This is a genomic window from Deinococcus sp. QL22 (assembly GCF_023370075.1).
Lineage (GTDB): Bacteria > Deinococcota > Deinococci > Deinococcales > Deinococcaceae > Deinococcus.
The window spans coordinates 173,015-230,685 of record NZ_CP097154.1 but is presented as its reverse complement, the minus strand read 5'-3'; the positions used below and the strand labels follow the sequence as shown (position 1 = coordinate 230,685).

Annotated in this window: 49 protein-coding genes and 2 pseudogenes (2 of these 51 running past the window's edge); 27 read left to right on the top strand and 24 right to left on the bottom strand. The window is 62.2% G+C overall.

Annotated features, from left to right (window positions below; genetic code table 11):
- The 8 genes from M1R55_RS27545 to M1R55_RS27510 all read left to right on the top strand — a co-directional run.
- On the top strand, positions 1-796 hold the 3' portion of the coding sequence (locus M1R55_RS27545) for an ABC transporter substrate-binding protein (protein WP_249396202.1). The gene continues 356 nt to the left of window position 1, outside the view; only the last 796 of its 1,152 coding nucleotides appear in the window; the start codon falls outside the window, past its left edge; it ends in the stop codon at positions 794-796.
- Between the two features lie 104 nt (positions 797-900).
- A complete protein-coding gene (locus M1R55_RS27540) occupies positions 901-1,950 on the top strand; it encodes a branched-chain amino acid ABC transporter permease (RefSeq protein WP_249396201.1) in 1,050 nt (349 codons plus the stop codon).
- 76 nt (positions 1,951-2,026) lie between these two features.
- A complete protein-coding gene (locus M1R55_RS27535) occupies positions 2,027-3,802 on the top strand; it encodes an ATP-binding cassette domain-containing protein (protein ID WP_249396200.1) in 1,776 nt (591 codons plus the stop codon).
- Positions 3,799-4,542, top strand: a complete 744-nt coding sequence (locus M1R55_RS27530) for an ABC transporter ATP-binding protein (protein WP_249396199.1) — start codon at positions 3,799-3,801, stop codon at positions 4,540-4,542. The genes M1R55_RS27535 and M1R55_RS27530 overlap by 4 nt, the downstream gene beginning before the upstream one ends.
- On the top strand, positions 4,539-5,921 hold the full coding sequence (locus tag M1R55_RS27525; RefSeq protein WP_249396198.1) for an FAD-binding oxidoreductase: 1,383 nt from the start codon (positions 4,539-4,541) through the stop codon (positions 5,919-5,921). Before M1R55_RS27530 ends, M1R55_RS27525 begins: the two co-directional genes overlap by 4 nt.
- Positions 5,922-5,967: 46 nt before the next feature.
- On the top strand, positions 5,968-7,248 hold the full coding sequence (locus M1R55_RS27520; RefSeq protein WP_249396197.1) for an AMP-binding protein: 1,281 nt from the start codon (positions 5,968-5,970) through the stop codon (positions 7,246-7,248).
- Positions 7,249-7,344: 96 nt separating this feature from the next.
- Positions 7,345-8,235 (top strand): TetR/AcrR family transcriptional regulator, encoded by an 891-nt coding sequence (locus tag M1R55_RS27515; protein WP_249396196.1) that lies wholly within the window; start codon positions 7,345-7,347, stop codon positions 8,233-8,235.
- The gene (locus M1R55_RS27510) at positions 8,187-9,077 is read left to right on the top strand and encodes a cytochrome P450 (protein WP_249396195.1); all 891 of its coding nucleotides are present in this window, start codon (positions 8,187-8,189) and stop codon (positions 9,075-9,077) included. The genes M1R55_RS27515 and M1R55_RS27510 overlap by 49 nt, the downstream gene beginning before the upstream one ends.
- 107 nt (positions 9,078-9,184) lie before the next feature.
- Here M1R55_RS27510 and M1R55_RS27505 read toward each other — a convergent pair whose 3' ends face one another.
- On the bottom strand, positions 9,185-9,808 hold the full coding sequence (locus M1R55_RS27505) for a hypothetical protein (RefSeq protein WP_249396194.1): 624 nt from the start codon (positions 9,806-9,808) through the stop codon (positions 9,185-9,187).
- 105 nt (positions 9,809-9,913) lie between these two features.
- A complete protein-coding gene (locus M1R55_RS27500) occupies positions 9,914-12,067 on the bottom strand; it encodes an APC family permease (protein ID WP_249396363.1) in 2,154 nt (717 codons plus the stop codon).
- Between the two features lie 408 nt (positions 12,068-12,475).
- Between M1R55_RS27500 and M1R55_RS27495 the strand changes: the two genes are divergently transcribed.
- Positions 12,476-12,871, top strand: a complete 396-nt coding sequence (locus M1R55_RS27495; protein ID WP_019008439.1) for an HU family DNA-binding protein — start codon at positions 12,476-12,478, stop codon at positions 12,869-12,871.
- Between the two features lie 310 nt (positions 12,872-13,181).
- Here the strand turns inward: M1R55_RS27495 and M1R55_RS27490 are convergent, their stop codons facing one another.
- The 3 genes from M1R55_RS27490 to M1R55_RS27480 are packed head-to-tail and all read right to left on the bottom strand — an operon-like array spanning position 13,182 to position 16,039.
- Positions 13,182-14,195 (bottom strand): serine hydrolase, encoded by a 1,014-nt coding sequence (locus tag M1R55_RS27490; RefSeq protein ID WP_249396193.1) that lies wholly within the window; start codon positions 14,193-14,195, stop codon positions 13,182-13,184.
- Positions 14,192-15,142 (bottom strand): N-acetylmuramic acid 6-phosphate etherase, encoded by a 951-nt coding sequence (gene murQ, locus M1R55_RS27485; protein WP_249396362.1) that lies wholly within the window; start codon positions 15,140-15,142, stop codon positions 14,192-14,194. The genes M1R55_RS27490 and murQ overlap by 4 nt, the downstream gene beginning before the upstream one ends.
- Positions 15,143-15,169: 27 nt before the next feature.
- Positions 15,170-16,039, bottom strand: a complete 870-nt coding sequence (locus M1R55_RS27480; protein ID WP_249396192.1) for a GntR family transcriptional regulator — start codon at positions 16,037-16,039, stop codon at positions 15,170-15,172.
- 153 nt (positions 16,040-16,192) lie between these two features.
- Here M1R55_RS27480 and M1R55_RS27475 point away from each other — a divergent pair, with 153 nt between their 5' ends.
- From M1R55_RS27475 to M1R55_RS27460, 4 genes are all read left to right on the top strand, one after another.
- Entirely contained in the window at positions 16,193-17,935 is a 1,743-nt protein-coding gene (locus M1R55_RS27475; protein ID WP_249396191.1) for an ABC transporter substrate-binding protein, read from the top strand.
- A gap of 150 nt (positions 17,936-18,085) precedes the next feature.
- Complete coding sequence (locus M1R55_RS27470; RefSeq protein WP_249396190.1) at positions 18,086-19,057, top strand: ABC transporter permease; 972 nt, start codon at positions 18,086-18,088, stop codon at positions 19,055-19,057.
- Between the two features lie 7 nt (positions 19,058-19,064).
- Complete coding sequence (locus tag M1R55_RS27465) at positions 19,065-20,201, top strand: ABC transporter permease (RefSeq protein WP_371827325.1); 1,137 nt, start codon at positions 19,065-19,067, stop codon at positions 20,199-20,201.
- A gap of 118 nt (positions 20,202-20,319) precedes the next feature.
- Positions 20,320-21,207, top strand: a complete 888-nt coding sequence (locus tag M1R55_RS27460) for an N-acetylglucosamine kinase (protein ID WP_249396188.1) — start codon at positions 20,320-20,322, stop codon at positions 21,205-21,207.
- An 80-nt stretch (positions 21,208-21,287) separates the two neighbouring features.
- Here M1R55_RS27460 and M1R55_RS27455 read toward each other — a convergent pair whose 3' ends face one another.
- The 4 genes from M1R55_RS27455 to M1R55_RS27440 all read right to left on the bottom strand — a co-directional run bounded on the left by M1R55_RS27455 (position 21,288) and on the right by M1R55_RS27440 (position 24,448).
- Positions 21,288-22,151 carry a metal ABC transporter permease gene (locus M1R55_RS27455; protein WP_249396187.1) on the bottom strand — a complete coding sequence of 288 codons (864 nt, stop codon included), beginning with the start codon at positions 22,149-22,151 and terminating at the stop codon, positions 21,288-21,290.
- Entirely contained in the window at positions 22,151-23,023 is an 873-nt protein-coding gene (locus M1R55_RS27450) for a metal ABC transporter ATP-binding protein (RefSeq protein WP_249396186.1), read from the bottom strand. Before M1R55_RS27450 ends, M1R55_RS27455 begins: the two co-directional genes overlap by 1 nt.
- Positions 23,020-23,802 carry a metal ABC transporter substrate-binding protein gene (locus M1R55_RS27445; protein ID WP_371827324.1) on the bottom strand — a complete coding sequence of 261 codons (783 nt, stop codon included), beginning with the start codon at positions 23,800-23,802 and terminating at the stop codon, positions 23,020-23,022. Before M1R55_RS27445 ends, M1R55_RS27450 begins: the two co-directional genes overlap by 4 nt.
- A 331-nt stretch (positions 23,803-24,133) precedes the next feature.
- The gene (locus tag M1R55_RS27440) at positions 24,134-24,448 is read right to left on the bottom strand and encodes a hypothetical protein (RefSeq protein ID WP_249396184.1); all 315 of its coding nucleotides are present in this window, start codon (positions 24,446-24,448) and stop codon (positions 24,134-24,136) included.
- Between the two features lie 164 nt (positions 24,449-24,612).
- On the opposite strand from M1R55_RS27440, the gene M1R55_RS27435 reads away from it, so the two are divergent.
- Positions 24,613-24,960 (top strand): helix-turn-helix transcriptional regulator, encoded by a 348-nt coding sequence (locus tag M1R55_RS27435; protein ID WP_249396183.1) that lies wholly within the window; start codon positions 24,613-24,615, stop codon positions 24,958-24,960.
- Positions 24,957-25,472, top strand: a pseudogene (locus M1R55_RS27430) (SRPBCC domain-containing protein). Before M1R55_RS27435 ends, M1R55_RS27430 begins: the two are co-directional and overlap by 4 nt.
- Before the next feature lie 113 nt (positions 25,473-25,585).
- Here M1R55_RS27430 and paaZ read toward each other — a convergent pair.
- From paaZ to paaA, 5 genes are all read right to left on the bottom strand, one after another.
- Complete coding sequence (gene paaZ / locus M1R55_RS27425; RefSeq protein ID WP_249396182.1) at positions 25,586-27,643, bottom strand: phenylacetic acid degradation bifunctional protein PaaZ; 2,058 nt, start codon at positions 27,641-27,643, stop codon at positions 25,586-25,588.
- An 83-nt stretch (positions 27,644-27,726) separates the two neighbouring features.
- Complete coding sequence (paaD, locus tag M1R55_RS27420) at positions 27,727-28,218, bottom strand: 1,2-phenylacetyl-CoA epoxidase subunit PaaD (RefSeq protein WP_249396181.1); 492 nt, start codon at positions 28,216-28,218, stop codon at positions 27,727-27,729.
- Entirely contained in the window at positions 28,218-29,009 is a 792-nt protein-coding gene (gene paaC / locus M1R55_RS27415) for a 1,2-phenylacetyl-CoA epoxidase subunit PaaC (protein WP_249396180.1), read from the bottom strand. Before paaC ends, paaD begins: the two co-directional genes overlap by 1 nt.
- On the bottom strand, positions 29,002-29,544 hold the full coding sequence (locus tag M1R55_RS27410; RefSeq protein ID WP_249396179.1) for a phenylacetic acid degradation protein: 543 nt from the start codon (positions 29,542-29,544) through the stop codon (positions 29,002-29,004). Before M1R55_RS27410 ends, paaC begins: the two co-directional genes overlap by 8 nt.
- Positions 29,541-30,530 carry a 1,2-phenylacetyl-CoA epoxidase subunit PaaA gene (gene paaA, locus M1R55_RS27405; protein ID WP_249396178.1) on the bottom strand — a complete coding sequence of 330 codons (990 nt, stop codon included), beginning with the start codon at positions 30,528-30,530 and terminating at the stop codon, positions 29,541-29,543. The genes M1R55_RS27410 and paaA overlap by 4 nt, the downstream gene beginning before the upstream one ends.
- 197 nt (positions 30,531-30,727) lie before the next feature.
- On the opposite strand from paaA, the gene M1R55_RS27400 reads away from it, so the two are divergent.
- On the top strand, positions 30,728-32,119 hold the full coding sequence (locus M1R55_RS27400; RefSeq protein WP_249396177.1) for an MATE family efflux transporter: 1,392 nt from the start codon (positions 30,728-30,730) through the stop codon (positions 32,117-32,119).
- Here M1R55_RS27400 and M1R55_RS27395 read toward each other — a convergent pair.
- Positions 32,116-32,742 carry a hypothetical protein gene (locus M1R55_RS27395; protein ID WP_249396176.1) on the bottom strand — a complete coding sequence of 209 codons (627 nt, stop codon included), beginning with the start codon at positions 32,740-32,742 and terminating at the stop codon, positions 32,116-32,118. The genes M1R55_RS27400 and M1R55_RS27395 overlap by 4 nt on opposite strands.
- Positions 32,743-33,076: 334 nt before the next feature.
- On the opposite strand from M1R55_RS27395, the gene M1R55_RS27390 reads away from it, so the two are divergent.
- From M1R55_RS27390 to M1R55_RS27350, 9 genes are all read left to right on the top strand, one after another.
- Positions 33,077-33,832: a DeoR/GlpR family DNA-binding transcription regulator gene (locus M1R55_RS27390; RefSeq protein ID WP_249396361.1), complete on the top strand. Its 756-nt coding sequence runs from the start codon at positions 33,077-33,079 to the stop codon at positions 33,830-33,832.
- A 154-nt stretch (positions 33,833-33,986) separates the two neighbouring features.
- Positions 33,987-35,312 (top strand): ABC transporter substrate-binding protein, encoded by a 1,326-nt coding sequence (locus tag M1R55_RS27385; protein ID WP_249396175.1) that lies wholly within the window; start codon positions 33,987-33,989, stop codon positions 35,310-35,312.
- 221 nt (positions 35,313-35,533) lie between these two features.
- Positions 35,534-36,409, top strand: coding sequence for a carbohydrate ABC transporter permease (locus M1R55_RS27380; protein ID WP_249396174.1), 876 nt, complete (start codon positions 35,534-35,536; stop codon positions 36,407-36,409).
- Positions 36,409-37,260, top strand: a complete 852-nt coding sequence (locus M1R55_RS27375; RefSeq protein WP_249396173.1) for a carbohydrate ABC transporter permease — start codon at positions 36,409-36,411, stop codon at positions 37,258-37,260. The genes M1R55_RS27380 and M1R55_RS27375 overlap by 1 nt, the downstream gene beginning before the upstream one ends.
- Positions 37,261-37,390: 130 nt before the next feature.
- Complete coding sequence (locus M1R55_RS27370; protein ID WP_249396172.1) at positions 37,391-39,505, top strand: beta-galactosidase; 2,115 nt, start codon at positions 37,391-37,393, stop codon at positions 39,503-39,505.
- On the top strand, positions 39,505-41,019 hold the full coding sequence (locus tag M1R55_RS27365; protein ID WP_249396171.1) for a glycoside hydrolase family 36 protein: 1,515 nt from the start codon (positions 39,505-39,507) through the stop codon (positions 41,017-41,019). The genes M1R55_RS27370 and M1R55_RS27365 overlap by 1 nt, the downstream gene beginning before the upstream one ends.
- Positions 41,016-42,128 (top strand): galactose-1-phosphate uridylyltransferase, encoded by a 1,113-nt coding sequence (gene galT, locus M1R55_RS27360; protein ID WP_249396170.1) that lies wholly within the window; start codon positions 41,016-41,018, stop codon positions 42,126-42,128. Before M1R55_RS27365 ends, galT begins: the two co-directional genes overlap by 4 nt.
- Positions 42,125-43,174, top strand: coding sequence for a galactokinase (galK, locus tag M1R55_RS27355; protein ID WP_249396169.1), 1,050 nt, complete (start codon positions 42,125-42,127; stop codon positions 43,172-43,174). The genes galT and galK overlap by 4 nt, the downstream gene beginning before the upstream one ends.
- 86 nt (positions 43,175-43,260) lie before the next feature.
- Complete coding sequence (locus tag M1R55_RS27350; protein ID WP_249396168.1) at positions 43,261-44,100, top strand: VOC family protein; 840 nt, start codon at positions 43,261-43,263, stop codon at positions 44,098-44,100.
- Positions 44,101-44,182: 82 nt separating this feature from the next.
- On the opposite strand, the gene M1R55_RS27345 is transcribed toward M1R55_RS27350, so the two are convergent.
- From M1R55_RS27345 to M1R55_RS27330, 4 genes are all read right to left on the bottom strand, one after another.
- A complete protein-coding gene (locus tag M1R55_RS27345; protein WP_249396167.1) occupies positions 44,183-45,379 on the bottom strand; it encodes a zinc-dependent alcohol dehydrogenase in 1,197 nt (398 codons plus the stop codon).
- Positions 45,376-46,221: an SRPBCC family protein gene (locus M1R55_RS27340; protein WP_249396166.1), complete on the bottom strand. Its 846-nt coding sequence runs from the start codon at positions 46,219-46,221 to the stop codon at positions 45,376-45,378. Before M1R55_RS27340 ends, M1R55_RS27345 begins: the two co-directional genes overlap by 4 nt.
- A 279-nt stretch (positions 46,222-46,500) precedes the next feature.
- A complete protein-coding gene (locus tag M1R55_RS27335) occupies positions 46,501-47,019 on the bottom strand; it encodes a hypothetical protein (protein WP_249396165.1) in 519 nt (172 codons plus the stop codon).
- 79 nt (positions 47,020-47,098) lie between these two features.
- Positions 47,099-50,326, bottom strand: a complete 3,228-nt coding sequence (locus tag M1R55_RS27330) for an EAL domain-containing protein (RefSeq protein ID WP_249396164.1) — start codon at positions 50,324-50,326, stop codon at positions 47,099-47,101.
- A gap of 421 nt (positions 50,327-50,747) precedes the next feature.
- On the opposite strand from M1R55_RS27330, the pseudogene M1R55_RS27325 reads away from it, so the two are divergent.
- Both M1R55_RS27325 and M1R55_RS27320 read left to right on the top strand, forming a co-directional pair.
- Positions 50,748-51,982, top strand: a pseudogene (locus tag M1R55_RS27325) (IS701 family transposase); the annotation flags it as partial.
- Positions 51,983-51,995: 13 nt separating this feature from the next.
- Positions 51,996-52,400 (top strand): DUF3969 family protein, encoded by a 405-nt coding sequence (locus M1R55_RS27320; RefSeq protein WP_249396163.1) that lies wholly within the window; start codon positions 51,996-51,998, stop codon positions 52,398-52,400.
- 176 nt (positions 52,401-52,576) lie between these two features.
- Here the strand turns inward: M1R55_RS27320 and M1R55_RS27315 are convergent, their stop codons facing one another.
- The 5 genes from M1R55_RS27315 to M1R55_RS27295 all read right to left on the bottom strand — a co-directional run.
- The gene (locus tag M1R55_RS27315) at positions 52,577-53,806 is read right to left on the bottom strand and encodes a branched-chain amino acid ABC transporter substrate-binding protein (protein WP_249396162.1); all 1,230 of its coding nucleotides are present in this window, start codon (positions 53,804-53,806) and stop codon (positions 52,577-52,579) included.
- A gap of 295 nt (positions 53,807-54,101) precedes the next feature.
- Positions 54,102-55,070, bottom strand: a complete 969-nt coding sequence (locus tag M1R55_RS27310; protein WP_249396161.1) for an HpcH/HpaI aldolase/citrate lyase family protein — start codon at positions 55,068-55,070, stop codon at positions 54,102-54,104.
- Complete coding sequence (locus tag M1R55_RS27305) at positions 55,070-56,143, bottom strand: cysteine protease StiP domain-containing protein (RefSeq protein ID WP_249396160.1); 1,074 nt, start codon at positions 56,141-56,143, stop codon at positions 55,070-55,072. Before M1R55_RS27305 ends, M1R55_RS27310 begins: the two co-directional genes overlap by 1 nt.
- 169 nt (positions 56,144-56,312) lie before the next feature.
- Positions 56,313-57,092, bottom strand: coding sequence for an HAD-IIB family hydrolase (locus M1R55_RS27300; RefSeq protein ID WP_249396159.1), 780 nt, complete (start codon positions 57,090-57,092; stop codon positions 56,313-56,315).
- Positions 57,089-57,671: the 3' portion of a phosphoribosyltransferase domain-containing protein gene (locus M1R55_RS27295; RefSeq protein WP_249396158.1), read on the bottom strand. Its footprint extends 536 nt past the window's final position; only the last 583 of its 1,119 coding nucleotides appear in the window; its start codon lies off the right edge, out of view; it ends in the stop codon at positions 57,089-57,091. Before M1R55_RS27295 ends, M1R55_RS27300 begins: the two co-directional genes overlap by 4 nt.

The window sequence follows — 57,671 nt, the reverse complement described above, 5'->3', positions numbered from 1 at the left end:
CGAAAGCATCATCAAGCCCGTAGACGCCCGCCGCTCGTGGGTCTTCAAGACGCCGCAAACCGACGCGCTGATGGCAGCGGCAATCGTGGCGCATATGCAGCAAAACAAGGTCAAAACCGTGGGCTACATCGGCTTCAACGATGCCTACGGTGAAGGTTGGCTGGCCGAACTCCAGAAGAACGCTGCTGCAAAAGGCATCCGGGTGGTCGCTACCGAACGCTACGCCCGCACCGATACCAGCGTGACCGGACAAGTGCTGAAGGTCTTGGCCGCCCGCCCCGACGCCGTGCTGATCGGCGCGTCGGGTGTGCCTGCCGTGCTGCCCCAAAAAACCCTGAAAGACCGTGGGTTTTCGGGCAAAATCTACCAGACGCACGGCGTCGCCAATGCCGACTTTTTGCGTGTGGGCGGCAAAGACGTGGAAGGTGCAATCCTCCCCGCTGGCCCCGTGCTGGTCGCCGACCAATTGCCCGATTCCAACCCTATGAAAAAGGTCGGACTGGCCTACGTGAACCTGTACGAAGCCAAATACGGCCAAAATTCGGTCAGTACCTTCGGGGCGCACATGTGGGACGCGGGCCTGCTGATGCAAAAAGCCATTCCAGCTGCCCTGAAAAAAGCCAAACCCGGCACCGCCGAATTCCGTGAAGCCCTGCGCGACGCCATCCGGGGCACGCGCAACATCATCGGCGCACACGGCATTTTTAACCTCAGCGCCACTGATCACCTTGGCCTGGACGCCCGCAGCCGGGTCATGGTGCAGGTCGTCAACAACACCTGGAAGCTCATTAAATAAGGCGTTGAGTCGTAGACCCTGAGCTATGGGCTATGGGCCGTGAGCACGCACGCTCTGGCCCGTAGCTTTTTCCTTACCTTCCCCAGCATCAAAAGGCCACGCTCTTGAATATCTTCGACCCTGCCATTTTTCCTATCCTGACTGCCGATGGCCTGACCAACGGCGCGGTGTACGCGCTCCTTTCGCTGGCGCTGGTGCTGGTGTTTGCCGTGACCCGCGTCATTTTTGTGCCGCAGGGCGAATTCGTGATGTTCGGCACGCTGACGCTGGCGAGCCTGCAACTGGGCCGCGTTCCCGGCACGCTGACGCTGCTGCTGGTGTTACTGGCGGTGTCTACCGTGCTGAACATCGTGGAAGCCCTGCGGCGCGGCGATGGACGGGCGGCGGGCATTGCTGCTGCGTCGGGCGTAGCTTTGGGCGCGGGCGTGTGGGCACTGACCACTGCGCTGGCCGCCGCCAAAGCGCCGCTGTTGGTGCAAGTCCTGCTGACCTTGCTGCTGGTGGTTCCGCTGGGGCCGCTGCTGTACCGGGTGGTGTTTCAGCCGCTCCGCAACGCGTCGGTGCTGGTGCTGCTGATCGCGTCGGTGGCGCTGCATCTGGTTTTGATGGGCATCGGGCTGATCTTTTTTGGGCCGGAAGGCAGCCGCACCCCCGCCTTTGCCGAAGGAAATACCGCGCTGGGCGGCGTGACTCTCAGCAACCAGAGCCTGCTGGTGATTCTAGTGTCGGCGGTGCTGATGCTGGCGCTGTACTACTTTTTTGACCGAACGCTGACCGGCAAGGCGCTGCGGGCCACCGCCGTAAACCGTATGGGCGCACGGCTGGTGGGCATCCGGCCTACTGCGGCGGGTTCACTGGCCTTCACGGTGGCCGCCCTGATCGGCGCACTCAGCGGCCTGCTCATCGGCCCCAGCATCGCCGTCAGCTACGACACGGGCTTCCTCATCGGCCTCAAGGGCTTTGTGGGCGCAATCATCGGCGGCCTCGTGTCCTATCCGGTAGCGGCCCTCGGCGCGCTGCTGGTCGGCCTGATCGAGAGTTACGCCAGTTTTAGCCTGAGCCAGTGGAAGGAAGTGATCGTGTTTACCCTGATCTTGCCTGTGCTGTTGTGGCGTAGCCTGAGCAGTAAGCACCATGACGAGGAAGACGAATGATCTGGTTTATTCCATTCAAGGCGCAGCCGCAAACCGCGTTGAGAGCGTGGGCAGCATTCGACGCGGGAGCCTTCCAATGACCCCCCGCCTCATCCTCACCCTCGTCGCCGCCGTCATCGCTCTCGCCCTGCCCGCCGTGCTGCCCGTGTTTCAGGTCACGCTGCTGACCAACGTGGCTATAGCGGCACTGACGGTGGTGGGCCTTGTCCTCCTGACGGGCGTGGCGGGCCTGACCAGCTTTGGCCAAGCGGCGTTTATGGGCGTGGGCGCGTACACTACCGCTCTGCTGACCACCGCCTACGGCTGGAACCCGTGGCTGACGCTGCCCGCCGGAATGCTGGTCACAGCAGGCGTGGCGGCGTTGCTGGGGCTGGCGACCCTAAGGATGCAGGGGCACTATCTGCCGCTGGCCACCATCGCCTGGGGCATCAGCCTGTACTACGTGTTCGGCAATTCGCCCGCTCTGGGCGGCTTTACTGGGCTGCGCGGCATTCCGCCCGTCAATGTGTTCGGCCTTGACCTGACCGACCCCCGCCGCTTTGCTTACCTTGCGCTCGTGTTTCTGGCACTGGGTATCCTGGCCGCGCAGTTTTTACTGTCCAGCCGTGTTGGGCGGGCTATGCGGGCGCTGCGTTCGGGCACGGTGGTCGCCGAGGCGTTTGGGGCCAATACCTTTTCGCTGCGGGTGCAGGTCTTTGTGCTCAGTTCGGTCTTTGCTTCTGCGGCGGGCTGGCTGTACGCGCATCAACAACGCTTCGTCAATCCCACACCCTTTGGCCTGAACGTGGGCATCGAATATCTGTTTATGGCCGTGCTGGGCGGCGCGGGCTACGTGTGGGGCGGCGTGGCAGGCGTGATCCTGATTACGGCGCTGCGCGAACTACTGCAAAACGTGCTGCCCTCACTTCTGGGCACGGGCGGCAATTATGAGGTGATCGTGCTGGGCATCATCATCATTCTGGTGTTGCAGTTTGCTCGGCGGGGTCTGTGGCCGCTGGTCGAGGGCCTCGTGCCCGCCGGAACGCCCCGCCTGCTGGCCCGCGCCCTGACCTTCCCGCACCGCCCTGACCCGCAACCGGGCAGCGTCATTCTGAACGTGCAGGACGCCGTGAAACAGTTTGGCGGCCTGAAAGCCGTGTCGGACGTGAGTTTCGACGTGAAGGTGGGAGAAATCGTGGGCCTGATCGGCCCAAACGGAGCAGGCAAAAGCACGATGTTCAACCTGATCACGGGTGTAAATCCGGCCACTCGCGGCAGCGTGAAACTGCTGGGCCGCGACGCCACTCGCCTGCCCGCCCGCACCATTCACCGCCTCGGCGTGGCGCGTACCTTTCAGCATGTGCGCCTGTTCCCCGAACTGAGCCTGCTGGAAAACGCCATGATGGGCGGCTACGCACGCGGCAAAGCGGGAATGATGGCCAGTCTGCTCCACCTGGAGCGGCGCGAGGAAGCGGCCCTGCAAGGCGCGGCGTTGGCCCAACTGGAGCGCGTGGGTCTGCGTGACCGGGCCTTTGATCAGGCCGGAAATCTGGCGCTGGGTCAGCAACGCCTGCTCGAAATTGCCCGTGCCCTCACCGCCGATCCTGCCTTCCTGCTGCTGGATGAACCCGCTGCGGGCCTGCGCTACGGCGAAAAGGCGGAACTATCGGCCCTGCTGAAGCGGCTCAGGGATGAGGGCGTGACTATTCTGATAGTGGAGCATGACATGGATCTGGTGATGAATCTGGTAGACCGTCTGGTGGTCATGAACGGTGGGCAGGAACTGGCGCAGGGCAACCCGCAGCAGGTGCGAGACAATCCCGCCGTGCGCGAGGCTTATCTGGGTGCGGATGTAGAGGAGGGAGCGGCATGACGTTGACCCAAACCACCGCCCCACTCCTGACAGTTCCTTTGCTGAAGGTGGACGATCTGCACGTCAGTTACGGGCGTGTGGAAGCCGTGCAGGGCGTGAGCCTCAGCGTGGGCGCGGGCCAGATCGTCAGCGTCATCGGGGCCAACGGCGCGGGCAAAAGCACCCTGCTGGGTGCGATTATGGGCGCACTCCCCTCGCGGGGGCAGGTGGAGTATGCGGGCCGCACCCTGGCCCACACGCCGCTGGAATCGCGGGTGGCAGCGGGCATGACGCTGGTGCCCGAACGCCGCGAACTGTTTTCTTCCATGACTGTGGAGGACAATTTGCGGCTGGGTGCATACACCCGCAGGCGCGAGGGCGCGGGCGACCTGGGCGGCGTCTTCACCCGCTTTCCACGCCTGGAGGAACGCCGCAAGCAATTGGCCGGAACCCTGTCGGGCGGCGAACAGCAGATGCTCGCCATTGGCCGCGCCCTGATGGCCCGCCCCAAACTACTGCTGCTCGACGAACCCAGCCTTGGCCTCGCCCCCCTGATCGTGCGCGAAATCTTGCGGATCGTGGCCGAACTGCGCGATGCGGGCGTAACCGTGCTGCTGGTGGAACAGAATGCCCGCGCTGCGCTTGCCATCAGTGATTTCGGCTACGTGCTGGAAGGCGGGCAGGTGCGCCTGAGTGGACCTGCCGCCGACCTCGCCCACGATCCGGCGGTGGTCGCGAGCTACCTGGGGGCCGGGAAGTGACCGAGGCAACGAACTGGCAGGCAGCACTGCAATCCGTCCTGACAGAGCGTATCAGCCTCGCTCCCGGCGACCTGGCGGGCCATGCCCATGATGAAGGCGTACCGTTTACCTCAATCCCCGGCGCGGTGGTGTTCGCCCACACCGAGGCCGATGTTCTGGCAACTTTGGCGGTGGCCCGTGACTTCGGCATTCCGGTCACAGCGTGGGGAGCGGGCACCAGCTTGGAAGGCGCGGCCTTGCCCGCATCCGGTGGGATCAGCCTCGATCTGGGCGCACTGGACAGCATTGCTGACATAGACCCGGTGGGCTTTACGGTGCGCGTGGGGCCGGGCGTGCGGCGGGTGGCGCTGAACCGCCGTCTGCGTCCACATGGCCTGTTTTTCCCCGTTGACCCCGGTGCAGACGCGACTCTGGGCGGCATGGCAGCCACCAACGCCAGCGGCACGACCACCGTGCGCTACGGCGGCATGCGCGAAAACGTGATGGCGGTGCGTGTGGCCCTGATGGATGGCCGCGTGCTGAATCTGGGCAGTCTGGCCCGCAAAAGCAGCAGCGGCTATGCACTCAAACAGCTTCTGATCGGCTCTGAGGGTACTTTGGGCGTTATTACGTCGCTCACGCTGCGCCTGCATCCGCTCCCGCCCGCCACCGTCAGCGCCCAACTTGCCTTCCCGGATGTGGCCGCTGCGGTGTCGGCCAGTGTCGCCCTGCGCGGTCTGGGCCTGACCCCCGAACGGTTGGAATTTGTAGATGCCGACACGGTGGCCGCCGTGAACCGCCACCGCGCCCGCTGTGACCCGGAGTTGCCGACGCTGTGGGTGGAACTGGCAGGCCGCAACACTGCCGACGCCGAAGCTGGCCTGACCCTGCTGCGCGAAGTGGCCGCCGATACGGGCGGGCAGGTAGTAGGCGAGGCCCGCACGCCCGAAGCCCAGAGCGACCTGTGGGCGGCAAGGCACGGTGTCTACGACGCTCTCCGCGCTGCATGGCCCGGTCATTCCACGCGCATCGGCGACATCTGCGTTCCGCTGTCGGCCCTCGCAGATACGGTGGAATTCATGGCTCTAACTTTGGGTCAGTCTGATCTCACTGCCCCATTGGTAGGACATATCGGAGACGGCAACCTGCATCTGCTGATGCACGCGCCACCCGACGATTCAGGGGCTTGGGCACGCATAGACCATGCGTTGCACGACATTGCCCTGTATGCACTCTCGGTAGGCGGCACCTGCACGGGAGAACACGGCGTGGGCCTACGTAAGCGCGTCTATATGCGTGAAGAACATGGCGAGGCGTTGGACGTGATGCGGGATGTGAAGGCGCTGTTCGACCCCCAGAATCTGCTGAATCCGGGGAAGGTGGTCGGAAAGCTAGATTGAACTGGCCGCCCATCCCCGTTTCGCCTGTTGACCCGCCGAGGTTCCCATGTTCCAACCGCACCTAGAAGCCCTGCCCCTCCCCGAACTCCGCGCCCTGCAACTGTCACGCCTACAAAGTATGGTGGCGCGACAGTGGGAACATGTGCCCCCCTACCGCGCCAAATTCGAGGCGGCGGGCCTCATCCCAGACGACCTGAAGACGCTGGACGATCTGGCCCGCTTCCCCTTCACTTACAAGTCCGATCTACGCGACAGTTATCCGCTGGGCCTGACCGCCGTGCCCCGCGCCGACCTGCGCCGAATTCACGCCAGCAGCGGCACGACTGGCCGGGCGACCATCGTGGCCTACGACGACAACGACCTGAGCGTGTTTGCCGAAGTGGTGGCCCGCAGCCTGTACGCAGGTGGCGCACGCCCCGGCATGACCTTTCACAATGCCTACGGTTACGGTCTGTTTACGGGCGGTCTGGGCACGCACGCCGGGGCCGAGCGGTTGGGGCTGTGTACCGTGCCCGTGTCGGGCGGCGGCACCGAGCGGCAGGTGCAACTGATTCTCGATCTTCAGCCAGAAGTGATCGCCTGCACCCCCAGTTACGCCCTCGTGCTGGCCGACGAATTTGCTCGCCGCGGCTTAAGGCCAGCCGATATTTCCCTGCACTACGCCGTGTTGGGCGCAGAACCCTGGGCCGAAAAAACGCGGGCCGAAGTGCAGACCCGGCTGGGCGTGCGGGCCACCAACATCTACGGTCTGTCGGAAATCATCGGCCCTGGCGTCAGCAACGAGGACGCCGCCGAGCAGAGCGGAAGTTACCTCTGGGAAGATCATTTCTATCCCGAAATCGTGAATCCCGACACGGGCGAGGTGCTCCCAGACGGAGAATACGGCGTGCTGGTGCTGAGCAGTATTTCGCGCACCGCCCTGCCGATTCTGCGCTACTGGACGGGCGACATTACACGCCTGTTGCCCGCTGCCAACACTACAGGCCGCACGATGCGCCGCATGGATCTGATCCGGGGCCGCAGCGACGACCTGATCATCCTGCGCGGCGTGAACGTGTACCCCACGCAACTGGAAGCCGTTCTGCTGGGCATGGGACAGGTCAGCCCGCATTACCACATCACTCTTACGCGCACCGGAACCCGCGACGACCTGCGCCTGCAACTGGAAACCAGCGATCAGGGCGCGGCGTTGCGAGACGAGGTGGCCCGCCTGATCAAGGCCCAGGTAGGCGTGACGGTGGAGTGCGTGTTGTGCCCGCTCGGAACGTTGCCCCGCAGCGAAGGCGGCAAGCTGAAACGGGTAACGGATTTGCGGGGGGAGCGGTAGGGAATCTAATTTGGGGTCATGGGGAAGGGCGTCTAAGGGTCTAGGGTCGAAGGGAAGGGCAAGCGCATAGGTTTTAGTTGCTTGCAAAGTACTGCTGTGCAGAAAGGGCCGGCCGCCGCGAGGCGCACGCAGATTCTGGAGGCGGCGGCCACCGTATTTGCCGAGAAGGGGTTTCATCCGGCCACTATTCGGGATGTGGCTTGGGCGGCGGGGGTGGCGGACGGCACCATCTACAACTGTTTTGAAAACAAGCCTGCGCTGCTGCTGGGTCGGTTTGAATTCATAAGTACGCGGGCGCAGAAAAACATCGACCCAGCCAGCTTTGCGGGCCTGAGCCAATGCGACTTTATCGCTGCTTACCTTGCCCACTCGCTGCGGGCGCTGGAGGCCGACAACTTCGAATGGTTCCGGGTGATCGTGTCCGAAATGATGGTCAACTTGGAGTTGCGCGGGCGGTTTTCGGCGCAGGTGCTAGAGCCGATGCTGGCGGGCGGCGAGGCGGCATTCGGGCGTTGGGCCGCCCAGAACGGGGATTCTGGGCCTGCTGCAACGGGTCTTGGGCGACGAAGTATTGGAAGAAAACTGGGCCGACTTGCCAGTAATGCTAGCCGATCTTCTAATAGAAGGCTTTATGCAGGATCAGGCATGAATCCCGCCGATCTGCTGACCGTGCCGCTGAGTTCCCTGACTCAACCCAACATGACCGACCCGGCGTTCAAGGCCGACCCATTCCCCTTTTACGCCCGCCTGCGCGAAGAAGCGCCCGTGTTTCCGATCACGCTGAAGCTGCGCGGCCAGCAACGGGCCTGGTTGGTCACACGCTACGAAGACGTGCTGGCCGTGCTGAAGGACGATAGGCGCTTTGTGAAAGACAAACACAACGCAATGTCGCCCGAACAACTCAGGCGTGCGCCGAAGCTGCGCCGGGGTTCGGGGCGTTGCAGCGCAACCTGCTCAGTCTCGACGGGGCCGACCATGACCGCCTGAAAGTGCTGGTACATGAGGCGTTTACGCCGTGCCGGGTGGAAGGCATGCGCGACATCACCCAGAGTGTGACCGACGCTGCGCTAGACCGGGCGCAGCGCCTCGGCCTCTTGGACTTGGTGGCCGATTTTGCCCGGCCCGTGCCCCTGACCATCATTGGCCGCATCTTGGGCGTGCCCGAGCAGGACGACGCCACATTCAACCTGGGTATGAAGGCATTTGTCGCCATGGGTGGCAGCCCCAATCCGCCGCTGCTGGCCTTTGTGGGCTACCTCCGCAAGTTGATCAAAACGCGGCGGGCGCGGTCTGGTGACGACCTGATTTCGGCTCTAATGCAGGCCCAAGACAGCCCCGATCACCTGACCGACGATGAGATTCCGGCGATGGTGTTTTTGCTGCTCAGCGCTGGACACAAAACCACCGTGAACCTGATCGGGAGTGGCGTACTGGCGTTGCTGCAACACCCTGAGCAACTGGCCCGCCTGCGAGCCGATTCCAGTCTGCTCAAATCTGGGATAGAAGAACTGGTGCGCTTCGTCGTGCCCGCCGAAACGGCCACCGAACGCCACGCCGCAGAGGACGTGACCATTGCAGGGACGCGCATTCCGAAGGGCGAATTGGTGCTGGCGGTCATCGTGTCCGCCAACCGTGACCCCACCGTATTCCAAGACCCGGATAGCTTGGATGTAGGTCGCCAGAACAACAAACACCTGTCGTTCGGTCAAGGCCTGCACTACTGCCTGGGTGCGCCCCTGTCGCGGCTAGAGGCCCAGATTGCCATCGGCACGTTGCTGAGGCGAGCGCCGAATCTGCGCTTGGCCGCCCCACCGAGTGGATTGCAGTAGCGCAAAAGTATCATCGTGCGGGGGCTGGAAAGCTTGCCAGTGACGCTGTGATGGGCCGGACGGCTGGGCATCACTTGCCCCTTAGAGTTCCCCTAACCCCCAGCCTCCTACTCTGCCGCTTGCGCTCCCGCTTTCACCAGTTGCTGCCCCGTTTCCGGCAAAGTGGCGGTCACTTCCCCATGCGGCGAGACGGCCAGCACGCGGCGTTCGGCCAAAGTCCACAGCGCCCGGTGAACGGGCATTTCGGCCTCGGCCTTGCCAGTGGGGGCCAAACGGTCGAGGAGTTGCGTATAGCGCAGAGGTTCCGGCGTTTTGCCGCCTGCCCACGCTGTCGTCTGGGCCACCAGGGTCAAGATTTGGCGCTGCACTGGGTTTTCTGCCGTGTCCAGCAACACTTGGCGGGCGAGCAGGCGGGCGGCTTCGGCTTCGCGTTCTTGCCTGCGGCGGGCCAGCAGGTCGGCCACCTCGTCGGGTACCACGTTGCCCCGGCGCTCAAAAATCAGTTGTTCCAGACGCGCGTCGGCCCGCTCCTTCACCGAGGCTCTGGCTTCCCGCACGCGGCCCCGCACACCTTCTGCTGCGCCCTGTACCCGGCCATCTTGGCGTACCACATCGGCCACCCGCCGCGCCGCGCCACGCACGCCACCTGTGGCAGTGGCCGGGGCATCTTCGGGCGTGCGGGTGGCCGATTCCACCAGTCCGGTCAGACGAATCAGGGTTCGCAGCTTCATGGCGGTAGTTTGCCCTATCGGACGGCGTGTCAAGGTGAGGCGAGGGGGAAACCCATCTTGCGGTTTCCCCCTCGCCCTGCTGCCCAGCCCCCTTGGTTGAGGTGCCTATCCCCCCGCGTGCACCACCGGACGCCGCTTGCGTTCGGGTTCGGCCTGCCGCAAAATCTCGTGCGTCAGGGGCGGAATGTCGCCTTCTCCAGCAATCAGGAAGCGCAGGGCGTTGCGTACCGGGCTTTCTTCATCCCATTCGAAGTACACGTGGGGCGGTACACCCGTCTCGTCGCGCACATACAGGAGGAAGGCGGCAATGGCGTTGGGCACGCTGCTGGCTCCCTTCAGGCGCAGGATTTGATACGGCCCGACATGGTGCCCGGTCACTTGCAGATCGTCGCTGAAGCTGCTGGCATCCCGGATCTGCACTTCTAAAAAGGTGGCGGTATCTCGGCCCGGCAGGTGGGTATCGGCCCGCACTTCCAGTTCCTTCTCGCGGTATTCGTCGGCATCTCCGGCGTCCAGCGCGTTGGCGATCAGGCGCAGCGGGCGACCCTTGGTGCTGCCCATGATCAGGCGGGCGGTGTCGTCTACGGTAATGGAATTGGCCCGGAGTTCGGTGCTGCGGCTGACCCGGCTGGCAATACTGAGGGCCAAAATAGCTCCGATAAACATCAGCGCGATATACAGACCTTCCGGGCGGCTGATGACCGTGACGGCGCTGGTATAGAGGAACAGGATGCTGACGAGAGCAAACGCGAAGGCGGGCCAGCGGTGTTTGCGTCGCAGTTCGGTCAGGAACACGGCAATGGCCGCCGAGGTCATCAGCGCCAGCACGCCGGTGGCATAAGCGCCCGCCTGCGCGTCTACGTTGGCCCTGAACAGAATAGTGACGAGGGCGCTGATGAGCGTGAACACAACGGCCAGCGGACGGGTGGCGCGTGCCCAATCGGGAGCCATGCCGTAGCGGGGCAAGTAGCGCGGCACGATGTTCAGCAGGCCCGCCATCGCGCTCGCCCCGGCAAACCACAGGATCAGGATAGTGGCAATATCGTAGACCGTGCCGAAGCCTTCGCCCAGTTTTTCGTGCGCGAGGTACGCCAACGCCCGTCCGTTGGCTTCTCCGGCAGGCTTGAAGACCCGCACCTGATCGCTGCCTGTTGCGGGCGTGGGCGTTACGGTTATGGTCAGGGGAACCACTCCAACCGATGTCTGGGCCTGCACTGTGTACGTGCCCGTCTTGCCTGCCGTCAGGGGCACGGTATAGACCTCGCTCGGGCGGGCCGGGTCGTCCAACGGCATATTAAACACCGCGCGGCCAGCGTTCAGATCGGCAGCATTCACATTGCGCGTGAGGGTAATCGCAGGCCAAAACTGGGCACGCGGAATGAGGAATGTGGTCACCAATGCCGATCCCATCAGCAGCACACTCATGATCAGAGCAGCGGTGGTCAGCAGTTTTTTGGTGTTCCGAATGCGCCCGGTGGGTTTGGCCTCGGTGTCGCCTGCATTGCCGCGCACCAGTGGCATCACCACTACGCCCGTTTCAAATCCGCTGAGGCCCAGCGCGAGGCGTGGAAACACCAACAGGGCCGCGCCGATTAGGGCCAGCGGCGACAGGTAGGTGGTCGTGAGCGCCTGCCACCAATCCCCGATGACCTGCGGCGCGCCCACCACGTCCAGCACGCCGCGCCCAATGACGACAGCACTCAGCGCGATATACAAAATGACGATGCCCACCGCAATCCCGATGGCTTCTTTGAACCCCTTTAGGAAGACCGCGCCCAGCAAGGCAATCAGCGTGAGGGTCACTGGAACCTGCGTGCCTTCCAGCGCCTCTTTCAGAAACGGGTTTTCGATCAGGTGGGCCGCGCCGTCTGCCGCCGACAGCGTGATCGTAATAACGAATCCGGTGGCGACAAAGCCGATCAGGGCCAGCACCAGCAGTTTGCTGGGCCAGTACGCCAGCAGCCGTTCCAGCATAGAAATACTGCCGTCGCCGTGCGGACTTTCCTCGGCTACGCGGCGGTACATGGGCAGCGCCCCAAACAGTGTAACCAGCACCAATACCAGCGTTGCGACCGGACTCAGTGCCCCCGCTGCCAGCGCTGCGATGCCCGGTTGGTACCCCAGCGTGGAAAAGTAATCCACACCCGTCAGGCACATCACTTTCCACCAGGGCTGAGTATGGTGCTGGGTCTTTACCTCACGTTCTTCTTCGTAAAATCCTTCTTTTTCGGGCTGTCCGGTGTCCAGAAACCAGCGCATGAAGGGACTGGCAGGCGGGCGAGGATTATGGGGCGACGATTGGGGAGATGGGGCAGGATCCGGCACGCCCATCAGCTTAGGGGCCAATTGGCCAGGTTGCATTGGCCAACTGGCCAGACAGCTTCAGTCTATTTCCCTTTCGTATAGGCGTGCGGAAGGCATTTTCAGTCCGTTTTCAACCCTTTTGACTCGGCTGCAGTTCACTCGCGCCGCCTTCCGGCCTTCATTCTTGCCACATAAATAGGGCGAGGCCCACCACAACGGTATTCTTCGCCTTAATCTACGCAAGATGGGCTGAGACGAAATTATGCGTGTGGCACGCAGTTTCTATTTTCTGCATTTTCATAAGGGCGTGTCAGTGGGCTTTGCGGGGACTCCCCCCCCTTCACAGCGCACAATTCATATGTCATGCTGCTCACCATGACGAAAAAGTCGACGAAGGCCCCCGCCAAGAAACCCGCTGCCGCCGCCCCCAAAGCTGCGAAGGCCCCCGCCAAGGCTGCTGCCGTAGCCGCCCCCGCTGAAAGCAACAAGGTCGCCAAGACCCAACTCGTCGAGCAGATCGCCGACAAGACCGGCCTGACCAAGAAGCAGAGCGAAGAAGCCGTCAGCGCCATGCTCGACGTCATCGTGACCGCCGTCAAGAGCGGCAAGAGCGTGGGCCTGCCCGGCCTCGGCACCCTGAGCGTGAAGGCCACCGCCGCCCGTACCGGCGTGCGCCCCGGCACCAGCGAGAAAATCCAGATTCCCGCAGGCAAGAAAGTGGCCTTCAAGGTCGCCAGCACCCTGAAGGGCAACCTCTAAGACTTTTAGAGGCTAGACCGGGCTGCTCCCAAGTGGGGTGGCCCGGTTTTTTTGGTGCGAGGTGGTGACAGAAGGGCAATCGCTACGCTCATTCCCCCTCACCCCGCTCCTTTACAGCGCCCCTTTCTTCGAGCTGTTCCAGTCGCACAAGGGACGAGGGTAAAACCCGAACACCAAATCTCAATCTAAGTCCCTCGCCGTAACGTTTTAGCTTTACTGAGCGAAGCGAGTATCGAAGATGGGAGGGCGCACTGGGAATGGAGAGGTTCCGATGCTCTTCCGGAAACTCGCAATGTTACGTGCGCCCTCCCTAACTCCCCGCCAGTAACGTGTTCCCCACCGCCCGTCGTAAGCCCTGAATATCAACTGCAGAATGCCGGGTTGGGTGAACGCGGTTGGTCAGCAGCACCCATGCCACGCCGCGCACCGGGTCAATCCACAGTCCAGTGCCTGTGAATCCGGTGTGACCAAAGGCTTGTGGGCTGCACAGGCTGCCGCCGCTCCAGCCGGGTTGGGCCTGCACAAAGGCGAGAGTGCGGCCTTCTGCGTGAGGTTGGACTGCCAAAGCTTGTGCGGCAGGGGAGAGCCAGCCACCCCGTAACAAAGCTCCGGCCTGCGCCAGTACACCCGCCAGTGTGCCGAACAATCCTGCGTGACCCGACACTCCGCCCAATGCGGCGGCGTTCTCGTCGTGTGTTTCGCCGCGCAGCATTCGCTCTCTCCACAGGCAATGTTCGGTAGCTACGCTTCGGGCCAGGTCGGGGGCAAAGGTCAGGCCGTCGTCCAGCGCAAAGTCGCGCAGGGTTTGCCCATACACCCGCTCCAGCACGCGCCCCAGCAGCATGTAGCCCAAATCTGAGTAGACGACTTGCCCTGCTTCGGCCACTTGCCAAGGCTCCTGCAACAAGCGGGCGCGGATGGTGCCGGCGTCGCCCCACGTGTACAGCGGCGACCACGCGGGCAAGCCTGCCGTGTGGGTCAGCAGTTGCCTCAGCGTGCGCTCCTTCAACGGCGTGATCTGCATCCACGCGAGGTCGGGCAAGTGGGCCGACAAGGAGTCGTCCAGATCGAGGCGGCCCGCTTCTACTGCTCGCAAGACTGCCCTCGCCGTAAACAGCGGTTTGGTCAGGCTCGCCAAATCCCACCAGAAATCCGGTTGTAGTGGCACGGCGTCCGGCACAAGTTGCGCGTGCCCCAGCGTCAGTGTGTCTGATGTTGGGGTGTCACGCCTGCCGTCCATCCAGACGACACCCAGCGCGGCTCCGGGGAGACCGCCCCCATTCACTGCTTGCTGCAATAAGGCGCGGGTGGCGTCGGGAATCACGACTCCACCCCACCTGTTTCGCCCAATGCAGTCCGGGCATGGCCGCCCGACGCTGCCAAGCGCGCTTCGGCATCTGCCGCCGTCACGTTCAGCCGCAGCATCACCAACGCTGTTTTAACACTGCCGCCCGTGCTGTCCAGCACAGCTTTCGCGGTGGCTTCGTCTGCGCCTGTGGCGTGGCACACCAGTCTCATGGCTCGGTCTTCCAACTTGGCGTTGGTGGACTTCACGTCGACCATCAGGTTGCCGTATACCTTGCCCAGCCGCACCATCAGGGCGCTCGACAGCGTATTCAGCGCGATTTTCTGGGCGGTTCCGGCTTTCAGGCGGGTGCTGCCGCTGATCACTTCGGGGCCAGTGTCCAGCAGAATGGGGCAGTCGGCGGCGTGCAGCAAGGGCGTGCCGGGGTTGTTGGCAAGTGCAATCGTCAGCGCCCCCGCCTCCCTCGCGGCCCGCACTGCGCCGAGAGCATACGGCGTGGTTCCGCTGGCCGCTACCGCAATCAGCACATCCAGTGGCCCAATCTGTACCGCCAGCACGTCCCTCGCCCCGCCTTCCTCATCGTCTTCCGCACCCTCTACCGCCTGCCGAATGGCCCGCTCTCCGCCCGCGATCAGGGGTACAGCCCGCTCTGGCGGCCAGGAGAAGGTGGGGGTCAGTTCGGTGGCGTCCAGCACGCCCAATCGCCCGCTGGTGCCCGCGCCTGCATACACCAGGCGGCCTCCGGCCTGTAGGCGGCCCAGTGCGGCTTCTACGGCCTGTGCCAGGGCTGGGGCAGCGGCCTGCACCGCATTCAGCGCGTCTTGCTGATCCAGTACCAGCACCCGCACGAGGGCGGCAGCGTCCAGCAGATCAAGGTCGGCATGGTCGGGATGCACCCGTTCGGTGCGGCGCGGGTCTTGGTCAGGGGCAGTCGGCAGAACAGAATCTATCGGCTCAAGCATCATTGTCTCGGTTCCCCCACGTTCCACGCTCTACCCTCCACGTTGTTTCTCCTGCTCCTGGCCGCCCTGCAACTCCATCACGAAGTCGTAGCGGTCGCCCCGGTAATGGGCGCGGGCATGTTCTATCGGGCGTCCTGCCGCCGTCCAGGACACGCGCTCGGTGGCAATCAGGGCCGCGCCGGGGGCGATGTCCAGCAGGGCGGCCAGCTCTGCGTCGGCGTTTACGGCCCGCAGGTGCCGAATAGCCCGGTGAGGACGCAGTCCACGCGCCGCGAGTAGGGCATATAAACTGGCGTCTGTCACGGCGTCCAGCGTCAGGTCTGGGGCGAGGGTGGCGGGCAGGGTGCTGTCTTCTATCGCCAAGGGTTCTCCGCTGGCCGTTCGCAATCGGCGCAGCCGGATCACGCCTTCAGTGGGCGACAGGGCCAGCGTCATGGCTTCTTGCGGCGTCGGATACCCACGCTCGAACCGCAGCACCCGCGCCCCCGGAATCAGGCCCCTGGAGCGGATATCGTCGCTGAATCCGGTCAGAAGTCCGAGTGGGCGCGAGGCAAGGCCGGACGCCGCTTGCTGGTTTGAGTGTTGAACCGAATCCTCAGAGAGGCCAACCTGCCCTGCTGAACTGACCTCGCTTGAAAGAACGTCGTTGGAACTGACAAACGTACCGCTGCCGTGCCGCCGCACCAACAAGCCCCGCTCGGCCAATACCGCCAAGGCCTGCCGCACCGTAACCCGCGAAATGCCGAGTGTGTGGGCCAATTCCCGTTCGGCGGGTAGGGCGCTGCCTCGGCTGATGGCCCCGGCTTCTATGCCCTGTTCCAGTCCATGCGCCACCTGCACATACACAGGAGTAGCACTGTCCGCATCTAGCGGAATGGCCCAGGGCAACGCGGCGGTCATGGTTAAGACCATACCACTTCCACACCTCTATGCAACCACTGGGCCAAAACTTGTCAGGGGCTTGCAAGTGGAGTGCAAGTGGTATTAGTCTAGGGAGGCTTAATCCACAACCCGCCCGCATTTCCCGCACCACCTCATTTCTGGAGGCTGTCTATGTTAAAACGTTCCTCTACCGCGCTGGCCCTGATGACGCTCGCCCTCGCCGGGGCCGCCTTCGCCGCGCCCAAAAAAGTGACTGGGTACGGTGCACTCGGTATCGTTGATGGAAAGCCGGGCGGCACCTACACCCTCGCTCTCGGTGACAGCCCCCAAAGCCTGAATTATTACGGCGTCATCGACAGCAACCTCGGCCTGGTGGCCCAGCAGATGTTCGACGGCCTGATGGAATTCAACCTGTCTTCCTACAAGCTCGAACCCGCACTGGCCGAAAGCGTGGCCGTCAGTAGCGACGGCAAAACCTACACCTTCAAGCTGCGGCGTGACGTGAAATGGAGCGACGGACAGGCCTTCAACGCCGACGACGTGATGTACACCTACGAAAACCTGATCATGAATCCCGAAGCGCGGGCGGGCGATCCAGGCAACTTCAAGCTGGACGGCAAGCCGGTAGAAATGAAGAAAGTGGACGCCTACACGGTGCAGTTCGTCTTGCCCCGCGCCGCGCCTGCCTTCCTGCTTCAGCAACGCTATTTCATTATGCCGCAGCACAAATTTGGCAACGTCAAGGGTGCCGCCGTAAACAACGTCTGGCCCAGCAACACCGCCCCAGCCGATATCGTCGGCACCGGGCCGTTTAAGCTTGCCAGCTACACCGCAGGCCAAAAAGTGGCCCTGACCAAAAACGCCAACTACTGGAAAGTAGACGCCAAAGGCACCAAGCTGCCCTACCTGAACGCCGTAGAATTCCTGATTATCCGCGACCCACAGGCGCAGGTGGCCCAGTTCTTGGCGGGCAACGTGGATCAGCTCAACGTGACTGGGGCGCAGTTCCCCGACCTCAAGCAGCGTGAAGTATCAGGCGCGGCCTTCAAGGTCTTCCGCTCTACGGCCCTGTTCGGCAGCCCGCCGTTCGTGGCCTACAACTTTGATGCCAAAGACGCGGCCCTCGCCAAACTGTTCAGCGATGTGCGTTTTCGCCGCGCCATGCAGGGCGCCCTGAACCGAGACCGCATCATTGACACCGTATACAACGGCCTCGCCAGCCTACCCGGTCACGGCGTGGCTCCGGTTAACAAAGATTGGTACGCCAACACCAAACCGCAACTCGGCAACTTCAACATCGCGGCGGTGGGCACGGCCCTCAACGCCCTCGGCATCCGCGATACCAACGGCGACGGCGTGCGCAACTTGCCCGGTGGCAAGAATTTGGAATTCGACTTGACCTACGGCACAGATTCCAGTGTGTACCCATCGCTCGCGGCCATCATCCAAAGCGACTTTGCCAAGGCGGGCGTGAAGGTCAACCTCAAGGGCATTTTGTCCAGCAAGCTCCTGTCGACCGGGCAAAGTGGCGACTGGGAAATGATCCTGCACGCGTTTGGCGACCAGCCCGACCCCGAACTCCGCAAACCCATCTGGCAACCCGGCGGGGCGCTGTACTACTGGCACCGCTCCTTGCAGCCCGCCGTAGACGGCTCCACCCCCAACGTCGCCAGAATGTTCCCATGGGAAAAAGAAATCTACTCGATCTTCAATGACGCGGCCACCACCTCCAGCCGCTCGACCCGCAAGGCGCTGTACACCCGCTGGCAACTGATTTTCGCTCAAAACTTGCCCGTCACGCCCCTTGCTAAGCCCGAAAACATCGGCGCAGTCAGCAACAAGTACGGCAACTACGTGTACAACCTCGGCGTCATTCCGGGCTACAACCCCGTGCCGCTCATTTTTCAGAAGTAAGCCGAACATCTAGAACTGACAATTGGGGCGCGTGGCGTGTGGAAGGGCAGAAAACGCCCCACCAGCCCACGCGCCCCAGTTGTTGCCGCCCAATTCAAGGAGTTGTCCCATGTCTCCCCACACCCCACACTCCACAGCCCACCCTCGGCCATGCTGACCTACACGCTGCGCCGCTTGCTGGGCATGATTCCCACCATCCTGATCATCAGCGTGGTGTGCTTTGCCGTGATCAAGCTGCAACCCGGAAATTTTACCGACCAGTATCTAGAAGACCCGCGTTTTACACAGGAAACGGCGGACGCGATCCGGCGGCAACTGGGCCTCGACCAACCCGCCGCCGTGCAATATGGCCGCTGGCTGTGGGGCGTGGTGTCGCGCTTCGACTTCGGCTACTCTTTCTTTCAAAACCGCCCCGTGACCAGCGTCATTGGCGAACTCCTGGGTTGGACGGTGCTGATTTCGGGCCTCACGCTGCTGGTTAGCTGGTTAATCGCCGTTCCACTGGGCATCTACACGGCGTTCAACCGCAACGGCTTCGGCGCACAGGTCGCCAACTTTTTCGGGTACATCGGGCTGGCAATTCCTGATTTTCTGGCGTCGTTGCTGCTGGTGGCCCTCGTGCTCAGCTTGGGCGGCACCAACGTGGGCGGCATTCTCAGTTCTCAGTACATAGACGCGCCGTGGTCGTGGCCCAAAGTGCTGGATTTGCTGAACCACCTCTGGATTCCGGTCATCGCTATCGGGTTGGAGGGCGTGGCGGGCCTGATGCGCCAGATGCGGGCCTCGATGCTGGATGTGCTGACGCAGGATTACGTGCGGACGGCCAAAGCCAAGGGCCTGACGCAGCAAAAAGTCATCTGGCGGCATGCCGTCCGCAACGCCATCAATCCCATGATCAGCCTCGCCGGACTCAGTTTGCCCGCCCTGATCAGCGGCACCATCGTCGCCTCCATCGTGCTGAACCTGCCCACCATCGGCCCCATGCTGTACACCAGTCTGCTGAATAAGGATCAATACATGGCCCTGACGCTCTTGATGATGAGCGCTGTGCTGCTGCTGCTGGGCAACCTGCTCTCCGATCTGCTGCTGGCGTGGTCTGACCCACGGGTGAGGTACTCATGAACGGAGCATGGAACGTGGATTGTGGGCCGTGCGGAGAACGGCTGTGACGACCATTTCTGCCCCGGCTGCGGTGGCCCGCGTGCCTTCGCCCCTCGCCCTGGCCTGGCGGCGCTACCGAAAATCCCGGCTGGGCGTTCTTGGTGGCTGGATGCTGCTCGTGCTTTACCTGATCACGCTGTTTTCGCCGTTTCTCGCGCCGTATTCGGTCACGGCGCAGCATGAAGCGTTCAGTTACCAGGCTCCGCAAGCCGTGCATATCGTCCACAAGGGTCAACTCACTCGGCCCTTCGTGTACGGTGTCAAACAGGGTCGCGACCCAGTCACGTTTGCCCGCACCAACGTCGTAGACCGGGAAAACCCCGTGTATATCGGCCTGTTCGTGCGCGGGGAACCTTACCGCTGGCTGGGCATTCCCTCCACCGTTCACCTGTTCGGCGTGCCCGAAGGCCAGTTCTTCTTCCCCCTCGGTACCGATCTGCTGGGCCGCGATTTGTTGTCGCGCATGCTGGTCGGTGGGCAGGTCAGCCTCACGGTGGGCGTGCTGGGCGTGCTGATTTCCTTCGGCATCGGCATCATCATGGGCGGCATCAGTGGGTATTACGGGGGCCGCACCGATGACATCATTCAGCGGGTCGTAGAAGTGCTGCTCAGCTTTCCGCGCCTGCCTATCTTGCTGGCCATCAGCGTGCTCGTTCCGGCCCGATGGCCGTCTACCTGGGTGTACGCGGGCATCGTGGCGGTGTTGGCCCTGATCGGCTGGGCCAGTGTGGCGCGGGTGGTGCGTGGGCAAGTGCTGGCGGCCCGGCAACTCGATTACGTGTCGGCGGCTCAGGCGCTCGGTGTGCGCGACCTGCGCGTCATCCTGCGCCACGTCATGCCCAACCTCAGTTCCTTCCTGATCGTGTCGGCCACCCTCGCTCTGCCGGGCTACATCATCGGAGAAAGTACGCTGTCGTTTCTCGGCGTGGGCATCAAGGAACCCATGACCAGTTGGGGCCTGCTGCTGAAGGAAGCCAACAATTTTGAAACGTTGGCGGGCCGTCCGTGGCTGCTGGCTCCGGGCTTGATGATTTTTCTGTCGGTGTTAGCTTTCAACTTTTTTGGTGATGCCCTGCGCGACGCCGCAGATACCCAGAGTCGTTAAGATTCCAAGCCGCTCATATTCAGATCCGCTGAGCTAGCGCCGCCAACACCGCTCATAGCCCTTCAACTACCGTACACTGCTGAGAAATGTCTTTCGTCTCCTTCACTCTGGTAATTTCTTGACGCGCTCGCCCCTGCTGTTGGGTCTAGATGCGGGCGGTAGCGGTACCAAATGGGTGCTGGTGCGCGGCGGTGTCACGGTGGCTTCGGGCGTGACGCCGCCGCTGACTGCTACCTTGCTGGCGTCAGCGGTGGGTGCGGCGAATCTGGCCGCCTTGGCCGCCGCCTTGCCCGGCCAGCCCGACGCTCTGCACGCCGGGATGCCCGCCCTGAGCACCGATTCGGCCCGCGCCGCCGAGGTCAGGCTGCTGTTGGCGGGCGCACTGAATCTGGCCCCCGAACGGGTCGGCGTGGAGGGCGACCTTGATCTGGCCTACCGCGCCCATCTGCGGCCCGGTGCCGGAATTTTGGTGTATGCAGGCACGGGCAGCATCGCCTACCACGTGGCCGAAAGCGGCGCAGTGGTGCGGGCGGGCGGGCGCGGCTTCCTGTTGGGCGATGAGGGCGGCGGCTTCAGCATAGGCCGGGCGGCCCTGCGCCTGATAACCGACGCACTGGACTTGGGCCGGGTGCCAGACTCCATCTTGGCGCGGGAGGTTGCCGCTATCACAGGCGGTTTGGATTGGAGCACTGTGCGTGCTTTTGCTTACGCCACTCCCGGCGCCTCTGCCATGGCCCAGCTTGCCCCTGCCGTGGGCCGCGCCGCCGATGCCGGAGATGCCGAAGCCCTGGCGATTTTGGAGGCATCGGCGGCGGCTCTGGCCGAACTGGCACGGCGGGTGCGGACACGGGTAGGGCCGCTTCCCGTTACCCTCTCAGGCGGCGCACTGCGGGTCAGTCCCTTATACCCCGCCCTGCTGACCCGCGCCCTGCCCGGTGCGGTGGTGCAGCAGCGCAATCATGCAGAAGCGGCGGCCAGAACAGCGGCGGTGCTGGTAGGGCAGTAGATAGGGAAGGGCAGGACAAGAATAAAGCTCAGGCCACCGCAAAGGCCTGAGCTTTATTCCTGACCATCAAACGTATCTTCTTATGTGGCGCTCTGATCGCGTACCCGCTGACGTGCCAACGCTAACTGCCCGTGCTTGGGAGCAAACAGAAAGGCGGCGGCAAAAAACAGGCTCTGCATCAGCACAATGCATGCGCCGGTCGCACCATCCAAAAAGTAGCTAAAATAGGTTCCCAAGAGGCTGGACAGCACGCCGCAGCCCACCGCGATCCAGATCATGCGGTTAAATTTGTCGGTGAGCAGATAGGCGGTAGCTCCCGGCGTAATGAGCATGGCGACCACCAGAATCACGCCCACGGTTTGCAGCGCCGTCACGATGGTCAGGGCCAGAATGGTCAGCAGCGCGTAATGCAAAAACGTGGTATTCAGGCCGATAGAGCGGGCGTGCGTCGGGTCAAAGACGAACAGCATCAGGTCTTTTCGCAGCACCATGATGGAAACGAGCGCGATGACGCCCACGATGATGGTCTGAATGACATCGGTATCGCGGATGCCCAGCACGTCGCCAAACAGGATATGACTGAGGTGCACGTCGCTGGGCACTTTGGAGAGCAGCAGCAATCCCAGCGCAAACAGCCCGGTAAAGACCACGCCGATCACGGTGTCTTCCTTGACGCGAGAACGTGACTGAATAAAGCCGATGGCTGTAACGCTGCCCAGCCCGAAGATGAACGCGCCCACGATGAACGGCACGCCCACCAGATAGGCCAGCACCACGCCCGGCAGCACGGCGTGAGACACGGCGTCGCCCATCAGCGACCAGCCTTTCAGGGTCACGAAGCACGACAGCACGGCGCACACCGCCCCCACCAACGCACTGATGCCCAGCGCCCGCAGCATAAAGTCGTATTGCAAGGGGGCCAGTAGTGTGGTTAAAATTTCCATCAGTTGGGCCCAGTGTTGGTTGAACTAGGGTTGGTTGATTTGGCATTGTTAGCTGTAGGACTTGTGCCCGTTACTACCACGGTTCCGCCCGGCGTCAGCATAGGCAAACCGCCAAACACGCGCCCCAGATTTTCGGGCGTAAAAACTTCCCGCGTGGAGCCACTGGCAAGCACGGTGCGGCCCGCCAACAGCGCCACCGTGTCGCACAGGGCTTCGATGCTGCCCAGGTCATGCGTACTGATCAGTACCGTGTGGCCCTCATTCCGCAAATCGCGCAGCAGGCCCATGATGGTCTCGCTGGTGCTGGCATCCACGCCGCCAAAAGGTTCGTCCAGCAGCAGCAATTTGCCTTCCTGGGCTAGGGCCCGGGCCAGAAAGGCGCGTTTGCGCTGCCCGCCTGACAACTCACCGATTTGCCGCCCCCGGAAATCACTCATGCCCACGCGGTTCAGGCTGTGCGTCACTACATCGCGGTCATGGCGAGACGCACGGCGCAGGCGGCCCATATGCCCGTAGCGGCCCATCATCACCACGTCTTCCACGCTCACCGGAAACGTCCAGTCCACTTCCTCGCTTTGCGGCACATAGGCGATCAGGCCGCCGCGCTGGGCGGCTTGTACCGGCTGACCATGCACCAGCACTTGCCCCTGACGCGTCGGCAAAAACCCCATGATGGTCTTGAACAGAGTGCTTTTGCCCGCGCCGTTCAGACCGATCAGGCCGCAAATGGTGCCTGCATTCAGGTGCAGGGTCACGTCGCGCAGGGCCACTTGCCCGCCCGAATAGGCCACGCTGACACCCTCGACGCTGAGGCTGGGAATGGGCTGGGAGGTAACGGTTCCGGCGGGATGTGGAAGGACAGAAGCCGTCATTTTGCTCCTTTGAGACCACGTAAAATCGTGTCTACATCGTGTTGCAGTAACTTCAGGTAGGTCGGCACCGGGCCGCGTGCATCGCTGAGCGAGTCCACATAGAGCAGGCCGCCGAACTTGGTGTCTGCTTCCCGCGCCACCTGCTCCATCGCGCCGGGCGACACCGTACTTTCGCAGAACACGGTGGGCACTTTCAGCTTGCGAACCGTATCTATCACGCCCTGCACCTGCCGGGGCGTTCCCTGACTCTCGGCATTCACGGGCCACAGGTAGGCCTCGCGTAATCCGTAATCGCGGGTCAGGTAACTAAACGCGCCCTCACAGGTCACGAGGGTGCGCGTGCCCGTCGGCAACGTCGCCAGTTGAGTCTTCAGGGTCTTGTCCAGCACTGCGAGTTTGGCGCTGTACGCTTTGGCGTTGGCATTAAAAGTGGCGGCGTTGTTGGGATCGAGTTTGACCAGAGCGCGGCGGATATTTTCCACGTAGATCAGGCCGTTTCTGGGCGACATCCAAGCGTGTGGGTTGGGTTTGCCCCGGTAAGCGTCGCCTGCAATATTCACGGGTTTGATGTTCTGGGTCAGCGTGATACGCGGCACGCCCTTCAGGTTGCGCTGGAACCGCTCGAACCACAGTTCCAGATTCAGGCCGTTGTCGAAAATCAGGTCAGCCTTGGTGGCCCGCACAAGGTCGCTGGGCGTCGGCTGATACCCGTGAATTTCTGCGCCGGGCTTGGTGATGGACACTACGTTCACCTTGTCGCCCGCCACGTTTTTAACCATGTCCGCCAGAATCGTAAAAGTCGTCAACACAGTTTTTTTGCTGCTGGAGGCAGTCTGAGCTGAAGCGGTTGCTGCTAGAAGGGCCAAACAGATCACAGACCAAGTGGCCAGTTTTGGGGGGAGAGGTCGAATCTCTCTGAACGTAGAACTCATAATTTAGGTTGCCCTAAAATATATGTTTTGTCAAGCTGGAAAGCTTTATTCTCTGGCGGTAAAAGGCCGCTGATAGGCGAAAAACCAGCAAAAAAGCGCCGCTGTCAGGCCGACGCTTGTATCTTGTCTCTGTTGTCAGAAATCTATCTATTCGGGCCACCGTCTTATTTGTGTTAGCTCAGTTGTGCTGACTTGCTTGATACTGCCGCAACCGCTTTTGGGCCATACCGATGACCCATGCCCGCGCAGGCAGGCCCGTGGACTCCCAGCAGTGACACCAGTGCTGCACCTCGTCCAGCATGGCAAATACGGCGGCTTCCCGGTCTGCTATCCCTGCCCGGTCTGCCAGCGCAAACAGGATGGGCAAAAATGGCCGTACACACCGGCCCAATTCGTCTGCCGTCTGGGACGCGGCTCCACCCATACGCGAATCTGCCAACGTCCGCAGTAAGGCGGCGTCCGAATCGGCAGAAACCAGTGGGTGTGGAGTCACTTGTACAGCCTGCCTGAAAAAGCTGAACTGGAACTGTATCTCTCACCGCACATTCAGAATTCATGATGATGCGGATTTTGCCCATAAATTTTCGTGTGATTGAGAGTACGCGTCTTCTGAACACATTCTTAACACGTATTCTGATATAGGAATATGATGGTGGCATGGCCCGGTCACCCACTACCTCTGATGTGTTTAATGCCGTGGCAGAGGTGCAGCGCCGCCAAATTTTGACATTGTTGGCAGAGGGTGAATCCTCTGTCAACGGTATTGCCGCGGCCCTGACTCTCCGTCAACCCGCCGTTTCCAAGCATTTGCGTGTACTGAAGGAAGTGGAGTTGGTGCAGGTGCGGGGCGTGGGCCAACAGCGACTCTATTCGCTCAATGCGGCGGCGCTGCGGCCAATTTATGATTGGGCAGGGACGTTCCAAACCCTCTGGACTGGGCGGCTCGACCGTCTGGACAAGCATCTGGCCGAGTTTATGGCGCAGCGAAAAGGAGAAGACTTATGACGGTACCCACCCACACGGCCCTCCCCGAGCTGACGTTGACCCGCCTGTTCAGCGCGCCCCGCGATCTGGTGTTTCAGGCCTGGACAGACGCAGACCACCTGGCCCGCTGGTGGGGGTCTCCCGGCATTCCCCTGCGCATCGTCAGTGCCGATGTACGCTCCGGCGGACGCTTCCTGTACGAGTAGGCCACACCCGAGGGCATGACCATGCGCGGTCTCCTGACCTTCCACGAACTGGCAGTCCCATCCCGGATCGTGTTCGTCAGTGCTTTTGCCGATGCAGAGGGCCTAATTGTCCGTGCGCCCTTCTCGGAACACTGGCCGCTTCAGATCATGACCACGCTGACTTTGACCGAGGAAAACGAACAGACGCGCCTGACCTTGCAGGGCGCACCGCTGGACGCCACGCCCGAAGAGCAGGCCATGTTCGACGGCTTCCGGGCCAATCTGGAGCAGGGATTCGCGGGCAGTTTCGCCCAACTGGAAGCGCATCTGGCAGCAGTTGCAGGCTGAATAAGTTTGACTTTGAGTCACAAGCTCTGAGCCATGAATTACAAAACAGAACAGCCGGGGCCAATGCGTCCGGCTGTTTTTGCCATTCCCGTTGACCACTACCCATTCAATACTTACTGCCCCCGCGCCACCAAAGTCAGAATGCTATAAGTCGCCACCAGCACGTCATTCTGGTTGGTCACGTCCACATGCCACTTCACCACTCCGGTGGGCGTTTCGCCTTCCCGCGCTTCCTTGGCGGTCTTGCTCTGCACCGTTAGGCGGGCGCGGATGGTGTCGCCAAAGCCTACTGGCTCGGTAAATCGCAGGTTCTCCAGGCCGTAGTTGGCCAGCACTGGCCCCACGCCTGGGTCCACAAACAGGCCCGCCGCCGCACTCAGCACAAAGTAGCCGTGCGCGACTCGTTTGCCGAACAAGCTGTCCTGCGCGGCAATCTCGTCGGTGTGTGCGTAAAATCGGTCTCCCGACAGGCCAGCAAAGGTGCTCACATCGGCCTCGGTGACGGTGCGGCGAGGGGTCAGCAGGCTGTCTCCGACCTTCAATTCCTCAAAATTCTTGCGGAAGGGGTGAACGCTGCTTTCTCGCACCGCCGCGCCGCGAACGTATTCACCTGTGATGGCAGTCATGGTGGTGGGATCGGCTTGCAGGGCCGTGCGTTGGAGGTAGTGCTTAATGGCCCGCAGCCCGCCCAGTTCCTCGCCGCCGCCTGCGCGTCCGGGGCCGCCGTGCTTCAGCTGAGGCAAGGGCGAACCGTGCCCAGTGGATTCTTTGGCGTCGTCGCGATTCAGCACCAGAATGCGCCCGTGTGCCGAGGCCATCCCAAAAAACAGGTCGCGGGCCTCGTCGCGGTCATGCGTCACGATGCTGCCTGCCAGACTGCCGCGCCCCATGCGGGCCAGTTCGGCGGCCATCTCGGTTCCGGTGTAGGGCATCAGCGTTGCCACCGGGCCGAAGGCTTCCAACTCGTGCGCGGCGTGTGCGTTGAGAGGATCGCGGGCCAGCAACAACGCTGGGGCCATGAATGCGCCCGCTTCCCAGTCGCCGCCCAACAGCTCCGGTTGCACCTGACTACCAATCAGCACCTCGGCTTCGGCACTCAGCCGCGCCAGCACGTCCGCCACATCATCTCGCTGCGAGGCTCCGACCAGTGGCCCCATCCGCACATCCTCGCGCGAGGGGTCGCCCATCGTCATTCCGCTGAGGCGTTCGCGGATCGCCGCTGTCACGTCTTCCACCCGGTTTTCGGGCACAATCACGCGGCGAATGGCGGTGCATTTCTGGCCCGCCTTGGAGGTCATTTCGTGTACCACTTCGCGCACGAACAGGCCAAATTCCGGCGCGTCGGGCGTCACCGTTTCGCCCAGGACAATGCAGTTCAGGCTATCGGCCTCGGTATTGAAGGGCACGCCGCGCCGCACGATGTTCGGGTGGATTTTTAGTTTACTGGCCGTGGCCGCCGACCCGGTGAAGGTCACCGTGTCCTGTTCTTCCAGATGGTCAAAAATATCGCCCGTAGAGCCGCAGATCAGTTGCAATGCACCTTCGGGCAAAATGCCGGATTCGTGGATGGCCCGCACCACCGCTTCGGTCACATACGACGTTTGAGAGGCGGGTTTGACGATGGCTGGCACGCCCGCGATCAGGTTGGGCGCGATCTTTTCCAGCATGCCCCACACCGGAAAGTTGAAGGCATTGATGTGCAGGGCCACGCCTTCACGCGGCACCATCACATGACGGCCAAAAAACGTGCCTCCCTTGCCCAGCGGGTTCACGTCGTCCTCTACAAAAAACTTCTGGTCGGGCAGTTCGCGCCGTGCCATGCTGGAATAACTGAACAGAGTGCCGATGCCGCCGTCGATGTCCACCAGATTGTCGCGGCGGGTGGCTCCGGTCAGGTGCGACAGGGCGTTGAATTCGGCCTTGCGCTCGTTGAGGTACACGGCGAGTGCCCGCAGCATCCGCGCCCGCTCATGAAAGGTCGTGCGGCGCAGAGTACGTCCGCCAATGGTGCGCCCGTAGTACAGGGCAGCGCCGAAATCTACGCCCTCAGACGACACGTAGGCCACAGGCCGCCCATAAGAAGCGTCGCGGATTTCCTGCCCGCCGCTGGCTGCGTGCCACTGCCCGGAGATGAACGAGCCGACTTGGATTGGTCTAACAACGGTGGTCATAGCTACTCCTCTTGACAAGATGCTGGGCTGTAAGTCATGGGGTTTTTCCTGCCCTTTGGCCCATGACCTCCAGCCCTGTGGTTTTAAACCGACTTCATCCCCTCGAACGGCTCTCTGCACGCCTGACACACATACATTCTCTTGCACAGGGCCGAACCGAATGAGGCAGTCATGCGCGTGTCGAAGGAGCCGCAGCGGGGGCAGCGCACAGCTTCCGGCTCCAGCGTCATAAACAGGCTGGACTCACCGTTGGGCGCGGGCGGCGCGATACCGTAGGTTTCCAGCTTGGCGCGGGCTTCAGGCGTAATGTCGTCGGTTGTCCACGGCGGGCTGAACACGTTTTCCACCGTCACAGCGTTGGCCCCGGCAGCGGCCAGAGCGTCGGTGATGCTCTGCCGGATCACATGTAGGGCAGGGCAGCCGGAAAAGGTAGGCGTAAAGCGCACGCGGACGCCATTTTTTCCAATGTCTACGCCGCGCACCATCCCCATTTCTACGATATTCACCACCGGGATTTCGGGATCAGCCACGCCGCGTAGGGCGTCCCAGTAGGTTTGAGTCAGCTGGGCGGTCATCACCATACCTGAGATTCAGGGAATTCTCGCGCCACACGCTGAAAATCGGCCAGTAGCGGCGCGAGGTGTTCGGTGTGTTGGTGGCGGCTGTAGGGCAGGGGAGAGCTGGGCGGAATGCTGAGGCCCACGCCTTCCAAATGTCCGCGCACCAGCCCCAGCCAGCGGGTTTTTAGGGCGGCTACATCGGGCAGGAAGCCAGCAGCTAGCGCGTCGGCTTCGGCAGGCAGCGGGTCAAACAGGGCCAAAGCGTAGGGCCAAATCTGGGTTAAAGCGTCCTGCGTGCGCCGCGTGCTCTCCGGCGTGCCCAGCGCGAGGCGTTCCACCCACAGCGCCGTGTGTTGCAAGTGAAATTTCTCTTCCCGCAGGGCTTGGGCGGCGGCCTCGGCCAGCGGCACATACGGACTCTGGCGGGCCGAATCCAGCCACAGCACTTCCCAGGCATCAAAGAGGTACTGGCGAACCATCGTCACGGCCCAGTCGCCTTTGGGCAGCTCGGTCAGCGGGGCATTGCGGAACTCGGCAGGATCACGGTGATAGGCCAGGGCGTCGGCGTTGCTGCCGTCCAGCGTGGCCCGCAGCCCCAGCCACAGCGTCGCGTGACCCAGTTCATCCTGTGCAATGTTCGCCAGTGCAATGTCTTCTTCCAGCAGCGGCGCGTGCCCCGTCCACTCGGCTACCCGGTGCGACAGCGTGATTTCGTCGTCAGCCAGCGCGGTGAAGCGGGCGATCAGGGCTGTTCTGACTGCATCGGATAGAGGCAATGTTGCTTGAGTCAGGGCTGTCTCAGTCATGGTCGCCACCCCGAATGGCCCTATTATGAGCGCTGGCATGTTGGCCCACCACGCCGTAACTGCTCTGCTGTTTGTAGGTTTTGTCTTTGGCAGGCGCAAACCAGCTCTCTACCGTGTCTGCGCTGTCCACGCTGCGAACCAGCGCCGATTCAGGCACCAGCCACCACACCAGCAACTCATTGCCGTACTGGGCACGAGCGGCGTCCAGCGCGGCTTGCGGGTTGCCTGCCTCTAACGTACCCAGGTGGTCGCCCAGCACCATAGAGCGGCGGTTGGTTTTCTTGCCGAATACGTGAAAAGTTCCGCCTTCCCCAGCTTCTACGCCCTTTCCAGCATCCAGCTCCTGCTTGGTTAGCGCGAAAATATGATCGGCGCGGGCCACCCACAGGCTCACGGCCGCCGGACGCCGTGCAAACACGCTGCGGGCTGTGAATAAGGCGTGCTGGCCGTCGCCCGCGTGGACGCTTCCCACCGCCTGATGCACTTTGCCGGGGCCGTCCTGCTTGAATACTTCCCAGCGGGGGAGTTCGCTCACGCTCGCTTGGCTCCGCTCTCCCGCGCGGCGTAGGCGTCCAGCGCGTCACGCACCCAAGCGCCGTCCGTATGCGCCTGCTGACGTGCGCCCAGCCGCTCTTTGTTCAGACCGCGCTCGCCCTTGACGATGGCCCAGAACTCCGTCCAATCAATCGGGCCGTGCTTCCAGTTGCCCTGCTCGTCCTGATGCATGTTGGCGTCTGGAATGGTCAGACCCGCTTCCAGCAACTCTGGCACATGCTCGTTCATGTACTCCTGCCGAACCTCGTCATTGCTCTTGAGTTTTACACCCCACTTTGCCAGCACGCCACTGTTGGGGCTGTCGGCGTCGTGTGGGCCAAGCATCATCAGGCTGGGCCACCACCAGCGGTTCAGGGCGTCCTGCGCCATTTCGCGCTGCTGAGGCGTGCCCTGTGCGTACAGCACGATCATTTCTTTGCCCTGCTTGTGGTGAAACGTTTCCTCGGAGCAGATTCGCACCATGGCCCGCGAGTACGGCCCGTAGCTGCACCCGGCCAGCATGGTCTGGTTTTTAATCGCCGCACCGTCCACCAGCCAGCCGATCATACCCACGTCGGCCCAGCTGTGCGTGGGATAATTGAAGATGCTGCTGTATTTGGCCTTGCCGCTCAGCAGGGCGTCCACCATGTCCTCGCGGGTCGCGCCCAAGGTTTCGGCAGCGTGGTAGAGGTACTGCCCGTGCCCCGCCTCGTCCTGCACCTTCGCCATTAGAATCAGCTTGCGCTTCAGGCTGGGGGCAAAGCTGATCCACTCGCCTTCCGGCAACATTCCCACGACTTCGCTGTGGGCGTGCTGCGAAATCATGCGGATCAGTTGGCGGCGGTATTCGGCAGGCATCCAGTCGCCGGGTTCAATCTTCTCGCCAGCAGCAATCCGGGCCTCGAAGGCGGCCAACTGTTCGGGCGTTTCTAGAGGCAGGGCAGCAGGAACAGGAACGCTGGCTGGAACGGTGTGGATCTGGGTCATGGGCAAACCTCCGGGCAGGGGAAAGGGCGCTTACTCTGGTGACCTCTATTCTAGCAGATCAGGGCTGCCTAACGTTAGTTAGGTTAAGACTAGGGGCGCCCAACTCCTGTCTCGCCGCCTACCACTGCCAGACGCTTCTCCATCAGCTCGGTTGCAGACCACCGTCTTCCTTCCCACTGACCCCTTACACTCCTCTGATGACTTCTGACCGCCCTTCTGCTCCTCAACGTGCATCCAGTTCACCGGGGCAAAATGGCGTGGTAGGTGCAGAAATCCGCGCGCTATTAACGCTGGCCGCCCCCGTGATCGGCTCGCAATTTGCCACCAACGCCCTCGCTTTGGTCGGTACGGCGGTGGTAGGCCGACTGGGGGCAGCGCAACTGGCGGCGGCGGCCTATGCCAGCGCCAGCTATTACCTCGGATTTATCGTGCTGCTGGGCGTGATGTTGTCCGTGGCCCCGCGTGTGGCGGCGGCAGCGGGGGCAGGGGACCCGGTGGGCATCGCCAAGGCCTTCCGTGGTGGGCTGTGGCTGGCAGGCCTACTCTCGGCGGCGTTTTTGCCGATTGCCTTTCTGGCCGCCTGGGGCCTGGAGCAATTGGCCCCGGCAAGCTTACGCGGCGATCTGGCCGGAGATTATCTGCGTCTATACGCGCTGGGAATGCCTGCAACACTGGTGTTTGCAGCCCTGCGCGGCGGTCTGGAAGGCACAGGAAACGCCCGAATCGTCACGCTGGTGGCGGTGGCAGGCGTGGCGCTGGTGGCCGTCCTCAGTCCCGCTCTGGCGTTTGGCTGGGGGCCGCTGCCTGCACTCCAGCTTCGCGGCGCGGCGCTGGGCAGCGCTATCACGTCTTGGGTGCTGGCCCTCACGCTGTTGCCGCTGGCGCTGCGGCGCTTGCCCCGGCCTGTGCTCCCCGCTGGCGCAATCCGCTCAGAGGTGAGCGCGCTGGCCCGCTTGGGCTGGCCCATCGGCCTGACGTTGGGGGCCGAAGGCGGCCTGTTTTCGGTCACGGCCCTGTTGATGGCCCGCTTTGGCCCTGACGCTCTGGCCGCGCACAATGTGGCGCTTCAGGTCATCACCGCTGTCTTTATGCTGCCGCTGGGCCTGGCAACGGCCACCGGAATCCGCGTGGCCCAGGCGCACGGTGCAGGCCAGGTGGCCGCCGCCCGCCGTTCCGGTCTGGTGGGCGCAGGCGTCGCCATCGCTCTGATGGCCGCATTCAGCCTGGCCTATATCTTCGCCCCGCACCTGTTCATCGGCCTGTTCGTCAATCTGCGCGATCCCACCAACGCCGCGCTGATCGCCTCGGCCAGTGCTTTCCTGCTCATCGCCACCCTGTTTCAGATATTTGATGGCCTACAAGTCACGGCCAATGCCGCCCTGCGCGGCCTGCAAGACACGCGCATTCCGCTGCTGATTTCGTTGGCGGCGTATTGGGTCGTGGGCCTCGGCTTCGGCTCGCTGCTGGCGTTTGGGCTGGGCGCCGGCCCACGCGGCCTGTGGTTTGGCCTCACGGCGGGTCTGATCTTTGCAGCGGTGGCCCTGCTCACACGGTTTTTACACCATACGCGGGCCAACAAGGTCCGTTAACGCTTTTCCCTCTCCCACTCCTGTACCCGCCGCCGCGCCTGTGCCTGTGCTGCGTGCCAAAAGGCCAATTCCAGTTCGGCCAACTGCGATGGCAAGGGGTCTGAGATGCGCGGCTGCGGCTGGCGGTAGTCAGTGGCCTCCAGCCGGGCCAGCAATGAAACGTGGGCCGGGCCAGTTTGCTGAAGCTGCTGGGCCGCGTCCAGCACAGTCTGTTCGGATGCACCAGTAGCCGACAAGACCACCGCCGCATAGTGGCGCGACAACTCTTGCAGGTCGGCCACGCTGGGCGCGTAGACCCAAGGCCCGTATTCGCCCAGCAGCACCAGGAATCCAGTCCACTCCCGGCCCATAATTTCGGTCAGCACAGCGGTCAGGGTCTCCCGCCGCGTGCCGGAGGCTCCCGGCGGCAACCAAGGACGCACGCGGCTCAGGTCGGCCAAAATGTGAGGTTCACGGGCCAGTGGTCCGGCCCACCGCTCTGCATCCGAGGGTGAGGACACGTCGTTCAGTTCCACGACATGTGCCAGCCGAGCGCGGGCTGCAGGCGCCAGGCGAACTTGGCGCGGCGCCGCTACACCTAGACTTGCCCAAAGTTGCAAAGAATCAGGGTCAGGAAAAGCCACGCCTCTATTGTGCCGGGTCAAGCCAAGCGGGTGCATCTGCCGATTTCGGTCTATACCATCAAAATCTCTGTGCCGAAAGCAAAATGAAACCTACCCTATCTCTTTTTTCGTAACTACCGGAGACCGGCAGTCCGGAAAGACAAACTGCGAAATCACAGAGAAAGGGCCACAGAAATCAAAATACTTGCTATTTAGTAACATTGTTGGACTTCTTTCCAAGTTTTCATTTCCCTGCATTGCAATTTTGACTGTTGACGACTTCTTCATCTTGTCGTAAGCTCTGAAAGTATCGAAATTCAGAGACCGGTGACAGTACCGGAGGAGGTGAGGCGTGATACAGGCGCGTCGGGGCGAAATTTTGTCGTTGGTGCATCAGCATGGAGAGTTGCCGGTTTCGGAACTTTCAAAACTGCTGGGGGTGTCTGAGGTGACGGTGCGCAGCGACCTGCAAGTGCTGGCCGGAGCAGGACAACTGCGCCGCACGCGAGGTGGGGCCAGATTGCCGCTCGACGTGCGCGGTGAAGCTCCCCTCGAAGAAACCCGCCATCGCCACGCCGACGCCAAACGCCGTATAGGTCGGGCTGCCGCCGCGATGGTGCAAGACGATGAAACCGTGTTTTTGGATGTGGGCAGTAGTACCACCGAAGTCGCCCGTTCTCTGTCGCCCATGCTCCGCAACGTTACCGTCGTTACGCCGGGGCTCAATATCGCGCTGGAACTCGAACGCCTGCCCAACCTGCGTGTGATCGTCACGGGCGGCACGCTGCGGGCCTTGCAGCACAGCCTCGTCAGCCCTTATGCCCTGGAAGTCCTGCGCCACATTCATGCCGATCGGCTGTTTTTGGGTTGCAACGGGGTAGACGCCGTACAGGGCATCACCAACGCCAACCACGAAGAAGCCGAAGTGAAGCGGGCAATGGTGGCCCAGTCGCGTCTGGTGGTGGTGGTGGCCGATCCCAGCAAACTCGGCGTGGTCAGCCGGGCGCACATCGCCCCAGCCAGCCGTGTGACGACCCTGATTACTGCCCGCCACGCCACCGGGCCGCCAGCCGATCTGTTGGCCCTGATTTCCGACGTTCAAATTGTCTGAGGGGCTAAGGGTCTAGGGTGTTGGGGCGATTGAAATGCTGTGTTTCCTGCCATTTCCAAAAACCTTGCCGTAAGCATCTGTTCTTAGTCCCTTAGACGCCGTAAACCGCAATCGCACCTTTAACCCCGCACTATCCCCAGCCCTCGGAGGCCGTATGAAGAAACCGCAATTGAAGATCGCCCTGCTCTCCTTGTCCGCTCTCCTCTTTGCCGGAAGTGCCCTCGCTGCCGACCCCGCCTTCCCTAAAGCGCCTGCTGGCAAGGTCACGCTGGAAGTCTGGTCTTGGGTTCCTGGCCTCGATAAAACGGTGGCGGCCTTTGAGAAGGCCTACCCCAACATCGACGTGAAGGTGACCAACCTCGGCGGCGGCCCCCAGACCTACACCAAGCTGCTGACCACCCTGAAGGCCGGAACGGGCGCGCCCGACGTGGCACAGGTGGAATACGGCTTCGTGCCCTCGTTTGTGGATACGGGCGGGCTGGCCGACCTGAGCACCCTCGGAGCCAACAACTACAAGAAGTACTTCGTGCCCTGGACGTGGGGACAGGTCAGCCCCGACGGAAAAGCCGTGTTCGCCATTCCGCAGGACACTGGCCCCTTTGCCATGGTGTACCGCGACGACGTGATGAAGAAGTACGGTATCGCCGCGCCCAAAACTTGGGCCGAGTACGAGAAAGCTGCCGCCACCATGTACACCAAGAGCGGCGGCAAGGTCAAGATGGGCAACTTCTACACTACCTTCGCCCCCTGGTTCATGGCATTGGCCTGGGCCGACGGCGCACAGTTCTTCAAGCGTGACGGCGACAGCTGGGTTCAGACTCTGAACAACCCCAGCGCCAAAAAAGTGCTGAACTACTGGCACGGCATGATCAAGAAAGGCCACGTGGGAACGTTGCAGGCCTTCACCGCCGACTACTGGAACGCTGCCGGAGCCGGGCAGGTCGCTTCTAACTTTGAAGCAGCGTGGGGGCCAGGTGGCTACGCAGGCAGCATGGGAACCAAGAGCGCGGGCCAGTGGCGCGCCGCCAACATCCCGCAGTGGACGGCCAGCAACACCGTCCGCAGCGGCAACTGGGGCGGAAGCTCCAGCGTGGTCACCGCCCAGAGCAAGAACAAGGAGGCCGCCCTGCTGTTTAGCCTCTGGCTGAACCTCTCGGAAAGCGCCATCAGCCAGAACTGGACGAACGGGGGCCTGTTCCCCGCCAGCGACGCGGGTCTCGACCTCGCCATCCTGAAGGACAAGACCAAAAACCCCAGCAAGTTCTTCGGCGGGCAGGACATCAGCAGCGTGTACGCCCGCGCCAGCCGTGGTGTGAACGTGAACTTCCAGTGGGCACCCTGGTTCCCCTTTGCCAACGACAACTTCAATAAGCAAATGGACTTGATGATCAAGGGCCGCCTGACGCCCAACCAGGCCCTCGACGCCTGGCAGCGCGAAACGCTGGCCGAAGCCAAGAAGCAGGGCTATACCGTTCGCTAAACGCGGCCCAGTCGGGGTTGACTAGGCTTGAAGCGCAGAAGTCAGGGCGCAGAGTTTAGGACACGTCAGTAGAGCGGGGCCGGACAGCTACACAGGTCTGGCCCCGCCCCCATGCAGAGCATCAAGGAGCGAGAAATGCCGCCCAGTTCAAGAATGCCCCGTTCAACAGTGCTCAGGTCAAGAAGGTCGTCGCCTAGTTTTGCCGACACCGGACGCCACCCGTGAAACCCAACCGCGGCACACCGTGGATGTTCCTGTCGCCGTTTTTAGTGTTGTTCGCCCTGTTCTACATTGCCCCGGTGCTGTACGCCGGATACCTCAGCCTGTTCATCAAAAAGCGGGCGGGTTTCGGCGCGGCGCAGGAAGTGTTTGGGGGCTTCACCAACTATGTCCGGGCCTTTCAGGACACCGAATTTTTGACCAGCCTGCTGAATATCCTGAAATTCGGCGTGATTCAAATTCCGATCATGATGCTGGTGGCTACGGCCCTCGCCCTCGTACTGGACGCTTCCAAAAACCGCTTGCAGGGCTTTTTCCGCACCGCCTTCTACCTGCCTTACACCATTCCCAGCGTTATTGCGGGCTTGCTGTGGGGCTATTTGTATTCCCGGAACCTCTCGCCCTTCAACCAGATTTCCACTGAACTCGGTGGCGGGCGCGTGGACTTTTTGGGCAGCGACATCGTGCTGTGGAGCATCGCCAATATCGTGACGTGGACGTGGACGGGCTACAACATGATCACGCTGTATGCCGCGCTGCAAAACATTCCCACCGACCTGTACGAGGCGGCCCGCATAGACGGCGCAAGCCCCTGGCAACTGATCCGCGACATCAAATTGCCGCTGTTGAGGCCCAGTCTGCTGCTCGTGCTGATCTTTTCCATCATCGGCACCATGCAGATTTTTGCCGAACCGTTCGTGCTGCGGCCCCTCGGCTACGTGCCCGACAACATCACACCCAATACCTACCTGTATCTGGTCGCCAGCCGTGACGGAAACTTCAGTTACGCCGCCACGCTCGCCATCCTGCTGGCCGTGTTCACCTTCCTGATGAGTGCCGTCTTTCTCAGATTTACCCGGCGGGGAGGCGACCTGTAATGTTACGCAAAGAAAAATTCACGCCTCTGCAAATCCTGGCCCTGACGTTGTTCGCCATTTACGCCCTGCTGCCGCTGTGGTGGGTCATCGTGACCATCTTCAAGGACAACGGGCAACTGTTTTCCACTTTCGGGCTGTGGTTCGGAGACAAGTCCCATTTGGCCGAGAACCTGAACACGCTGTTTACCCGCCAGGACGGTATTTTTACCCGGTGGGCCGTGAACAGCATCGTATACGCCGGGGCGACGGCCATCGGCAGCGTCATCGTGAGTGCTATGGCCGGATACGCTTTTTCGGCCTACGACTTTAAGGGCAAAGACGCCCTGTTCGGCCTGATTCTGGCGACCATCATGGTGCCCAGTACCGCGTTGGTGTTGCCCCTGTTCCTGATGATGCAGAAGATGGGCCTGCTGAACACCTACTGGGCCGTGATTCTGCCCGGTCTGGTCAACCCGTTCGGCCTGTACCTGATGCGCCTGTTCTGGGACGCGGGCTTTCCCAAAGACCTGATGGAAGCTGCCCGCATAGACGGCGCGGGCGAGTGGACGATTTTTCAGCGCCTCGGCCTTCCGCTGGTGCGCGGCGGCCTGGTCACGGTGGGCCTGTTTGCCTTTGTGGCGGCCTGGAACAACTTCTTCTTGCCACTGGTGGCCGTCAGCCGCGAAGACCTGTTTCCACTCACGCTGGGGCTGAGCGTCTGGAACCAGACCAGTTCCAGTAGCGGGCAAGAGCCGATTTATACCGTGATCGTGCTGGGCAGCCTGATCTCGATTTTGCCGCTGGTGCTGGCGTTCCTGACGCTGGGCCGTTACTGGCAGGGTGGGCTGGCCAACGGCGCGGTGAAGGGGTAAGCAACTGTAGTTGAGCCGTGGCCTGGAGCGCTTAGGCTCTGGGCCGTGAGCCACCACCCCCACCAGATCACACCTCCATTCCCATGATCCACCACCCACAATCCACCCCCCCATTCTCAAGGAATCACCCATGACCCAACCTGAATCCGGCTCGGCCCCACACCTTCTTTTGGCGACTTGCGATTACCCGGAGCATGTGCCGCGTGACCGCTGGGAGCCGTATGCACGCCAGCAACGCGAATTGGGCCTGCGCTTCGTGCGAATCGCGGAATTTGCTTGGAGCCGCATGGAACCGCAGCCGGAGCAGTACGACTGGACGTGGTTGGATGAGGCCATCGCCGCCTACGCCGCAGAAGGCCTGGGCGTGGTGCTGTGTACGCCCACCGCCACGCCCCCCGCCTGGCTGATCCGCGCTCACCCGGAGATTTTGCCCTTTGACGAACAGGGCCGCGTGCGTGAATTTGGCTCGCGTCGCCACTACGATTTTGCGTCGCCCGTGTACCGCCAGCATTCCCAGCGCATTACGCGGGCGATGGCCGAACGCTATGGGCAGCACCCAGCGGTGGTGGGCTGGCAAACCGACAATGAATTTGCCTGCCACGACACGGGCCGCAGCTATGGCGGGGCCAGTGCCGCCGCCTTTCCCGGCTGGCTGGAGCGCAAATACGGCACGTTGGACGCGCTCAATGGGGCGTGGGGCAACGTGTTCTGGAGCATGGAATATACGGACTGGGCGCAGATTCGGCCCCCTAACCTCACCGTCACGGAACTGAACCCCAGCCACGTCGTCGATTTCTACCGCTTTGCCTCCGACATGGTGGCCGAGTTTCAGGCCGAGCAGGTCGCCATCCTGCGTGAACTCTCGCCGGGCCGCTTCGTCACGCACAATTTCATGATTTTTGAGAAGGGCTTTGACCATTACGCGGTGGCAAAGGGGCTGGATTTTGTGACCTGGGACAATTACCCCACCGGCATGCTGGAATTCTTCGCGCCGCCCGGATTCGACGGCCACAAGGTGACGTATGCCCGCACCGGCCACCCGGATCTGATCGGGTTCAATCACGATCTGTACCGGGGAATGCTGCGGGGGAGTGTAGAACGTGGAGCGTGGGAAGTAGGCAAAGATGTGTTTGAATCTTCGCCCCCTAATCCACCCCCCACCCCCCACGATCCCGGTTTCTGGGTGATGGAGCAGCAATGCGGCCAGGTCAACTGGGCACCCCATAACCCCTTGCCAGCCGACGGCGCGGTGCAGTTGTGGACGGCTCAGGCGTGGGCGCACGGGGCCGATGTCGTTTCTTATTTCCGGTGGCGGGCCGCAACCATGGCGCAGGAAGTCATGCATTCCGGCCTGCTGCGGCACGATGAAACCCCGGATCGCGGGTCTGCCGAAGTGGGCGCACTGGTAGACGCGGGCCTGAACCGGTTTCCGCTGGGGCCGGTGCCTGCGCGGGTCGCCCTGCTGCACGATTACGACAGCTTGTGGTTCTACGACCAGCAAAAACACAGCGCCAGCCTGAATTATTGGGCGCAGGTGATGGCCTATTACTCGGCGCTGCGTTCGTTGGGCGTGGATGTGGACGTGATCAGCGCCGACGCCGACCTGACCGGATACGCGCTGGTGGTGGCCCCGGCGATTACGCTGGTGGACACTGATCGGGCCGCCCGCTGGACTGCGGCGGTGCACAGGGGCGTGCATCTGTTGTGTGGGCCACGAACCGCCTTCCGCACTCCCGGCGGCGAAACGTGGGCCGAGGGGCAGTTTGGGCCGCTGACCGCGCTGGTGGGGGCCAAGTTGGGCCAATACGATTCCATGCGTCCCGGCCTGTCTCAGGGGATCAGGGATGCACAGGGCCAACTGTTCGAGGCTCAGTATTGGGCCGAAAGCTACCGTCTCAGCGCCCCCGATGCGGGAGAGAACAACGCGGCTGAGGCGCTGTACCACTACGCGGGCGGCCCGCTGGACGGCCAGGCCGCCGTAATCCGCCGCACTGCTGGGCAGGGTGAGGTCACTGTTATTGGCGCACACGGCCCCGACCTGATCCGCACCGTGTTGGAAGACGTGCTGGCGGGCCTGAACGTGCCCACCACCCGCCTGCCTGATGGCGTCAGGTTCAGCCGACGCGCAGGCCAGACGCTGGTGCAAAACTGGTTGCCTACGCCGGTGGAGTGGCGGGGCAAAACGCTCGCGCCTGTGAGTTTCGAAATTGTTGGCTTGACGGAATCAGTACAGGGAGAGCAGTGATGTCTGAACAAGAACATAACGTTGGCGAGTGGGTGCTGGACGTTCGCCCCGAAGAAATTCGCGCGCTGGTCAGCGGATTCCAGTCGTGGAGCGAGGCCGAGCTGCGCCCCCTGACTGACCTTCAGGCAGTGCCCGTGATGAAATGGCGGCACGAGCAGGGCCACGATCCGGCCTTTTTGCCCAGTGGAGAAGCGGGCGTGTGGCGCAGTCATACTGTGCTGGCGCTGGTGCGGCCAGATGGCGGCGGCTGGGTAGGCTGTGCCCTGGACGCCACCCACACCTTTACCCACTGGGAAGCCCGCGTGGATCAGGGGGCAAACGGCCAGCAGGTGCGCGTGACCTGCACCGGAGAAGGCCCCGCCGTAGAAGTCGTGTGGCAAGACACCGCCGACGTGATCGGCACGGTGGAAACCCTGTCGGCACAACTGGGCAGTAACATGAACGCCCTCACGCCGCCGCCGCTGCGGGTCTGGTGCAGTTGGTACAGCTATTACCGGGGCGTGACGCTGGAGAATATGCTCGAAAATGCGCGGCTGGCCCGCCAGCACAGCCTGCCCTTCGATGTCTTCCAACTCGACGACGGTTTTCAGGCCGATCTGGGCGACTGGTTCGAGCCTTCAAGTCACTTTGGTGGACATGCCAAAGAGCTTCCTGCTCGCCTTCAACAACTTGGGTTCACGCCCGGCATCTGGCTGGCCCCCTTCCTCGCCTCGCCCACTTCAAGGCTGTTCCGCGACCACCCCGACTGGATGCTGCGCGGCGAAGACGGCCTGCCGTTGCCCGTCGGCCACAACTGGGGCGGTGCGTACTACACGTTGGACACGACTCATCCCGAAGTGTTGGCTTGGCTGCGCGAGTTGTCGGCCACCGTGCGCGGCTGGGGCTACACCTACCTGAAACTTGATTTCCTCTACGGTGCGGCGCTTCCCGGCGTGCGGCACGACCCCAGCGTTGGGCGGGCGCAGGCCTACCGCAACGCCATGCAGGCCCTGCGCGACGGCGCACCCGACGCCTTTATTTTGGCGTGTGGCGCACCGTTGGCGGGCAGCATCGGCCTCGTGGACGCCATGCGAACTGGCCCTGACGTGGCCCCCTACTGGGATGAAGAATCGCGCCGGGTCTGGCTGGGCGACGCCACCGGCCCCAGCGCCCGCAACGCGCTGCACACGGCCCTCAGCCGCTGGTATCAGCACTCCTGGTATCAACCCGACCCCGATGTGGCGATTGTGCGCCGCGAACTGAGTCTGCTGAACCACCATGAGCGTGAGGCTGTTGCCGGAATGCTAGACATCATCGGCGGTCTGCGGGCCAGCAGCGACCCGATTTTTATGCTGGACGAAGACGGCCTGAACCTGTTGCGCCGCTGCCTGACGCTCAGTACGCCAGATCGTCCTACCACACTGACCCAGAGCTTCGGGGGGGCGGTCACTCATTTTTCCAGAGGAATGTTTAACTTGACTGACCAATCTGTGACAAGTCTTCCCGCACACGCCTATCTTGAGCAGCGTTTATGACTGACTCTCTGTCCAGCCTGCCTGTGCCCGGCCAGCCGCCCGCCACCTTTCAGGCCGATTTCACCAAGCCCGATGGCCGTGCCCTGACGCTGTACGGCCTGCAACCCATCGAGGTAGAGGGCGAACTCCCCAACATCGGCGACCCCGTGGACGCCCGCCCGGTGCTGCGCTGGCACCCGCTGCGCTCGGAATGGGTGATGTACGCCGCGCACCGCCTGAACCGCACCTTTTTGCCGCCGCCAGACTACAACCCGCTGGCCCCCTCCCGCGTGGGCGGCCACCCCACCGAACTGCCGGGCGGCAACTACGATCTGGCCGTGTTCGACAACCGCTTTCCCAGCCTCACGCTGGACGCGCCCACGCCGCACAACCCGCTGGAACGCGCTGGCGTGGGCAAATGCGAGGTCGTGGTGTTCAGCCAGAACGCCGATGGCCGCCTGTCCGACCTGAGCGACGACCAGATGGCCCTCCTGATAGACGTGTGGGCAGACCGTACCACCCGCCTGGCCGCCACCGGCAAGATTCGCAGCGTACTGGCCTTCGAAAACCGGGGCGTGGAAGTGGGCGTGACCCTGCACCATCCTCACGGTCAGATCTACGCCTACGATCACATCCCGCCCGTGCAGGAGCGCATGGTGGCGGGGGCGGAAGCTCACCGCGCCCAGTCGGGTCAGGCCTGGATTACCGATTTCGTGGCCTCCGAGCGCGAAGCCGCCGTGCGCGTGGTTCACGACGGGGGCCGCGCCATCAGCATTGTGCCGCCGTTTGCCCGGTACACCTACGAAACGTGGGTCATGCCCACCCGCGCCGCCTCGCTGCTGTCGGAACTCGATCCCGCCGAGCGCCGCGCCCTGGCCGTGACCCTCAAGGATACGTTGCTGCGCCTAGACGCTCTGTTCGGCGTGCGGATGCCCTATCTGATGACGGTGCATCAAGCTCCAGTCGACGCGCCTCACCCCGACTTCCCGCTACACATCGAGATTTACCCCTACCTGCGTGCGCCGGGCCGCATGAAATTCCTGGCCGGAACCGAGCAGGGCGCAGGCGAATTTGCCAACGACAAGTTCCCCGAAGCGGCGGCGGAAGAATTGCGCGGAGTGACGCTATGACCGCCTCTGCTAAGACCTTTGCCGACCTGTACGGCAGTGCCCCCGAAGTCACGGCTTCGGCACCGGGCCGCGTGAATCTGTTGGGCGAACATACCGATTATCAGGGCGGATTCGTGCTGCCTACCGCCATTCCCCAGCAGGCCACCGTGTCGCTGGGGCGCAACGGCAGCGCCCAGCACGTCATCTACAGCGCCAATCTGGATCAGACCATCACCGTGCCTGTAGGAGAAGTTGGTACCGATTTTGCGCCCTACATCACGGGCTGCCTGAACCTCAGCGGCGTCACCGAGGGCATGAACGTTCATATTCACAGCGATGTGCCCAGCGGCGGCCTCAGCAGCAGCGCGGCGCTAGAAGTGTCCACCTTGCGTGCCCTGCGCGAGTTGCTGAACCTTGACCTGAACGACGTGGAATTGGCCCTGCGCGGCGTGAAGGTGGAGCATGAATTCGTGGGCGTGCTGTGCGGCGTGATGGATCAGATGGCGAGCAGCATCGCCAACACGCGCACCATGCTGCTGATCGACACTCGCTCGCTGGAATACCGTGCCGTGGCGTTTCCGGAAGGGGCAGAGGTACTGGTCATCGATTCCGGCGTGCCCCGCCGCCTGGCCGAGAGCGGGTACAACGAACGCCGTGCACAGGTGGAGGAGGCCAGCCGCCTGCTGGGTGTGCCCCAGTTGCGCGACGTGACCGACCTGCAAAGCCTCGAAACCTTACCCGACCTGCTGCGAATCCGGGCGCGGCACGTGGTCAGCGAAAACGCCCGCGTTCAGGCCGCCCTGCTGCCCACCACCGACGCGGTGGCGTTCGGCCAACTCATGAATGCCTCGCACGCCAGTTTGCGCGACGATTACGCCGTGTCCCTGCCCCGTGTGGATACGCTGGTGGCCCTGCTACAAGCCGACCCAGACGTGTTCGGCGCACGCATGACTGGCGCTGGCTTTGGCGGCGCAGTGGTGGCCCTCGCCCGCGAAGGTCTGGCCGTGCAAGTCGCAGAGCGCGTGCTGGCCGAGTACGGACCGGAAGGTCAGCGGGTGGTTCCCTGAACGCTGGCCCCTAAGCCATTCTTCACATTATTCGGGTTGACTTCACGTTCGGGGTTAGCCCGTTTTGTTTCTCCTACCCTTCAAGTATGAGTTCCCCGATTCTGGATCTGGCAGGCGTCACCCTGGAGGTCAATCATCTGCCGCGTGGCGTGCGCTTTTATGGGCAAGTGCTGGGGCTGCGGCTCCTGCACCACGATGAGGAACAGGGCGTAGCGGAATTTGAGGTCAATCTGCATCAAACGCTGACGCTCTGGAAACCGATCACGCGGCAGGTCAATTCGCCCCGGCTGGCCCCCCTGCGGGCACGCGGCGCGTCGCATCTGCACTATGCCTTCCAGATTCTGCCTGAATCCCTTGAAGACTGCAAAACCCTGCTGGACGCACAGGGGCTGGAATGGACAGAGATCAATCTGGGCACCGAAGACCGCCCCGATTGGACACTATATTTCTACGATCCATTCGGGCACGGCCTGGAGTTACGCGGCGTAGATCTGAACGATGAGCGGCGGCCTCACTTTTTGCCGAAACCGATAGAACGCCCTACCCACGCGCTCCCCGTCTTTGGCCTGCGCGAGATAGCACTCGGCTTTGGCGACTATCCGGCCATGCTGGAGCGTCTGCCCCGTGCCTACGGATTCGCCTTTGCCAAGGAGCAGGATGACCGCAACTTCGCGCAATTCACGCTGGGGCCGGAAGCTGAGGAAGACGGCAACGGCACACCCCGGCGTTGGCTGTATACCTGGGATCCGCAGGTGGGATTGGCCGACATGCTGGGCGGCGATCATGTCCACGCCCGCTTTTACGCCGATGTAGATGCGGTGGCCGAATTGGTGAAGGCGGCGGGTTTGCCCTACATTCAGGACAAAGAGGGGCTGGCGGTGCGCGACCCGGAAGGCCATGTTTTCGAGTTTGTGGCAGCGAAGTAAGGTCAGGTCTATTGCCCTACCCAGCCAACAATAAAAGCAGAGGCGACCAACTTGGCTCGCCTCTTTCTTTACTCTTTCTGGCTCAGGCTTTCCCGGCGAGCTGTCCCCAGGGGTCAAGCACCACCTTGATACAACCGTCGTGCTTCTCGCGGAAGGTTTTGTACAGCTCCGGCGCTTCGTCCAGCGTGGCGCGGTGGGTAATCACGAAGCTGGGATCTATGTCGCCCTTTTCGATGTGCGCCAGCAGCGGCCTGACGTAGCGGTGCGTATGCGTCTGGCCCATGCGGAACACCAACCCCTTGGCAAACGCCGCGCCCATCGGCATTTTGTCGACCAGCCCGCCGTACACACCCGGCATACTCACGGTGCCGCCTTTGGCGCAACTCAGAATCGCCCAGCGCAGCGCCGTAATCCGGTCAAAATTTAGCCGCATTTTTTGCTTGGCAGTGTCCATCAGCGCGCCGGGGCCGTGTCCGTGCGCCTCCAGACCTACCGCGTCGATCACGTGGTCGGGGCCGCGCCCACCAGTTGCTTCGCGCAGGGCAATCAGCACATCGGTCTGCTCATAGTTGATGGTCTCTATGCCTGCGGCTTCGGCCATTTTCAGGCGCTCCGGCACGCGGTCTACGATGATCACCTTGGCGGCCCCCAACATCTGGGCACTGCGGGCGGCAAATTGTCCCACTGGCCCGGCCCCGAACACGGCCACCACGTCGCGCCCCTTCACGATCTGGCAGTTCTCGGCAGCCTGATACCCGGTGGGGAAAATATCGGTCAGGAACAACACCTGATCGTCGCGGAGGTTGGATTCTATTTTGAAGCCGCCCACGTCGGCAAACGGCACGCGCACGTACTGGGCTTGGCCGCCCGCATAACCGCCGTAAATGTGTGAGTACCCGAAAAGTCCGCCACCGCTGACTGCGCCGTAGAGGGCTTCGGCCATCCGGTGATTGGGGTTGGTGTTGTCGCAGGCGCTGTAATTGCCCCGCGTGCAGTGGTCGCACAGGCCGCAGGCAATGTTGAAGGGCACGATCACGCGGTCACCCACCTTCAGGCGCTTCACGTCCTTACCCACTTCCACCACTTCGCCCATGAACTCATGGCCCATGATGTCGCCCTTTTCCATGCTGGGAATGTAGCCGTCCAGCAGGTGCAGATCGGAGCCGCAGATGGCGGTAGAAGTGATTTTGACGATGGCGTCGCTGGGGAGCAGCAGCGTCGGGTCAGGCACGGTTTCGATGCCTACTTTGTTGGTGCCCTGCCAGATCAGCGCTTTCATTGATTGTCCCCCTGTGCCTGTTTGCCTGCCTGCATCTGCTCTCCTTTTCCGGCCAATTTTTTGGCCTCGCTCGCTGCCCGTCCGCTGGTCTGTCCTTCGGTGGTGGGTGCAAATCCCAATTCCTGCTCCCGCTTAAAGCGCATCAGATCGTCACGAAGTTGCTGTGAGGGTTCCTGCCCGGCAATCCGGGCTACCACTGCGCCCGCCGTGCCGCCCGGAGGCTTGTAGCGCAGGCGCACGATCACTTCTGTGCCGCGTTTGCCGGGAGCTGTGCGAAAAATGACTTCCCCGCTGTTCTCTATGCTTGCACCGGGTAACGACTGCCAGGCGATTCGCTGGCCCGGTTCATCCGCCGTAATTTCGGCGTCCCAACCCACCGTCCCCACCGGAGCCTTCACCGTCCAATGAGAACGTTTTTCGTCCAACACGCGCACTTCCTGAAGGTGAGTCATCAGTTGCGGCAGGTTTTCCAACTTGCGCCAGATGGCGTACAGCGCGTCGGCGGGCTTGGCAATGGTCACGGCGTCGCTGACCAGGGTTTCGCCCGTGTCGGGGTCTTGCTGAATTTTGAGGGCCGTTGCCAGTGGGTTTTTCCCCTGCGCCGCCACGATGGTCAGGCCAATGCCCGCGCCCATGAGTGCGATGCGTGCAAATGGATGCCCGCGCAGGCCCAGCGCTGCGAGGCTGGCGCCGGCCACTGCCACCACGCCGCGCTCCAGCAGGCCCATGCTCGCGCCTGTGGTGGACGCCTGCGGTTCCAGCGGCCCGTCAAACGAGGTTGCGCTGCCAAATGCTGCTGGTCTCTGCCCATTCGTGTTGGCACGCTGCTGGTCAGAAGACATGGCCCATTCCCTTGTATTCAGGTTGCATTCCCCACTTTGGCGGCCTCTCAACTGGTGATTCGGCGGCTTGGCTTACTCTGTGGATGGATTCTGAAGGAAGCGCAAAACGAGTCTAAACGCGGCAGGACGATAGAAAGACGCTAGGAACTATTGATCTGGTTGCGGTTGATCTGATGAGAGATGTTGATGGAGCGCAGCGGTAAAGCAACAAGGAACGCCCCCCACGCATAAGAGTGGGGGGCGTTCCTTTTGGGGGTTACAGCTCTAGCTCAACTCGGATCAGACGAACTGTCCACCGTGACGCATCACAGCGGCTTCTAGCACGTCGCTGGGGATGTTGTCGTCTACGGCAATAGCGCGGCCACCGCTCTCTACAGTGCTGTTCATGCGCTCGTAGTGGTCGTCGTTCACATCCGACACATGGTGCACGGTGTCTTCGCCGCTGGTGTAACCCACCGACGCGCCACCAACTGCGCCCACGCCCGAGCCGAGTGCTGCCGCGCCCAGAATCACGGGCACAGCGGCCAATCCGCCCGTCAGGGCAACGGCGGCGGCTCCGACAACGGCTCCGGCCACTGCGCCGAGGCCTGTGCCTTTCACTGCGCCTTCGCCGGCTTCATCAGCGTTGCCGCGCAGTTCCACGACTTCGGTGGTGGTCTGGGTGCCGGAGGTCATGCCAGTGCTAGAGCTACGGTTGATGCGCGATTCGCCCATTTCCTCACGGATAACGCCCTGAGAGCGCAGGTCTTGAACGAAGGCGTCGGCCTGGGCCACGGTGGGGAACAAAAGGTGTTTCATGACTTACATTCTGGAAGAGGTTGCCCCAGTCCCCGTGAGAAGGATACCAACACGCGTTACGGTGCCAGCCACACAGCCTTTAGGATGTTGGGGCCGGGGTTGACAGATCCATGTTGTCTGCGCTTAACCACTGCGCCGCGAATTCGTTTGGGGGCAGTGGCTTGGAAAACAGATAGCCCTGCCCCAGCGGACAGCCCAGATGCAGCAGATGGCTACGGTGCAGTTCTGTTTCAATGCCTTCTGCTACTACGTCTGCACCCAGCGCCTGAGCCAGCAGAACCACCGTTTTCACCACGCTGGCGCTCACGGCGTCCTCTCCAAGGTGGGCGATAAAGGCGCGGTCAATCTTTAGAACGTTTACCGGAAAGCGGTGCAAGAAGGCCAAACTCGAATGCCCGGTACCGAAATCGTCAATTTGCACGCGCACACCCAGGGAGCGCAGTCCCGCAAGTGTCCGGGCGGCCTCATCCACATCTTCTACCAAAGCACTCTCGGTAATTTCCAAATTCAGGCGGTGTGCGGGCAACGCGTGAGCCTTCAGCGCCGCCTCGACCCGCTGCACAAACCCTTCTTTCAAAAATTGCCGAGTCGAAACATTGACATTCAGACTCATGGAGACCGGATTCCAGTCGGTGTAAGTAGCACAGGCACAATGCAGCACCCAGTCTCCCAGGTCGGTAATCAGGTCTAATTCTTCGGCCAGCGGAATAAATTCGTCCGGCGGAATCAGGCCCAATTGCGGATGTTGCCAGCGCACCAACGCCTCCGCACTGTGAAGCTGCCCCGAAATCAGGTTCACGATGGGTTGAAAGTGCAGCTGAAGTTGGCCCAAGCGTGCGGCGTGCGGCAAGTCGGCTTCCAGTTGCAACTGCCGCACGGCGCGGGTATGCATGCTGAGGTCAAAGGTCGCCACGGTTTCCCGGCGGTCTCGTTTGGCCCGGTACATGCTCAGATCAGCGTCGCGCAGCACATCGCCCGGTGTGTTGTGGCCCACCCGCCCCGGCGCGATCCCTACACTGACGGCCACACGCAGGGCACGTCCCGCCACCAGGAAAGGCTCAGTCAGCGCCAACTGCAGCCTCGCTGCCGCTCTCTTGGCCTCCGTCAGTCCGCCGTCTTGTGAGCCTGGGTTCTGGCAATCGACGAGCAGCACGGCAAATTCATCGCCGCCCAGCCTTGCCACCAGATCGCCTTGCCGCATGGTGCTTTGGAGGCGGTGAGCGAAGGCCACCAACAGCTCATCGCCGACTGCGTGTCCCAGACTGTCGTTAATAATCTTAAACCGATCCATGTCGAGGTACAGCACGGCGTAAGCGTGTTGACCGGTGCGCTGGGCGGCCCGCAGCACGCTACTCAAGCGCTCGAACAACAGGGCGCGGTTGGGTAGATGGGTCAGGGGGTCATGGGTGGCGGCCCACGCCAACCGGGTTTCGGCTCCGTGGCGTTCCGTAATATCGCGCGAAGACGTCAAAAACTGGCCGGGCTGGGCATCAGTGCGGTATGGAGCCTGGTCAATCCGGCTGATGGTTGTTTCGAACCAGATGTAGCGTCCATCCCGGTGCCGAAGCCGCCAGCGAATCGGCTCCCCATTGACCCGAAACGCCCGCCGAAGGTAATAGCGGTCTTCGGGGTGTACCAGCAGTGCGGGCCCGTGCAGCACGGCGTCTGACGGTGCAAAACCCAGCAGCGGCGCAATGCTAGGGCTGACATAGATCAGGCGGCCATCCGCGTGATGCAGGCCGACCAGATCGCTGGTGTGTTCGGCCAGCAGGCGGTACAGCACTTCCCGGTCTTTGACTTGGGCGTGCAGCGAGGCCCGCTCCAAGCTGTACTGCACGTATTCGCCCACCGCTGTAATCAGTTCGGCGTCCCACGCCCGTAGGCGCCGCTCGCCCATGCTCTCTACGTTCAGCACGCCCACCACTGCTCCGCTCAGGTAAAGCGGCACGCAGACCTCAGACGAAATGCCCTCCATGGCTTTCAGGGCTTCGGGATCCTTTTCCATGTCCTCGATCCACGCCGCTTGCCCTGTTCTGGCGACCCGGCCCATCACGCCACTTGTGATAGGCAGGCGATCTAAGACCTGCTCGTACCCCATCTGATGCTGCAACACCAACTCGTCGCCCTCACGAAAATACACGCTGACCTGCGGATACCCCAGCGTTTGGGCGATGCTTTCATTGACCGCCCGGATGGTGTCTTGAACATCGAGCGTACGGCTGACGGCGGTTCGGACGCAGTGCAGCAAATCCAGCGCCCGACGCTGCTGCTCGGTGGCGACGTACAACCGCTCGCGCTCTATGGCCCTCCCCAGCCACACGCCGAGGGCCTGCACTTGCCGCAAATCCTGCTGGGTCAGGCGCTGGGTGCTGGATTCCAGATTGAGGACGCCCACCACACGGTCGCCGTCCAGCAGCGGCACGCACAGCTCACTGATGACGTCTACGTGTTCTTCTACGTATTCCGGGTCTTGACGCACATCGGGCAAAAGAGCAGAAATGCCTGTGCGGGCCACCCGTCCGGCCACACCCGACGTCACCGGATAACTGAGGCTCCAGACCCCACCGCCCGCCTGCTGCTGAGGCACCAGCACATCGCCGTCTAGGAGAGCAATAGTGACGTGTTGTATTCCCAACAATTCAGTGACGGCCCCAATGATTCGCCGAAACAGGTCTTCTAGATCCTGCGCCCCCGTCACGGCTGCGTGCGCCCGGTTCAACAAATTCAGTTCTTTTTGTTCAGCTTTCAAGTTGGCAGCGTTGTCCAGATGCCGGATCACCAGCGCCACTTGTGCCCCGCACCATTGTCCCAATGCCAAGTCGGCTCCCAGCAAAGGCATGTCCAGAGTCGTTCCAGTGATGGACTGTTCCCGGTTAGGTCGGTCAAGCTGAAGCACGGCCCGCAGCTTGCCTCCCAGCTCTACCGGAACAATCAGAACCTGCGCCGAACCGCAGCCCTGGCTGTCTGGATAGAGAAAGGAATTGGCCGCTTGCTGCGCCCGATCCAGTATCACAATGTCGTCAGCGGGCAGGCTGGAGGCAAAGGCGGCGCGTAGCCCACCGACCCATGTACTTCGGTGCGCTGGGTCGTACACCAGTTGGCGTTGCTCCAGGCGCAGGCCTTCCAAGATTTGTAAAGCCTGCCCGGTGGCGGCCCATATTCGGAAAGTCCCATCAGCCTCTAGGCCGAACAGCCGTCCTGCCAACGTCCCAGGGATGGTATGCACTGCCAGAGCCAACACGCGCCTATACAGTTCGTGGGCCACCAAATCGGTGGGCAGACTCATCTCCGACAGGTCATCTGCCAAGCCCACAAGCGTGCTGGGCGCAGTCAGTATGGGTGCAATTGTCCGTGGAGTTTCCATAGGGTGCCTGATGTACCTCACTCAGGTTTCTACTGTGCCTGTCCATGTAGCACATAATTCTCACTAGACAGCTGGGCCAGTGAAAGTTCAGAGGTCGCCCGGTATCCAAGCCGCCACATTAGGTAGATGAATGACGCAAACAGTTGTACTCTGCGCCGGGCACGCCAGCTGGTATCTGGAAAGGCAGCCTTGCTTGCTCTTGCAATCAAGACAGCCGCCTTGAACACTGAGGTTGCCCGCCAGCTGTACCGAGCAGGGGCGATACAAGTCTTAATTTCTGTGCAATCCGCACACTTCCTGATACGACTTTGTCACTTTTGAATGCCGTATAAGACGGCGTTCCCGTCTGGAGCATGCTGGAGACATGACGATCCCGAGGAATTGGCAGCGAGCATTCGGTGGCTTCCTGTCGACTTACGTGAACCTGCTTGACAACTGCAAGCAGCGGGCCTGCCTTCGCCGATATGGGCAAGGGTTGTTGGCACCGCTGGAGCGCAAGAGTGCTCAGCGATGGGCTAAGCACGTTCGGATGCCGTACCAGCGGCTGCATCACTTCCTGAATGTCAGTGCGTGGGATCCAGGGGCGTTTGAAGGCGTGTTCGGACAGCACGCCCAAGACTTGTGTGGCGGCAAGAATGCCGTGCTGATCATCGATGACACTGCGTTACCGAAGAGTGGCGACGCGAGTGTCGGCGTCACCCACCAGTAGTGCGGGGCCCTCGGGAAGATCGCCCAGTGCCAATCCCTCGTCACGCTGACCTTGTCCGATGGTCGTCTCGTTGCCCCACTGGGGATGCGCTTGTTCCTCCCCACCTCTTGGATCGAACATCCAGAACGGTGTCGCCACGCTGGCGTTTCACCGGAACGCCAGCAGTACAAGTCCAAAAGCGAGATTGCCTTGGAAGAACTGGATCGCGTGCGCGAGGCAGGCGTAATGTTCCGGGTTGTGCTGGCCGATGCCGGGTACGCTATTGGGAAAGAGTTCCGCCAGGCGTTAACGCAACGTGGTCTGACCTGGGCCGTGGGCATTGTTGGGATCCAGAAGGTTTTCAGCCTGCAAGTGACGCTGACGGACCCACCACAACAGACGGGTGGTCGACTAGGCAAACATCCCATCCTCAGTGAACGTGCACGCGCTGTAAAAGACGTGCTTAACGGCTTCCCGCCCCACCGCTGGTATACCGCCAAAGGCGGAAAGACCTCCCGCTGGGTCGCGATGCGGGTCCGCATCGCTGACGGAGTTCCGAACAAGCGAGGTCTCCACCTTCCGGGTGAGGAGGTCTGGATTGTGGGGGAAAAGCGCCGCGGAGGAGGGGTGAAATACTACGCCACCACTCATTCAGCCTCCACGCATTGACGCACCTGGTTCGCGATCTCAAAGCGAGGTGGGCCTGCGAAGTTCTCCATCTGCAATGCAAGGAGGAGCTCTGTCTCGACCACTTTGAAGGACGCTCTCTGCGAGGGCTTGAACATCACGTTGTCCTCGTGCTGCTGACGCTCCTGTTTCTCCAAACCCTGCGGTCTCCACCGGGAGAACGTTTCCAAGGCTTGACCGTGCCGCAGGCCAGAAGAGCGGTCCGTCAAGCCTTGGAATCTCTCCGAACCTTCTGATGTGCTCACTGTGCTGCACCTCGGAAGTGCGATCCTGCTCAACCTCCACATCTCTGTTCATCCTGAAGACATGGCTCAACTCGGGAAAGTGCTCTTGTTTCAACTGCTTGGCGTCCTCGACGCTGTCGAACAGGGTCTCGTGAGCACGACCGAAGCAGAGCGGTATTGCCTCAATCCTTTTCGCAACCGCAAGTTCGCTGAACTTGGGATTCGAACAGATGTCTTGGAGATCTTCGAAAGGTCGGGCTTCCTTGACGACGCTCAGAGGCTGGGGACCACGAGTTTCTCGAGCTCTTGTACCCTGCTTCGCGAGGCCATTGGGCAGGGATTGCGAGCCCGAGCAGCGACCCATCCCGTGGCTCATTTGAACTTCCAGTTGGAAGAGAGGCACGAACCACAGCCGTAAGCTCTACTGTTCGATGCAGAGTGACAAAGTCCTACTATTGCCCTCACGGTCTTCGCCCGCTGCGGAGCAAGTTGCCAGGAGACGGACTGAAGGAAGATGGACGGGGGGTGGCCGCGTCAATGAACAGGGCCGACACGGATTCCATGTCGGCCCTGTTCGCGGTGAGTTGGGATCGGTTACTTCAAGCTTTCTGCATTCACGATTTGAATCTTAGCCACCTGGGCCTGCAACAAGTTGTCGAACTTCATGATCAGCAGGCGCGAACGCATCCGCTCTCCGCTGCTGGAAAAGCCCACCGCGCCGGTGATGGTCACGCAGCTTGAGGTGTCGCCGTCGAAGCAGGCGGGCAGATTGACCTTGCGGACAGCTTCGGACACCTGCACCCGCGTAGGCACGGTTCCTACCGTCTTCAGGGCGTTTTTCATGGCGTCCAGCATCACGTTGGCGGCGTCATAGGCGTAGACGGCCACGCCGCTGGGCTTGGCTCCGTAGGCAGCCTGATACTTGTTGGTAAAGGTCAGGGCGTTGGAAAAGGCGCTGACGGGGCCGAAGCCGGTGGTGTACACCACGCCTGCGCCCGCGATTCCGGCACGCTTGAGAAAGCTGGGCGAATCCAGACCGTCGCCGCCCATAAAAGTGGCCTTGACACCAGCGGTACGCAGTCCCTTCACCAGCGCCGCGCCTGTGTCGTCGGTGCCGCCAAAGTAGACCACGTTGGCTTTGCTGGTCTTCACTTTCTTAATCACTTCGGCGATTTGGGCAGGAGTAGACGCGCCTGTGTAGTCCGCCACCTTTACTTTGCGCTTGGTCAGGTTGGTCAGGAGCACTTTGGTCAGGCCGTTGCCATAGGCCGTATTGTCGGAAATAACGTAGACGCTGGTGGCTTTCAGTTCGTCGGCAATGTAGTTGGCAGCGGCCACGCCCTGTGCGCTGTCAGCCGACACCACGCGGCTAAAGTGCATCCAGTTGTTGCGCGTCAGTTGGTCGTTGGTGCTGGCAGGCGAAATCATGGCCAGTTTGCCCGGCGCAAAAGCGGCAGCGACCACGTTAGATACGCTGGAATTCAGTGCCCCCACCACGCCCAGGATGTTTTTATCGGCCAGCACTGTTCCGGCAATTTGCGTGCCCAACGTGGCCGACGCCTGATCGTCGAACGGTGCCAAGACCAGATCGTGCCCCAGCGCCTTGAATGCTTTGGCCTGCTCCTGCACGGCCAACTCTGCACCGCGCTTGACCTCTGACCCGATGGCCGTGAGGCTCCCACTGAGCGGGCTGATGGTTGCCAGCTTGATGGTGGCGGCCTGCGCTCCGCCCAACAGGAGAGCCGAGGAAATCAGGCCAACCGAGAGATGACGAACGAATGTGCCGCTCAACATGGGTTTGGATAGGGTTTTATTAGGGTGCATACGCCAATCTAGTCAGCAGCGCCCACACGCCTCTTACAGTTGCGTCCCACAATCACGAACTTTCCACAAACTTTTGCACCCGGTCTATACCGCTGTGGTGGCCTCTTGGTTCTCCTCTGTTTCCTCATTTCAACCTGCGGCTGCCAACTGATATCTGAGTCAACTTGGCTCTAAAACAGTCAAGCCGCGATTCGTGGCGTGTATCAAGCAAGGAGAGCCTCAGCCTATGCCACAGCCGGGGGTGTTTGAACCTCCGAAGATCTTGGAATAGAAAGTTAGAGTCAGTCTGTAATCTTTAAAAGTGCAGGGCTTCATGCCGCAGGGGGGGGAGGGTGCCGTAGCGCTCGGCGCGAATCAGGATGTCGTGCGCCCAACGGCTGTGGGTGGCAGGCTCGCACATCCGGCCATTCATCTTAAAGACGGCGGGCGCGTCCTCGGCCAGAATCGCATGCGCTTCTTGCAGGTCGCCCTCGGTGACGCGGTAGCCGTTCAGCACGGTACTCAGCTGCACCGGATGAATAATCGTTTTGCCCGACAGGCCATATTCAAGGTCTTGCTGCACCTCGCGGGCCAGCGTCGTCAGGTCTTCAAACACCTCGTAGACGGGGCTGGAGAGCATAAAACCGTAGGGCTTGAAGACGCCGATCAGCATGCTGATGACCCGTTCCAGCGGGCCTTCGTACAGAGTGCGGCCCGGCGTGCGGCGCACTCCCAGCGCGTGCATCAGGTCGTTGCCGCCAATACGCAGGCAGGCGATCCGGTGCTGCCAGCTTTCCTGAAAAATCAGGTCGCGCAGGCAGGCCATGCGGTGCTCACTCAGCGCCTCGCGGGTTTCCAAGGTCAGCAGCACCGACAAGTGCGCGTGTTCCTCACGGTTCAGCAGGCGCATGTAGGAGGCCAGATTGCCGTCGTGCGTTTTGGGCAGCACGAAGCCGCTGATGCCGCGCAAATCCAGTGTCAGCAGTTGCGCCAGCACTTCCGGGTTGCGGGCGCGGATCAGGCGCAGGGGGCCAGTCCTGGATGCACCCGTGCCAGAGAGAGCAGTGACGATGGGGGGCAGATCGGGGAGGGCAAGGGTCAGATTCGCCAGCGCACGCGGCACATCTTCCTCGCGCACGGCGTCCTCGGTGCAGTAGATCAGGCTGCTCAGGTGCGGGTATTTGTCGGTGCCGAGCTGCACGAGGTCGTCACGGGTGGCCGGAGCATACAAACTGGCTCCCAATGCCCACGGATCAAGGGTTGAAACAGGGATCAGCACAGGCATCAGGAGCCTCCGGGGTGGATCAGGGCAGCAGCAATCAAGGCAGCGGCGAGGTAGGGCAAGGTGGGGTGAATGCTGACGGGAACCTGCGCGGCCTCTGCCAGTGCTTGGAGGTGCAGCGTATCGGGATGTTCTGCTTCCCGCAGCATCAGGTGTGCAGGCTGGCGGCGCAGAAAAACCCGCGTGGCCTCGCCCACACTCGGCTTGACCAAATGCGGATCGGTCACGCCCAACGTGGCGGCCAAAGCAGTGACCCTATCGTAAGGCCGCTGCGGGCGCGGGCCAACAGGCAAGTGAAATTCCAGCGTGAATGGGGTGGTGAGCGTGTCCAGCGCCTCTAAATATTCTGCCGTGTGGTCGTGCCCGCGCAACTGTTCCTCTATCCGCGCCGCGTGTAGGCCGCCTTCTTCCGTCACAAAAGTCCGGCTCAGGAGTCCGCACACACTGGCATTCAGCGCCGCGTGGGGCAGCAGCAAATCGTCGTGTGTGGCGGCGTGCAGGGCCACGCCTGCCGGGTCGCTCAGCACGGCGAGGCGGGTGGGGATATCGGCGGGCAGGCTGCCGACTAGCGCTTCGTAAATGCTGCCTTTGCCCGTCCAGCCGTCCACAAAAATCAGTTGCCCGTGTGGATGCTGGCGGCGTACCGCTTGCAGGGCCACGCCATCTATGCCACTGCCCCGAATGATACTGAGCGTGTGGTGCGGCAACTCCGACCCCCAGCGGCGGGCCAAACGGCGCATGGCACAGCCCACCGGGGTTCCGGCGCGGGCCAGCGAAACTAGGACAGGCTGCGAATAAGTCGCCAGAATTTCTGCCGTGAGGCTCGCCAACAGCGCCCCCACTCGCTCACCGTTGCGGATCAGTGCTGCGCGGTAGGCCGCCGTCTGAACCTCGGTGGGCACGCCCTCAGGCGTCAGCAGCGTGCCATACGACACCCCCGCCCGCAGCAGGGTTTCTTTCTCCTGCACGCTGACCAGGTGGGGCTGAGCGGCCCGCAGATGTACCTCTGCGTCGGCAGCGGGAAGCGTATGGGCCAGAGTGGAGGGGGTCAACAGGGTGTCAGGTTTTGGCGTCATGCAAGCTTCAATCGAGAATGGGGAATAGTCATGGGGCAACGTCTCCAGGCAACTGTGGCAGCGATTCAGCATGCGGGCAAATCATGTGGGGCGAATGGATGAGGTTGATTGATTTTGAAGTGAGTTTGTCAGCCCAGCAACGTTTGAATCTAGAAAATCATTTGACAGGCTACCGCTGAGGCAAGTTGGCCGCATTCACCGCCCGGAGGATTTGGCCTCTGGGGGGCGTGACCGCAAAATCGCAGGCACTCATAAAGGCCAGGTCGCTGAGGCTGTCGCCCAGGCCAAGGGTCAACACGGCGTCGGGGAAGTGCCGCTGGCGAAGGTGCTGCACGGCTTCCAGCTTGCCCAGCGAACGCGGCAGCACACTGACGTTGTTGGCGTTGGCGATAATTTTCAGGCTCTCTACTCCCTGATCTGTCAAAAAGGCTTCCCAGCGCACTTGCAGCTCTTCCAACGCCTCAGCGTGGGCATCGGGATGCTTCAGCACGGTCATAAACGGCAGGTCGTGGGCATGATGGCGGGTCAGGCGGCAGCCGAGGCGGGCAGCGTAAGCCTCTAAGTGGGCGGTGGCGGCAGTCAGAGCGTCCTGCAAGTCGTGCAACCGTTCGCGCACATGCCCGGCCCATTCCGCGTCCACTTCTCCGCCCGGCGCAACCAGCGTCAGGCCATGATCCACGATTCGCCAGGAGGTAAACGGCAGGGTCACGCGGGCCATCGCCGCCAGATCGCGCCCGGTGACCGGAATCACGGTGACGCCGCCGCAGGCCAGCCGCCGCAAGAGTTCGGCCTGTGCGGGCGTGCAGAACGAGTGCACCTCACCGCGAGTATTTACGGTGGCGGGCGTCAGCGTATCTGGGTCAACACCCGGCAACTTGCGGAGCGTCTGAAATAAAGTGTCGTCCAGATCGGCAAAAGCGACGATAGTGTTCGTTTGTGGACTGGTCATGGGCTGAGCCTCACGGCCTGCGCGTGTGGCCCCAGCGCCGCCATCAGCGCCGGATCGGGCAGACACGCGCCCTCATAGCCCACCAGAATCCGGCTATAGGCGCCGGGGTCTACGTTGTACACGTAGTTGGAAATCCCGTCTGACACGTTGTCGGCAAATGTCAGGGTGTGCAGAATCGCTAGCCCCGGCAGAATTGGACTGCGGGTGGTGGCGTTCCAGAGGCAAGAGGCAACCCTGGGCGCAATCTGCTGTGCCAGAGCGAACGCCGGATACTGATATTCCCCGGTTCCCAGCACCAGCACGCGGTCTGTGGGGTGAACGGTGAGGCCCAGAGTATTCAGCGTGGGTGAGTCGGTCAGGTGGCCGTAGCGGGCGCTCTGGGCAGACAGCAACGCCGTTTTGTCGGCTCCGTTGCCCACCACCGCAGGCAGGGCGGCAGGTTGCCAGGTCAGATCGGGTGCAAACGAGAATTCGCCGCGTGTCAGACTCACGAAATCCACAGGCACACCAAGCGACTCGGCCAGTTCGCGGCGGCGGGGGCACCAGTCGGTCAGGCTGACCAAGACCACCCGTGACACG

Coding starts and splice junctions, on each gene's coding strand:
- paaD (WP_249396181.1), bottom strand. CDS start 28,218: ATGACCGCCCAGCTGACTCAAACCTACTGGGACGCCCTACGCGGCGTG.
- M1R55_RS27385 (WP_249396175.1), top strand. CDS start 33,987: ATGAAGAAACCGCAATTGAAGATCGCCCTGCTCTCCTTGTCCGCTCTC.
- M1R55_RS27400 (WP_249396177.1), top strand. CDS start 30,728: ATGACTTCTGACCGCCCTTCTGCTCCTCAACGTGCATCCAGTTCACCG.
- M1R55_RS27520 (WP_249396197.1), top strand. CDS start 5,968: ATGTTCCAACCGCACCTAGAAGCCCTGCCCCTCCCCGAACTCCGCGCC.
- galT (WP_249396170.1), top strand. CDS start 41,016: ATGACTGACTCTCTGTCCAGCCTGCCTGTGCCCGGCCAGCCGCCCGCC.
- M1R55_RS27445 (WP_371827324.1), bottom strand. CDS start 23,802: ATGGTTAAAAACGTGGCGGGCGACAAGGTGAACGTAGTGTCCATCACC.
- M1R55_RS27450 (WP_249396186.1), bottom strand. CDS start 23,023: ATGACGGCTTCTGTCCTTCCACATCCCGCCGGAACCGTTACCTCCCAG.
- M1R55_RS27375 (WP_249396173.1), top strand. CDS start 36,409: ATGTTACGCAAAGAAAAATTCACGCCTCTGCAAATCCTGGCCCTGACG.
- paaC (WP_249396180.1), bottom strand. CDS start 29,009: ATGACTGAGACAGCCCTGACTCAAGCAACATTGCCTCTATCCGATGCA.
- M1R55_RS27305 (WP_249396160.1), bottom strand. CDS start 56,143: ATGACGCCAAAACCTGACACCCTGTTGACCCCCTCCACTCTGGCCCAT.
- M1R55_RS27455 (WP_249396187.1), bottom strand. CDS start 22,151: ATGGAAATTTTAACCACACTACTGGCCCCCTTGCAATACGACTTTATG.
- M1R55_RS27495 (WP_019008439.1), top strand. CDS start 12,476: ATGCTGCTCACCATGACGAAAAAGTCGACGAAGGCCCCCGCCAAGAAA.
- M1R55_RS27310 (WP_249396161.1), bottom strand. CDS start 55,070: ATGCCTGTGCTGATCCCTGTTTCAACCCTTGATCCGTGGGCATTGGGA.
- M1R55_RS27535 (WP_249396200.1), top strand. CDS start 2,027: ATGACCCCCCGCCTCATCCTCACCCTCGTCGCCGCCGTCATCGCTCTC.
- paaZ (WP_249396182.1), bottom strand. CDS start 27,643: ATGACCACCGTTGTTAGACCAATCCAAGTCGGCTCGTTCATCTCCGGG.
- M1R55_RS27505 (WP_249396194.1), bottom strand. CDS start 9,808: ATGAAGCTGCGAACCCTGATTCGTCTGACCGGACTGGTGGAATCGGCC.
- M1R55_RS27475 (WP_249396191.1), top strand. CDS start 16,193: ATGTTAAAACGTTCCTCTACCGCGCTGGCCCTGATGACGCTCGCCCTC.
- murQ (WP_249396362.1), bottom strand. CDS start 15,142: ATGATGCTTGAGCCGATAGATTCTGTTCTGCCGACTGCCCCTGACCAA.
- M1R55_RS27465 (WP_371827325.1), top strand. CDS start 19,065: ATGGAACGTGGATTGTGGGCCGTGCGGAGAACGGCTGTGACGACCATT.
- M1R55_RS27350 (WP_249396168.1), top strand. CDS start 43,261: ATGAGTTCCCCGATTCTGGATCTGGCAGGCGTCACCCTGGAGGTCAAT.
- M1R55_RS27500 (WP_249396363.1), bottom strand. CDS start 12,067: ATGCGCTGGTTTCTGGACACCGGACAGCCCGAAAAAGAAGGATTTTAC.
- M1R55_RS27315 (WP_249396162.1), bottom strand. CDS start 53,806: ATGCACCCTAATAAAACCCTATCCAAACCCATGTTGAGCGGCACATTC.
- M1R55_RS27480 (WP_249396192.1), bottom strand. CDS start 16,039: ATGACCGCCGCGTTGCCCTGGGCCATTCCGCTAGATGCGGACAGTGCT.
- M1R55_RS27340 (WP_249396166.1), bottom strand. CDS start 46,221: ATGTCTTCTGACCAGCAGCGTGCCAACACGAATGGGCAGAGACCAGCA.
- galK (WP_249396169.1), top strand. CDS start 42,125: ATGACCGCCTCTGCTAAGACCTTTGCCGACCTGTACGGCAGTGCCCCC.
- M1R55_RS27335 (WP_249396165.1), bottom strand. CDS start 47,019: ATGAAACACCTTTTGTTCCCCACCGTGGCCCAGGCCGACGCCTTCGTT.
- M1R55_RS27345 (WP_249396167.1), bottom strand. CDS start 45,379: ATGAAAGCGCTGATCTGGCAGGGCACCAACAAAGTAGGCATCGAAACC.
- M1R55_RS27530 (WP_249396199.1), top strand. CDS start 3,799: ATGACGTTGACCCAAACCACCGCCCCACTCCTGACAGTTCCTTTGCTG.
- M1R55_RS27470 (WP_249396190.1), top strand. CDS start 18,086: ATGCTGACCTACACGCTGCGCCGCTTGCTGGGCATGATTCCCACCATC.
- M1R55_RS27300 (WP_249396159.1), bottom strand. CDS start 57,092: ATGACCAGTCCACAAACGAACACTATCGTCGCTTTTGCCGATCTGGAC.
- M1R55_RS27435 (WP_249396183.1), top strand. CDS start 24,613: ATGGCCCGGTCACCCACTACCTCTGATGTGTTTAATGCCGTGGCAGAG.
- M1R55_RS27365 (WP_249396171.1), top strand. CDS start 39,505: ATGTCTGAACAAGAACATAACGTTGGCGAGTGGGTGCTGGACGTTCGC.
- paaA (WP_249396178.1), bottom strand. CDS start 30,530: ATGACCCAGATCCACACCGTTCCAGCCAGCGTTCCTGTTCCTGCTGCC.
- M1R55_RS27370 (WP_249396172.1), top strand. CDS start 37,391: ATGACCCAACCTGAATCCGGCTCGGCCCCACACCTTCTTTTGGCGACT.